The 57,671-nt window shown below is 72.1% G+C and carries 46 protein-coding genes and 2 tRNA genes (2 of these 48 cut by a window edge); 23 read left to right on the top strand and 25 right to left on the bottom strand.

Going from position 1 to position 57,671, the window contains the following annotated elements:
* The 4 genes from NYZ95_RS12025 to NYZ95_RS12010 all read right to left on the bottom strand — a co-directional run.
* On the bottom strand, window positions 1–1,868 hold the 5' portion of the coding sequence (locus NYZ95_RS12025; protein ID WP_262851512.1) for a hypothetical protein. It extends 766 nt beyond the left edge of the window; 1,868 of the gene's 2,634 nt are visible here — the first part of the coding sequence; its start codon is at window positions 1,866–1,868; its stop codon lies off the left edge, out of view.
* Between the two features lie 30 nt (window positions 1,869–1,898).
* Entirely contained in the window at window positions 1,899–2,720 is an 822-nt protein-coding gene (locus NYZ95_RS12020; RefSeq protein WP_262851511.1) for an alpha/beta fold hydrolase, read from the bottom strand.
* A 115-nt stretch (window positions 2,721–2,835) separates the two neighbouring features.
* Window positions 2,836–4,200, bottom strand: coding sequence for a helix-turn-helix domain-containing protein (locus NYZ95_RS12015; RefSeq protein ID WP_262851510.1), 1,365 nt, complete (start codon window positions 4,198–4,200; stop codon window positions 2,836–2,838).
* Window positions 4,201–4,323: 123 nt separating this feature from the next.
* Window positions 4,324–5,886 (bottom strand): PucR family transcriptional regulator, encoded by a 1,563-nt coding sequence (locus NYZ95_RS12010; RefSeq protein WP_262851509.1) that lies wholly within the window; start codon window positions 5,884–5,886, stop codon window positions 4,324–4,326.
* Between the two features lie 113 nt (window positions 5,887–5,999).
* On the opposite strand from NYZ95_RS12010, the gene NYZ95_RS12005 reads away from it, so the two are divergent.
* The 5 genes from NYZ95_RS12005 to NYZ95_RS11985 all read left to right on the top strand — a co-directional run bounded on the left by NYZ95_RS12005 (window position 6,000) and on the right by NYZ95_RS11985 (window position 13,170).
* Window positions 6,000–7,517, top strand: a complete 1,518-nt coding sequence (locus tag NYZ95_RS12005) for an APC family permease (RefSeq protein WP_262851508.1) — start codon at window positions 6,000–6,002, stop codon at window positions 7,515–7,517.
* The gene (locus NYZ95_RS12000; protein WP_262851507.1) at window positions 7,514–8,959 is read left to right on the top strand and encodes an aminobutyraldehyde dehydrogenase; all 1,446 of its coding nucleotides are present in this window, start codon (window positions 7,514–7,516) and stop codon (window positions 8,957–8,959) included. Before NYZ95_RS12005 ends, NYZ95_RS12000 begins: the two co-directional genes overlap by 4 nt.
* Complete coding sequence (gene gabT, locus NYZ95_RS11995) at window positions 8,956–10,296, top strand: 4-aminobutyrate--2-oxoglutarate transaminase (protein ID WP_262851506.1); 1,341 nt, start codon at window positions 8,956–8,958, stop codon at window positions 10,294–10,296. The genes NYZ95_RS12000 and gabT overlap by 4 nt, the downstream gene beginning before the upstream one ends.
* A 145-nt stretch (window positions 10,297–10,441) precedes the next feature.
* Window positions 10,442–11,971, top strand: a complete 1,530-nt coding sequence (locus NYZ95_RS11990; RefSeq protein WP_262851505.1) for an aldehyde dehydrogenase (NADP(+)) — start codon at window positions 10,442–10,444, stop codon at window positions 11,969–11,971.
* Window positions 11,968–13,170, top strand: coding sequence for an acyl-CoA dehydrogenase family protein (locus tag NYZ95_RS11985; RefSeq protein ID WP_262851504.1), 1,203 nt, complete (start codon window positions 11,968–11,970; stop codon window positions 13,168–13,170). Before NYZ95_RS11990 ends, NYZ95_RS11985 begins: the two co-directional genes overlap by 4 nt.
* Before the next feature lie 146 nt (window positions 13,171–13,316).
* Here NYZ95_RS11985 and NYZ95_RS11980 read toward each other — a convergent pair whose 3' ends face one another.
* Window positions 13,317–16,163 carry a DUF6801 domain-containing protein gene (locus tag NYZ95_RS11980; protein ID WP_262851503.1) on the bottom strand — a complete coding sequence of 949 codons (2,847 nt, stop codon included), beginning with the start codon at window positions 16,161–16,163 and terminating at the stop codon, window positions 13,317–13,319.
* Window positions 16,164–16,340: 177 nt separating this feature from the next.
* On the opposite strand from NYZ95_RS11980, the gene NYZ95_RS11975 reads away from it, so the two are divergent.
* Together NYZ95_RS11975 and NYZ95_RS11970 are read left to right on the top strand one after the other, a co-directional pair.
* Window positions 16,341–17,069 (top strand): HAD family hydrolase, encoded by a 729-nt coding sequence (locus tag NYZ95_RS11975; RefSeq protein ID WP_262851502.1) that lies wholly within the window; start codon window positions 16,341–16,343, stop codon window positions 17,067–17,069.
* The gene (locus NYZ95_RS11970; RefSeq protein ID WP_262851501.1) at window positions 17,066–19,561 is read left to right on the top strand and encodes a glycoside hydrolase family 65 protein; all 2,496 of its coding nucleotides are present in this window, start codon (window positions 17,066–17,068) and stop codon (window positions 19,559–19,561) included. Before NYZ95_RS11975 ends, NYZ95_RS11970 begins: the two co-directional genes overlap by 4 nt.
* 407 nt (window positions 19,562–19,968) lie before the next feature.
* Here the strand turns inward: NYZ95_RS11970 and NYZ95_RS11965 are convergent, their stop codons facing one another.
* Together NYZ95_RS11965 and NYZ95_RS11960 are read right to left on the bottom strand one after the other, a co-directional pair.
* A complete protein-coding gene (locus tag NYZ95_RS11965; RefSeq protein ID WP_262851500.1) occupies window positions 19,969–20,913 on the bottom strand; it encodes a DUF6801 domain-containing protein in 945 nt (314 codons plus the stop codon).
* 141 nt (window positions 20,914–21,054) lie between these two features.
* A complete protein-coding gene (locus NYZ95_RS11960; protein ID WP_262851499.1) occupies window positions 21,055–22,656 on the bottom strand; it encodes a bifunctional phosphatase PAP2/diacylglycerol kinase family protein in 1,602 nt (533 codons plus the stop codon).
* 43 nt (window positions 22,657–22,699) lie between these two features.
* Between NYZ95_RS11960 and serS the strand changes: the two genes are divergently transcribed.
* Together serS and NYZ95_RS11950 are read left to right on the top strand one after the other, a co-directional pair.
* A complete protein-coding gene (gene serS / locus NYZ95_RS11955; RefSeq protein ID WP_262851498.1) occupies window positions 22,700–23,974 on the top strand; it encodes a serine--tRNA ligase in 1,275 nt (424 codons plus the stop codon).
* The gene (locus tag NYZ95_RS11950; protein ID WP_262851497.1) at window positions 23,971–24,789 is read left to right on the top strand and encodes an HAD family hydrolase; all 819 of its coding nucleotides are present in this window, start codon (window positions 23,971–23,973) and stop codon (window positions 24,787–24,789) included. Before serS ends, NYZ95_RS11950 begins: the two co-directional genes overlap by 4 nt.
* Before the next feature lie 70 nt (window positions 24,790–24,859).
* Here the strand turns inward: NYZ95_RS11950 and NYZ95_RS11945 are convergent, their stop codons facing one another.
* The 6 genes from NYZ95_RS11945 to mobA form a co-directional block, all read right to left on the bottom strand.
* Window positions 24,860–25,453, bottom strand: coding sequence for a WhiB family transcriptional regulator (locus tag NYZ95_RS11945; RefSeq protein WP_262851496.1), 594 nt, complete (start codon window positions 25,451–25,453; stop codon window positions 24,860–24,862).
* 206 nt (window positions 25,454–25,659) lie between these two features.
* A complete protein-coding gene (locus NYZ95_RS11940) occupies window positions 25,660–26,232 on the bottom strand; it encodes a bacterial proteasome activator family protein (protein ID WP_262851495.1) in 573 nt (190 codons plus the stop codon).
* Window positions 26,233–26,242: 10 nt separating this feature from the next.
* Window positions 26,243–27,097: an aldose epimerase family protein gene (locus NYZ95_RS11935; protein WP_262851494.1), complete on the bottom strand. Its 855-nt coding sequence runs from the start codon at window positions 27,095–27,097 to the stop codon at window positions 26,243–26,245.
* Window positions 27,094–28,071, bottom strand: coding sequence for an NAD(P)H-quinone oxidoreductase (locus NYZ95_RS11930; RefSeq protein WP_262851493.1), 978 nt, complete (start codon window positions 28,069–28,071; stop codon window positions 27,094–27,096). The genes NYZ95_RS11935 and NYZ95_RS11930 overlap by 4 nt, the downstream gene beginning before the upstream one ends.
* A gap of 20 nt (window positions 28,072–28,091) precedes the next feature.
* A complete protein-coding gene (locus NYZ95_RS11925; protein ID WP_262851492.1) occupies window positions 28,092–28,352 on the bottom strand; it encodes a DUF6457 domain-containing protein in 261 nt (86 codons plus the stop codon).
* Window positions 28,349–28,948 carry a molybdenum cofactor guanylyltransferase gene (mobA, locus tag NYZ95_RS11920; protein WP_262851491.1) on the bottom strand — a complete coding sequence of 200 codons (600 nt, stop codon included), beginning with the start codon at window positions 28,946–28,948 and terminating at the stop codon, window positions 28,349–28,351. The genes NYZ95_RS11925 and mobA overlap by 4 nt, the downstream gene beginning before the upstream one ends.
* A gap of 45 nt (window positions 28,949–28,993) precedes the next feature.
* On the opposite strand from mobA, the gene NYZ95_RS11915 reads away from it, so the two are divergent.
* The 7 genes from NYZ95_RS11915 to NYZ95_RS11885 all read left to right on the top strand — a co-directional run bounded on the left by NYZ95_RS11915 (window position 28,994) and on the right by NYZ95_RS11885 (window position 36,486).
* Entirely contained in the window at window positions 28,994–29,821 is an 828-nt protein-coding gene (locus tag NYZ95_RS11915) for a carbon-nitrogen hydrolase family protein (RefSeq protein ID WP_262851490.1), read from the top strand.
* Entirely contained in the window at window positions 29,818–30,894 is a 1,077-nt protein-coding gene (locus NYZ95_RS11910) for a hypothetical protein (protein WP_262851489.1), read from the top strand. The genes NYZ95_RS11915 and NYZ95_RS11910 overlap by 4 nt, the downstream gene beginning before the upstream one ends.
* Window positions 30,895–30,952: 58 nt before the next feature.
* Window positions 30,953–31,041 (top strand) — tRNA-Ser (locus tag NYZ95_RS11905).
* A 20-nt stretch (window positions 31,042–31,061) separates the two neighbouring features.
* Window positions 31,062–31,541: a hypothetical protein gene (locus NYZ95_RS11900; protein ID WP_262851488.1), complete on the top strand. Its 480-nt coding sequence runs from the start codon at window positions 31,062–31,064 to the stop codon at window positions 31,539–31,541.
* A gap of 58 nt (window positions 31,542–31,599) precedes the next feature.
* Window positions 31,600–31,689: transfer RNA gene (locus NYZ95_RS11895), tRNA-Ser, on the top strand.
* A gap of 100 nt (window positions 31,690–31,789) precedes the next feature.
* Window positions 31,790–32,461: a TetR/AcrR family transcriptional regulator gene (locus NYZ95_RS11890; protein WP_262851487.1), complete on the top strand. Its 672-nt coding sequence runs from the start codon at window positions 31,790–31,792 to the stop codon at window positions 32,459–32,461.
* Between the two features lie 83 nt (window positions 32,462–32,544).
* A complete protein-coding gene (locus NYZ95_RS11885) occupies window positions 32,545–36,486 on the top strand; it encodes a hypothetical protein (protein WP_262851486.1) in 3,942 nt (1,313 codons plus the stop codon).
* A gap of 1 nt (window position 36,487) precedes the next feature.
* On the opposite strand, the gene NYZ95_RS11880 is transcribed toward NYZ95_RS11885, so the two are convergent.
* The 5 genes from NYZ95_RS11880 to NYZ95_RS11860 all read right to left on the bottom strand — a co-directional run bounded on the left by NYZ95_RS11880 (window position 36,488) and on the right by NYZ95_RS11860 (window position 44,098).
* Entirely contained in the window at window positions 36,488–37,198 is a 711-nt protein-coding gene (locus NYZ95_RS11880) for an ABC transporter ATP-binding protein (protein WP_262851484.1), read from the bottom strand.
* Window positions 37,195–38,106: an ABC transporter ATP-binding protein gene (locus tag NYZ95_RS11875; RefSeq protein WP_262851483.1), complete on the bottom strand. Its 912-nt coding sequence runs from the start codon at window positions 38,104–38,106 to the stop codon at window positions 37,195–37,197. The genes NYZ95_RS11880 and NYZ95_RS11875 overlap by 4 nt, the downstream gene beginning before the upstream one ends.
* Before the next feature lie 5 nt (window positions 38,107–38,111).
* A complete protein-coding gene (locus tag NYZ95_RS11870; protein WP_262851482.1) occupies window positions 38,112–40,778 on the bottom strand; it encodes an ABC transporter permease in 2,667 nt (888 codons plus the stop codon).
* Entirely contained in the window at window positions 40,775–43,246 is a 2,472-nt protein-coding gene (locus NYZ95_RS11865; protein ID WP_262851481.1) for a hypothetical protein, read from the bottom strand. Before NYZ95_RS11865 ends, NYZ95_RS11870 begins: the two co-directional genes overlap by 4 nt.
* A 66-nt stretch (window positions 43,247–43,312) precedes the next feature.
* Window positions 43,313–44,098, bottom strand: a complete 786-nt coding sequence (locus NYZ95_RS11860) for an IclR family transcriptional regulator domain-containing protein (RefSeq protein WP_262851480.1) — start codon at window positions 44,096–44,098, stop codon at window positions 43,313–43,315.
* Window positions 44,099–44,261: 163 nt separating this feature from the next.
* On the opposite strand from NYZ95_RS11860, the gene NYZ95_RS11855 reads away from it, so the two are divergent.
* Genes NYZ95_RS11855 through NYZ95_RS11830 form a run of 6 tightly spaced genes read left to right on the top strand, consistent with a single transcriptional unit; the run spans window position 44,262 to window position 50,799 of the window.
* A complete protein-coding gene (locus tag NYZ95_RS11855; RefSeq protein ID WP_262851479.1) occupies window positions 44,262–45,722 on the top strand; it encodes a benzaldehyde dehydrogenase in 1,461 nt (486 codons plus the stop codon).
* Window positions 45,723–45,764: 42 nt separating this feature from the next.
* Window positions 45,765–46,721: an ABC transporter substrate-binding protein gene (locus NYZ95_RS11850; RefSeq protein ID WP_262851478.1), complete on the top strand. Its 957-nt coding sequence runs from the start codon at window positions 45,765–45,767 to the stop codon at window positions 46,719–46,721.
* Window positions 46,718–47,560, top strand: coding sequence for an ABC transporter permease (locus NYZ95_RS11845; protein ID WP_262851477.1), 843 nt, complete (start codon window positions 46,718–46,720; stop codon window positions 47,558–47,560). Before NYZ95_RS11850 ends, NYZ95_RS11845 begins: the two co-directional genes overlap by 4 nt.
* Window positions 47,557–48,330 (top strand): ABC transporter permease, encoded by a 774-nt coding sequence (locus NYZ95_RS11840; protein WP_262851476.1) that lies wholly within the window; start codon window positions 47,557–47,559, stop codon window positions 48,328–48,330. Before NYZ95_RS11845 ends, NYZ95_RS11840 begins: the two co-directional genes overlap by 4 nt.
* Entirely contained in the window at window positions 48,320–49,162 is an 843-nt protein-coding gene (locus NYZ95_RS11835; protein ID WP_262851475.1) for an ABC transporter ATP-binding protein, read from the top strand. Before NYZ95_RS11840 ends, NYZ95_RS11835 begins: the two co-directional genes overlap by 11 nt.
* On the top strand, window positions 49,159–50,799 hold the full coding sequence (locus tag NYZ95_RS11830; protein ID WP_262851474.1) for a thiamine pyrophosphate-dependent enzyme: 1,641 nt from the start codon (window positions 49,159–49,161) through the stop codon (window positions 50,797–50,799). Before NYZ95_RS11835 ends, NYZ95_RS11830 begins: the two co-directional genes overlap by 4 nt.
* Before the next feature lie 22 nt (window positions 50,800–50,821).
* Here the strand turns inward: NYZ95_RS11830 and NYZ95_RS11825 are convergent, their stop codons facing one another.
* From NYZ95_RS11825 to pcaH, 7 genes are all read right to left on the bottom strand, one after another.
* Window positions 50,822–51,514 carry a 3-oxoacid CoA-transferase subunit B gene (locus tag NYZ95_RS11825; RefSeq protein ID WP_262851473.1) on the bottom strand — a complete coding sequence of 231 codons (693 nt, stop codon included), beginning with the start codon at window positions 51,512–51,514 and terminating at the stop codon, window positions 50,822–50,824.
* Window positions 51,511–52,203 carry a 3-oxoacid CoA-transferase subunit A gene (locus NYZ95_RS11820; RefSeq protein ID WP_262851472.1) on the bottom strand — a complete coding sequence of 231 codons (693 nt, stop codon included), beginning with the start codon at window positions 52,201–52,203 and terminating at the stop codon, window positions 51,511–51,513. The genes NYZ95_RS11825 and NYZ95_RS11820 overlap by 4 nt, the downstream gene beginning before the upstream one ends.
* Entirely contained in the window at window positions 52,203–53,387 is a 1,185-nt protein-coding gene (locus NYZ95_RS11815) for a thiolase family protein (protein ID WP_262851471.1), read from the bottom strand. The genes NYZ95_RS11820 and NYZ95_RS11815 overlap by 1 nt, the downstream gene beginning before the upstream one ends.
* An 87-nt stretch (window positions 53,388–53,474) precedes the next feature.
* Entirely contained in the window at window positions 53,475–54,644 is a 1,170-nt protein-coding gene (pcaDC, locus tag NYZ95_RS11810; protein WP_262851470.1) for a bifunctional 3-oxoadipate enol-lactonase/4-carboxymuconolactone decarboxylase PcaDC, read from the bottom strand.
* Entirely contained in the window at window positions 54,641–55,906 is a 1,266-nt protein-coding gene (locus NYZ95_RS11805; RefSeq protein WP_262851469.1) for a lyase family protein, read from the bottom strand. The genes pcaDC and NYZ95_RS11805 overlap by 4 nt, the downstream gene beginning before the upstream one ends.
* A gap of 4 nt (window positions 55,907–55,910) precedes the next feature.
* Window positions 55,911–56,468, bottom strand: coding sequence for a protocatechuate 3,4-dioxygenase subunit alpha (pcaG, locus tag NYZ95_RS11800; RefSeq protein WP_262851468.1), 558 nt, complete (start codon window positions 56,466–56,468; stop codon window positions 55,911–55,913).
* Window positions 56,465–57,259 carry a protocatechuate 3,4-dioxygenase subunit beta gene (gene pcaH, locus NYZ95_RS11795; RefSeq protein ID WP_262851467.1) on the bottom strand — a complete coding sequence of 265 codons (795 nt, stop codon included), beginning with the start codon at window positions 57,257–57,259 and terminating at the stop codon, window positions 56,465–56,467. Before pcaH ends, pcaG begins: the two co-directional genes overlap by 4 nt.
* 68 nt (window positions 57,260–57,327) lie before the next feature.
* Between pcaH and NYZ95_RS11790 the strand changes: the two genes are divergently transcribed.
* A protein-coding gene (locus NYZ95_RS11790) for an IclR family transcriptional regulator (RefSeq protein ID WP_262851466.1) crosses the window boundary here: on the top strand, window positions 57,328–57,671 show its 5' portion. It continues 400 nt past the right edge of the window; the window shows 344 of its 744 coding nt (coding positions 1–344); the start codon lies at window positions 57,328–57,330; its stop codon lies off the right edge, out of view.

Raw genomic sequence — 57,671 nt, 5'->3', positions numbered from 1 at the left:
GTCTGCGTGCCCGTACCGTCGCGTTCGTCGTAGGAGAACCCGCGACCCCGTCCACCTGCGCGCGCGATCCCGACCTTCCTCGTGCACGCGAGCAGGCGGTCGAAGCGCGCCGACCCCCGGTCGAGCGCGCGCAGACGCTTGGTCATCCGGCGGAGGGCCGCCCGTAGCGACGTCGCCGGTCGCGAGGCCCTAGCCCGGCGGGCAGCCGGAGGCGCGGGGCGGAGGGTGCGAGGCGGTGAGACGGTCGTGGTCGGTGACGCAGGCCTCGCCACCGGTACGCGCGCCAACGCCGGCGCGGAGCCTGCTGCTGCCGCGGCCTGCACGGCACCGATGTCGCACGGCCGGCCGGCGACACCCTTGGGCGTGCCGACGGCGTCGTGGCTGAGCACCCTGCTCCACGTCACCCACCGCTCGAGGAGCTGGCCGGCGGGCAGCGGCGACGGCAGGCGGCCACGGCACTCCCCGGCGGGGATCTTCCCGCGTACGGGGCTGGTGGGGCGCGGGACCAGGACGAACCCGGCAGGGTCGTCCTCGAGCTGCGCGAGGTCCGGGTGGTCGGCGGTGTGGTCCGTGGCGGAGTTCAGCACGCACGACGGGTCCGCGGTGAGGTTGTGGCCGAACGAGCGCACGCGATACACGCGACAGCTGCGCCGTGTGGGGATCGTGTCGCCGGTGACGCCTTCCCAAGCGGCGGGACCGATGATCGACGACGCGCTCGCGAACGGGCCTGCGGCTCCGACATCCGCCGCCACCGAGCCGATGTTGCGCGTGATCGTCGAGGACACGAGCGTGGTCGCGCCCGCCGCCATCACTCCACCTCCCGCACCCTCGGCGTAGTTGTTCGTCACCGTCGCATTGACCAGCACGAGGTCACCGCGCGCCCAGATGCCGCCGCCGACGTGGGCGACGGCGAGGTTCCTGGCCACCGTGGAGTTCACGACCAGGACGTCGGCCTCTCCGGAGATCGCGCCGCCCCTGTCGTCAGCCCTGTTCCCGACGAGGGTGGAGCCGAAGACCGCGACGTCCCCGTCGAGGGTGAAGATCGCGCCCCCTGGTCCGTCGGCGTCGCTTCCGTCGACGAGCGAGTCGATCACCGTCACGTCCCCGTCCTCGTCGGCGTAAAGAGCCCCACCGTCCCCGTCGGTGGTGTTCGCGTCGACGTGCGACCGGACGACGAGGATGTCGCCGGTCGAGCCGATCGCGCCTCCGGACCCGTCGACGAGGTTGGCGCTGAGCACGGAGTCGTACACCTGGACCCCGCCCCTGCGCGCGTAGATCCCGCCACCGTCGTCGTTGGCGAGGTTGCCGTTGATGTGGCAGCGGCGGACGGTGACGCGGCGCATCGAGAAGACTCCTCCGCCGGGCTCCTCGGCGAGGCTCTGCTTGACCGAGCAGTCCGACATCGCGATCTCGCCGCGCGAGGTCAGCGCGGCTCCCGGCCCGTCCGATCCGCCGCGCAGGAGGCTCACCCGTCTGAGGTCGAGGTAGCCCGTGCCGTCCTGGCGCAGCACGCGGTTCTCGAAGCAGGACTGCCGGATCGCGTGCCCGTGCCCGTCGAGCACCAGCGGGCGCGGGGACTCCCGCACGGGATCCCCGCGGTCGCAGTCACGGAGCACGATGTCGGCGCCGAGGTCGATCCGGCGCCGCATCGGGTCGGCCCAGGCGGCCCGCAGCCGCGCCTCCGTCCGCACCGCACCGGCCGGCGCGCGTGAGGGCGCTGGAGTGCCGGCGCGTACGACGGCAGCCGGAGCAGCCTGGCGGTCCGCGGTCGAGGCAACGGCCGAAGCCGTTCCCTCGCCGCACAGCGCGAGGACGACGACGAGCGCCGCCACCGCCGCCCGCCCTCGCCCTCGTGCGTGTCCTGCCATCGATCCTTCCTTCGCGTACGGCCTGAGAGGTCAGCTGCGGAAGAACGCGAAGAGGTCCCGGTCGAGCTCCTCCTGGTACGCACCGGCGATGCCGTGCGGCGCTCCTGGATAGACCTTGAGCGTCGCGTTCTTGACGAGGTCGACGGCCTTGCGCGCCGCGTCGTCGACCGGCACGATCTGGTCGTCCTCGCCGTGGGCGATGAACATCGGGACGTCGATCGCCTTGAGGTCCTCGGTGAAGTCCGTCTCCGAGAACACCGCCACGCACTCGTACGCCTGGTGCAGCCCGGCGAGCATCGACTGACGCCAGAAGTCGTCGCGCTGTCCCTGCGAGATCGTCGACCCCTCACGGTTGGCGCCGAAGAACGGCGCGGACAGGTCCTTGTAGAACTGCGAGCGATCGTGGAGCACCCCGGCTCTGATCTCGTCGAAGGCCTCGATGGGCGTCCCCTCGGGGTTGGCCTCGGACTTGAGCATGACGGGCGGGATGGCGCCGGCGGTCGCGACCTTGGACACGCGACCGCGCCCGTGCTGAGCGGCGAACCGTACGGCTTCGCCGCCTCCCGTCGAGTGCCCGACCACGATGATGTCGTCGAGGCCGAGCTCGTCGACGAGCGTCGAGACGTCGGCGGCGTAGGTGTCCATGTCGTTGCCGTCCCACGTCTGGGTCGAGCGCCCGTGCCCTCGGCGGTCGTGCGCGATCGCGCGGTAGCCCGCCTGCGCGGCCAGCTTGAGCTCGAGGTCCCAGGCGTCCGAGCACAGCGGCCAGCCGTGGCTGAAGATGATCGGCTGTCCGCTCCCGTAGTCCTTATAGAAGATCTGCGCCCCGTCCGCGGCAGTGATGTACGGCATCCGTGCTCCTCTGTCGTCGAGGTCGACCAGGCCGGTCCTGCTCGCTCCCCCTCTCGATTCGACCGTGCGGCCGGTCGTGGAGACCACGAAGAAGACACGCAGTTCGCGCGCCACGTCACCCCAGACGCGCCTCTCCTCGCGCCGACTCGGGACGCGCGAACTGCAACCACTCGCGCGCGCGGGCGGCGACCTCCCTGCGCTCGTGGAGCGGTCCGCCCTCCTCGGAGTGCAGGGCGTGCGCGAACAGCTTCACGAGACCGTGCATCTCGAACGCACCTCCGCCCGCAGGCCGGGCGAACCCGACCTCGACGAGCTCGTCGACCGCGTCCTCGGCGATCCAGAGGTCGGTGTCGAGGAGCACGGCCGCGAGGCTGGGGCAGAAGGTCGTCCCCTCCGTCGCTCCCAGGCGTCGCAGGAGCGTCTGCGCGGTCGGCGAGAGCTGGTCGTACGACGGCGCGACGACCGCAGCGGGGACGAGGTCGCCTGCGGTCAGGACGGAGAGGCGGCGGTCACGCGACTGCAGCCGACGGATCAGGTCGGCCACGGTGCCTCCGCGTCGCGCGGCGAGGCGGCTGCCGGCGGCGCGCAGGGCGAGCGGCGTGTGCTCGCACAGGCGGGCGAGCGCCGCCAGCTCGGCGGGGCGCGCACCCGGCGACTGGCCGGGCCCGACGTCCTCGACGATGTGCTGGAGCAGGGCGACGGACTCCCTCTCGGCGAGGGCGGGGAGGTCGAGACGGTGCACCCCCTCGAGCCCCGCGAGCGACCTGCGGCTGGTGACGGCGACCGCGCCAGGCCCTGCGCGGGGCAGCAGCGGCCGGACCTGCGACTCGTCACGGGCGTCGTCGAGCACCACCAGGAGCTGTCGTCGGGCGAACGTCTCGTCCCACAGCGCGCGGACCTCGGCGAGACCGTCGGGCAGCGGACCGTCGGTCGGGCGCGCGGCAGCGATCAGGTGTCGCAACGCTCGCTGCGGATCGAGCGGGCGGGACCCGAGGGCTCCGAGGTCGAGGAAGAGCGTGCCGTCGTACGTGTGCGCCAGGCTGCCCGCCGCACGAGCCGCCAGTGCCGTCTTGCCGATCCCAGGAGCACCGGTGACCACCGCGATCGACGGGGAGTCGTCATGTCCGGACCCGGGCCCGAGCCTGCGCACGAGGTCCGAGGCCTCGGCCCGTCGGCCCACGAAGTGACGGACAGCAGGCGGCAGCGGGAGAGGGTGCGTTCCGACGCGCACGAGACCGTGGCGGCTCTCGCGAGCGGCGACCACGACCCGCTCCCTCTCGTCCGTGCCGAGCGCGAGCGCATCGGCGAGGAGCCGCACCGTGGTGGTGCGGGGCCGCCGGCTCACACCGCGTTCGATGTCGCTGATCGCCCGGTCGCTGACCCCGGACCGCTCGGCGAGCTGCTCCAGCGTCAGGTCACGCTCGATGCGGTGGCTCCGGAGGAGATCTCCGACGGTCGTCGCCCTGTGGTGCGGAGTCACGGCTCGGGTCCCGGGGAGTCCACGGGGGTTCCTTTCGTCAGCGGACGAGAGGGCTCGAGCAGCGAGCCGGCGGTGTCACCAGTCTCGGTGAGCCGGGCCCGCGGCGCGCGACGGAGCGTGCAATCAGCCCTCGCGGGCCAGCAGTCCGAGGAGGAGCGCGACGCGGTCCTCGGCGACGTCGAGGCGGGCGCCGGTCAGCTCCTCGACGCGCGCCATCCGGTTGCGCAGCGTGTGCCGGTGCACCCCGAGCGCCCGCGACGCGGTCTCCCACGAGCCGTTGTGGCGCAGGAACACCTCCAGCGACTCCACCAGAACGCGCTCCCGCGCCGAGCCACCCTCGAGCAGCGGCGCCAGCGGTGACGCCGCGAGGGTCGCCACCCGCGCTCGTACGACGTCGTCGGCGAGGATCGCCTCCAGCGTCAGCGCGCCGTACCAGCCGACCTGCTGGTGCGACGCCCGCGCCGACGCAACGGCGTGGACGGCTGCCGCTCGCCCCGCAGCGACCCCGCCCGCGGCCAGTGCGCCGCTGACGCCGACGACGACGTCGTGGCGTCCCGCGCGGGCCAACCCGTCGGCGACCGCCTCGACGCTCGCGTGCACGTCGGCGTCCCGGACCACGGCGAGGACGCCCTCCTCCGCGTCCGTCTCGACGTGCGCGACCGACGCGGCGTCGAGCGCGTGCGCCACCACGTCGAGCGGGGAGGGACGCCCGTGGCCGGGCGCCGCGACCACCATCCGTACGCGGTCGGCCGCCTCGAACCCGAAGTGGCCGAGGTGCCGCACCAGCGAGGGCGCCACCGCGTCGTCGTCGAGGAGCAGCTCGAGCACCGTCGCCCCGAGCCGCCGGCGTGCGTCGACGAGCTCGCGCGGCCGGTCGCGCTGGAGGGTGAGGAGCGAGACCGCCTGATTGAGCAGGAGCCGGTCGCCGACCGGCAGCGAGCCCGGCACCTCCACGGCGAGCCACCCGCTCGGCCGCTCACGCCCACCCAGCCGCTGGACGGCGAGAGTGCCGCTGCCGGACACGACCGCGACGCTCGCCCGACCCGGCCGCGCCGCGAGCGCGACCAGCTCGGCGGCCACGCGTTCGCGCAACCCCGGGCTCTCGCCGGCGTACGCCACCGGGTGCTCGAGCTCGTCGAGGACGAGGACCGCGGCGCGCAGCTCCCGCGCCAGCGCCGCCGACAGACCCGCGACCCCGCCCTCGAGCGCCGCCCGCGTCATCTGGCGCTGGAACGCGACGGCACGGTGCATGACCGCGTTCTGCTGCTCCGCCCGGTGCGCGGCCACGGCCTGCGCGATCGCGACGAACGGCGTCGGCAGGGGCACCTCCAGCAACGGCAGGCCCGCACGACGGCACGCCTGGCGCAGGCCGACGGGGATCGTCGCGAACCGGACGCCGACACCGAAGGCCAGCCCCACCACGCCGGCCGCCGCGAGCCGCTCCACGTACGCCGTCTGCTCGTCGCGTGCCCGCGGCATCCGGAGGCCGGTGGTGAGGACGAGCTCGCCGCCGTCGAGGAACGGCGTCGGGTCGAGCACCTCGATCGCGTGCGCCCAGCGCAGCCGGACGTCGGGGGTCTCCTCGGGCTCGACGAGGCGCAGTCCGAGGTCCTCCTGGTCGAGGAGCCACGCCAGCGTGACCCCGTACGGGTCGTCCTGAGGCTCGCTGGTCGGCGCTGCGGTCATGGACACAGTGTCCATGTCGAGCAGGCCAGGCGCACCGTTTCGGCAGGGCCACTGTGGTGCGCATCACTTCTAGCCTGCGAAGCATCGACCGTCCCGCCCCCAGGGAGAATCCCGTGACGACTTCGCCTCTCGACCCCACCGCACGACACACGCAGCACCACGACTCCGACGACGCGCACCTCGCCTCGCTCGGCTACACCTCCGACTTCAAGCGGGACATGAACCTCTGGGGCAACTTCGCCCTCGGCTTCACGTACCTCTCGCCGGTCGTCGGTGTCTACTCGCTCTTCGGCACCTCGCTGGCCAGCGGCGGCCCGCCGATGATCTGGGCCATCGTGCTCGCCGCGCTCGGCCAGCTGCTGGTCGCGCTGGTGTACGGCGAGATCGTCGCGCAGTACCCCGTAGCCGGCGGCGTCTACCCGTGGGCGCGCCGCCTGTGGGGCCGCCGCTGGGCGTGGACGACCGGCTGGGTCTACATGATCGCGCTGACCGTGACCATCGCCGCCGTCTCGTACGGCGCGGGCCCCTTCGTCGCGATCGTGCTCGGGATCGACGCCACCACCGCCGTCACCGTCTGGTGCGCCATCGGCCTGATCGTGCTGACGACGCTGCTCAACCTCGGCGGGACGAAGCTGCTCGCCAAGATCGCGTTCTTCGGCTTCGCCGCCGAGCTCGTCGGGGCGATCGTGGTCGGCGTGTGGGTGCTCCTCACCGAGCGCCACCACAGCGTCGCCGCGCTGTTCGACACGTACGACGTCCAGGGCGACGGCTCGTACTTCCCGGCGTTCGCCGCTGCGGCGCTCATCGGCCTCTACCTCTTCTACGGGTTCGAGGCGTGCGGCGACGTCGCCGAGGAGGTCCGCGACCCGGGCCGCCAGATCCCCAAGGCGATGCGGATGACGATCTACATCGGCGGCGCCGCGGCGTTCTTCATCACCTTCGCGCTGATCCTCGGCGTCCCGAGCTTCCAGGCCGTGTTCGCCGGCGAGGACACCGACCCGGTGAGCACCGTCCTCGAGAACGCCTTCGGGTCGGTCGGCTTCCGCATCGTGCTCGTGATCGTGCTGATCTCGTTCCTGTCGTGCGTGCTCAGCCTGCAGGCCGCCGCGAGCCGCATGATCTACGCCTACGCCCGCGACGACATGATGCCCGGCAGCACGCTGCTCAAGCGGTTCTCGCAGGCCCGCCACGTGCCGCCGTACGCGCTGTCGCTGGCGGCCGCGATCCCGATCGTGATCATCCTCGGCTCGCAGGTCTCCGACAACGCGCTGGTGCGGATCATCTCGTTCGCCTCGTTCGGCATCTACCTCGCGTTCATGATGGTCGTCGCCGCCGCGCTCCGCGCCCGCCTGCGCGGCTGGAAGCCGTCCGGCAAGTTCACCCTCGGCCGCTGGGGCCTGCTCGTGACGGTTGCCGCGCTGGCGTACCAGCTGCTGGCCTCGCTCAACATGATCTGGCCGCGCACGCCCGACGCGCCCTGGTACGACAACTGGATCGTCGCGCTCGGCGCCGTGATCGTCCTCGGCGTCGGGCTCGTCTACATGCTCGTCGCCCGCCCGTACCGGAACTCCGACGCCGCCCACGGCGACGCCATCAACATCGTCACCCGCTATCCAGGAGAGAACGCATGACCGACACCGTCCACGTCCAGAACTTCGTCGACGGCCAGCTCGTCGACACCCGCGACGGACGCCGTACCGACCTCGTCGACCCCACAACCGGAGAGACGTACGGCGACGCGCCGCTGTCCGGGCAGGCCGACGTCGACCTCGCGTACGAGTCGGCGGCCAAGGCGTTCGACACCTGGCGGCGCACCACGCCGTCGGAGCGCCAGCAGGCGCTGCTCAAGATCGCCGACGCGATCGAGGAGCGTGCCGAGGAGCTCGTCGCCGCCGAGAGCCGCAACACCGGCAAGGTCGTGCCGGTCACCATGGCGGAGGAGATCCCGCCGATGGTCGACCAGATCCGGTTCTTCGCCGGTGCCGCGCGCGTGCTGGAGGGGCGGGCGACGGCGGAGTACATGGCCGGCCACACGTCGTGGATCCGCCGCGAGCCGGTCGGTGTCGTCGGGCAGGTCGCGCCGTGGAACTACCCGATGATGATGGCCGTCTGGAAGTTCGCCCCGGCGCTCGCCGCGGGCAACACGGTCGTCCTCAAGCCGAGCGACACCACGCCGGTCTCGACGGTGATGATGGCGCAGATCGCCGCGGAGTTCCTCCCGCCGGGTGCCCTCAACGTCGTCTGCGGCGACCGTACGACCGGCGCCGCAGTCGTCTCCCACCCGACGCCCGCGATGGTCTCGATCACCGGCTCGGTGGGTGCGGGCAAGAAGGTCGCCGAGGCGGCCTCGCACGACCTCAAGCGCGTGCACCTCGAGCTCGGCGGCAAGGCCCCGGTCGTGGTGTTCGACGACGCCGACGTCGCCGCGGCCGCCGAGGGCATCGCCATGGCCGGCTACTTCAACGCCGGGCAGGACTGCACGGCGGCGACGCGCGTCCTCGTCCACCCGCGCGTCCACGGCGACTTCGTCGCGGCGCTCACCGAGCAGGCGAAGGCCGCCACCACCTCGTACGGGCGCGGGAGCGACGACGAGGACGCGTGGGTGCCTCCGGTCAACAACGCCCAACAGCTCGAGCGCGTCCTCGGCTTCCTGTCGCAGGTGCCCGACCACGCGACCGTCACCACCGGCGGCGGACGCCAGGGTGACCGCGGGTTCTACGTCGAGCCGACGGTGATCGACGGCCTGGCGCAGGAGGACGCGCTCATCCAGAACGAGATCTTCGGCCCGGTCATCACCGTGCAGACCTTCGAGCACGAGGACGAGGCCATCGCCAAGGCCAACGGCGTGCCGTACGCGCTCGCCTCGTCGGTGTGGACCAAGGACCTCGGCCGCGGGCTGCGCATGTCCAACGCGCTCGACTTCGGCTGCGTCTGGATCAACACGCACATCCCGCTCGTCGCGGAGATGCCGCATGGTGGGTTCAAGGACTCCGGGTACGGCAAGGACCTGTCGATGTACGGCCTGGAGGACTACACGCGGATCAAGCACGTGATGGCCAACCTCGAAGGATGACGACCATGACCGACCAGGCACGACTCCTCAAGACCGCCATCCCGGGGCCACGCTCGGTCGCGCTGCACGAGGCGCGCGCGCAGCAGGTGGCGCGCGGCTTCGGGATCACGATGCCGGTGTTCGTCGACCACGCGGACGGTGCCTTGCTCGTCGACGTCGACGGCAACCGGATCATCGACATGGGTTCCGGCATCGCCGTCACGAGCGTCGGGGCCGCCGCGCCGCAGGTCGTGGAGCGGATCGCCGAGCAGGCGGCGAAGTTCACGCACACCTGCTTCATGGTTACCGAGTACGAGGGGTTCACCGAGGTCGCGGCCGCGCTCAACCGGCTGACCCCGGGCGACCACGAGAAGCGGACCGCGCTCTTCTCCACCGGGGCCGAGGCGGTCGAGAACGCGGTCAAGATCGCGCGCGCCGCCACCGGCCGTCCGGCGATCGTCGTGCTCGACCACGCGTACCACGGGCGCACGTTGATGACGATGACGATGACGGCGAAGAACGTGCCGTACAAGGAGGGCTTCGGGCCGTACGCGCCGGAGGTCTACCGCGCCCCGATGGCGTACCCGTTCCGCTACGACGGCGACGAGAAGGCGTGCGCCGCCGACGCGCTCGCGAAGCTGAAGGACCTTGTGCTCACGCAGATCGGCGCGCACAACGTGGCGGCGATCGTGGCCGAGCCGATCCAGGGCGAGGGCGGGTTCGTCGTCCCGGCCGAGGGGTTCCTGCCGGGGGTCGTCGAGTTCGCGCGCGAGCACGGGATCCTCTTCGTCGCCGACGAGATCCAGACCGGGTTCGCGCGGACGGGGCGCATGTTCGCCTGCGAGCACGAGGGGATCGTGCCGGACCTCATCACGACCGCGAAGGCCCTCGCGGGCGGCATGCCGCTGGCCGCGGTCACCGGGCGCGCGGACGTCATGGACGCGGTCGCGCCCGGCGGGCTCGGCGGGACGTACGCCGGCAACCCCGTCGCGTGCGCCGCGGCGCTCGGCGCGATCGAGACCATCGAGGACGACGGGCTGGTCGCGCGCGCCGCCGAGATCGAGCGGCTCGTGAAGCCTCGGCTTGAAGCGATGCGGGCGGAGTCCGGCGGGCGGATCGGCGACGTACGGGGCCGGGGCGCGATGCTCGCGATCGAGCTCGTGGAGCCCGGGACGACGAACCCGGCACCGCAGTACGCCCAGGAGGTCGCCGCGCACTGCCACCGCGAGGGCGTGCTCGTCCTCGTGTGCGGGACGTACGGCAACGTGATCCGGCTCCTGCCGCCGCTGGTGATCTCCGACGCGCTCCTCGAAGATGCCCTCGACGTCCTCGCCACCGCCGTACGGAGCCTGGCATGAGCGTCCCCAACCTCGGCTGGTCGAGTAGCCGGCGGAGCGCTAGCGGAGTCGGCGTATCGAGACCAAGGACCGATCTCGATACGCCCTCCGCTCGCGCTCCGGGCTACTCGATCAACGAGGCAGGGCGGACGGGAGGGGACAGCCGATGAGCGTTGATGTCTCGTACGACCCGCGTACCGGGCGTCCGAACGGGGAGGTGCCCGTCACGCCGACGGCCGAGGTGGACGCGATCGTCACCGCTGCGGCGGCGTGCGCGGTGGAGGTGGCCGCGACGCCGCCGACGGAGCGGGCGCGGTGGTCCGGCGCGATCGCCGACGCCCTCGAGGCGGCACGCGACGAGCTCGTCGACCTCGCCGACGCCGAGACCGCGCTCGGGCGACCTCGTCTGGAGGGCGAGGTCGCCCGGACCGCGGGCCAGCTGCGCTTCTACGCCGACGTGGCGGTCGAGGGCTCGTACCTCGGCGCCACGATCGACCACGCGTCCGGCGCCAACCCGTCGCTCGCCCGCGTCAACGTGCCGCGCGGACCGGTGGCGGTCTTCGGTGCGAGCAACTTCCCGTTCGCCTTCAGCGTGCTGGGCAACGACACCGCGTCCGCCCTCGCCGCGGGCTGCCCGGTCGTCGTCAAGGGGCACCCCGCGCACCCGCTGCTCAGCCAGCGGCTCGGGGCCCTGGCGACCGACGCGCTGCGCGAGGCCGGTGCGCCGGACGGCGTCTTCGGGATCGTGCACGGCTTCGACGCCGGCGTACGGCTCGTCGAGGCGCCGCAGATCACGGCCGTCGCGTTCACCGGCTCGCAGCGCGCGGGCATGGCGTTGCGCGACGCGGCCGAACGACGCCCCGTCCCGATCCCGGTGTTCGCCGAGATGGGCACCGTCAACCCGGTCGTGGTCACCGGCGCCGCTGCCGAGGCGCGGCTCGCCGAGATCGCGTCCGGGTTCGTCGGGTCGTTCACGCTCGGCGCCGGCCAGTTCTGCACCAAGCCCGGCCTGATGCTCGCGCCGCGCGGCTCCGACGCCGCCCGTGCGGTCGCCGACGCGCTCCGCGAGGCGGCACCCCAGGGCTGGTCGCTCACCGAAGGCATCGCCGAGGCGGCGCGTACGGGCGTGGCCGAGCTCGTCGACGCCGGTGCCGAGGTCGTCGCGTCCGTCGACGGCCCCGACGCCGGCTGGTCCGTCGCGTCCACCGTCCTGTCCGTGCCGCTCGACGCGCTGCAGTCCGGCAGCCGCCTGCTCGAAGAGTGCTTCGGCCCCGTCGCGCTCGTCGCCGAGTACGACGACACCGAGGCGCTCGCGCGTGCGGTCGAGTCCCTGCAGGGCACCCTCGCCGCTGCCGTGATGGCTGCCGACGAGTCCGATCCCGACCTGCCGGGCGTCCTCGCGCAGCTCACGACGAAGGCCGGACGCGTCACCGTCGGCGACTTCCCGACCGGCGTCGCGTACACCTGGGCCCAGCACCACGGCGGCCCCTGGCCCGCCACCTCCGACCCGACGGCGACGTCGGTCGGTGCCGCCGCACTCAGCCGGTTCACCCGCCCGGTCACCTACCAGTCCGTCCCGGAGTCGGCCCTGCCCGCTCCGCTGCGCGACGACAACCCGTGGGGCATCCCGCGCCGTGTCGACGGACGCCTCACCCTGCCCACCGACGCGCAGCCGCCCACGAAGGAAGGTCCATGACCGCCACCTCCTCCCGCCCCGCCTTCAACCCCCACGACCCGGCCGGGATCGACGACCTCCTGAGCGCGGACGAGCTGTCGGTCCGTGACTCGGTGCGTCACCTGTGCGCCGAGCGGGTCGACCCGTACGTCGCCGACTGGTTCGAGCGCGGCGCGATCCCTGACATCCGCGGGCTCGCCAAGGAGCTCGGCGCGCTCGGCGTCCTCGGGATGCACCTCGAGGGCTACGGCTGCGCCGGGATGAGTGCGACCGAGTACGGCCTCGCGTGCCTCGAGCTCGAGGCGTCCGACTCCGGGCTTCGCTCGCTGGTGTCGGTGCAGGGCTCGCTCGCGATGTACGCGATCTGGCGCTTCGGCAGCGAGGAGCACAAGGAGACGTGGCTCCCGCGCATGGCCGCGGGCGAGGCGATCGGCTGCTTCGGCCTGACCGAGCCCGACCACGGCTCCGACCCCGGCAGCATGCGCACCCGCGCCCGCCGCGACGCCGGGGGCGACTGGATCCTCAACGGCCGCAAGATGTGGATCACGAACGCGCCGGTGGCCGACGTCGCCGTCGTGTGGGCCCAGACCAGCGACGACCCGGCGGACGTCCGTGGGTTCGTCGTCCCGACCCGTACGCCCGGGTTCTCCGCGCCCGAGATCCTGCACAAGCTGTCGCTGCGCGCCTCGGTCACGGGCGAGATCGTGCTCGACGAGGTCCGCCTGCCCAGCGACGCGGTCCTGCCCGAAGCCACCGGCCTCCGTGGCCCGCTGTCGTGCCTCAACGAGGCGCGATACGGGATCGTCTGGGGCGCGATGGGCGCGGCGCGCTCCTCGTACGAGGCCGCGCTCGCGTACGCAGGCGAGCGGGAGCAGTTCGGCCGCCCCATCAGCGGGTTCCAGCTGACCCAGCAGAAGCTCGCCGACATGGCGCTCGAGTACGCCAAGGGTGTCCTGCTCGCGCTGCACCTCGGCCGACGCAAGGACGCCGGCACGCTCCGTCCCGAGCAGGTGAGCATGGGCAAGCTCAACAACGTCCGTGAGGCGCTGGAGATCTGCCGCACCGCCCGTACGATCCTGGGCGCCAACGGCATCTCGCTGGAGTACCCCGTCATCCGCCACATGAACAACCTCGAGTCCGTCCTCACGTACGAGGGGACCACCGAGATGCACACGCTGGTGCTCGGCCAGGCGCTCACGGGCCAGCCGGCGTTCCGCTAGTCCCCGTGCACGACTGAGGCCTCGATCCCGGAGGGAGGGACCGAGGCCTCAGCGTTGTGCGGCGGCGGTCCCGGCCTCGTGAGGGTGAGTCCGTGACCGCCTCGTGCGGCGCCGCCCGTCGGGGGACGGGCGGCGCCGACGCTTGATCAGCGCCGCTTCACCGAGACCTTGATGGTCTTGGTCGCAGCACCGGTCGTGGCGTTGCCGAGGTAGCGCACCTTCAGCGTGCCCTTGCCTGCCTTCGGCAGCTTCTTGAGACGGACGACCACGCTGCCGTTCTTACGCAGCGTCGCGGTGCCGACCTTCTTGCCGCGGTGGTAGACCGCGACCTTGCCGGACGGCGTGAAGCCGCTGGCCTTCACCGTCACCCGCACCTTGGCACGCGTCTTGCCGGCCACGACCTTCTTGGTCGTCACCTTCGCGGCCACGGATGCCTTCGCCTTGACGACCTTCAGGCGAAGCGACGTCGACGACGGCTTGGTGGACGCGTCACCGAGGTAGCGCACCGACAGGGTGTGCGTCCCCGGCTTCAGCGCCGTACGGGGCAGGGTGACCGTGGTGCGGCCGTTGACGACCGTCGTACGGGCGAGCAGCCTGCTGCCCTGACGGACCTCGACCTTGCCTCCGGCCTTGCCGGGCGAGACCACGACGTTCACGCGCGGCGAGATGCCGTAGCGTGCCGTCGCCGCCGACGCCTTGACCGACGACGCCACCGGCGCCGGCGTGCTGGGCTCGTCGCTGACCTCGATGCTGCCGATCGTCAGCGCCTCACCGTCCATCGCGGTGCAGTCGAGCCCGACAGCCTGGATGAACCCGCCGAGCACGCCGGGCGTGAGGACGGAGTTGATGAACATCTTCTTCGGCATCGAGACCTCGAGCGCACCCGACGTCGGTGCCGTCAGCTCGGGCAGGCCGCCCTTCACCGGGATCGCGACGCCGTCGGCGGGCACCGGCAGCGACATCGGCACGTCGGCGGACTCGAGGTCCGACATCGGCAGCTCGTACGTCCGTCCGGTCGCCGTCTCGGTGAACACCGCCGTCGCGGTCGCCTGACCGGCAACGGCCGTCTGGCCGAACCCTGTCTCGTCGAGAGGCGGGTACTCGCCGGGCTGCGACGTGCTGAAGTCGGTGCCCGCGAGAAGTTCCGCCATCGGCTGGGCCATCTTCAGGGTGATGTCGGTGTCGGGAACGGTGAACTTCTCGCCCGGCTTCAGCTGCTGGGGCATGTGGGCCTTCACGTCCACGCGGAACGTGGCGTCGCCGCCCATGATGGCGCCGACGAGATCGCTCAGCGACGGGTCGATCGGAGCCGACGGATCGGTCGTCGGCATCCCGTCGGGGCCGGTGCGGATCGCGTACTCGCACCGGTACCGGACGTCGTTCAGGACGCCCGCCGCAGGCTTCGGGGGCTCGACGACATTGATCGTCACCGTCCCCGTCGTCGAGTCCCCGGTCTTGTCGGTCATCGTCACCGTGAAGGAGTCGGTCCCGACGAAGCCCGGGTCCGGCACGTAGGTGTACTTGTGCTTGATCGCCGCGAACTGGGAGTCCGGGCTCGCCGGGTTGTCGTCGGCGGTGAAGAAGTCCCTGATCGTGCCGTGCTGCGGCGTCCCGTACGTGAACCGGGTCTCGGGGGTGTTCCAGACGAACGGGCCGTTGGAGTCGAGGTCCCGCGCCCAGGGCCACCCGTCGAACGGCTTGTCCTTCGTCGTGGTGAACGTACGATCCGCGACGAGGGGGACGGCGTTGACCACGGTGAACCGCACCGTCGAGGTGCTCGACTGGCCGGCCTCGTCGGTCGCGGTGTAGTTGAAGCTGTAGTCGCCGACGCCAGCGTCCTCCGAGACCTGGATCGTCGCGACCTTGCCCGCGACCGACAACCACACGTTGCTGCCGCCGTTCGGGCCGGTGAGCGCACCCAGCTTGTACGTGAGGGTGCCCTCGCCGCCACTGCCGGCCAGCGTGATCTTGGTCAGGTCCGCGAATGTGCCGCGGTGCACCGGATCCTCCCAGTCGATGTCCTGGGTGGTGACCGGTCCTGCGCCGCCGTCGACGTTCACGGTCACGGTCGCGGTCGCCTCACCTACACCGTCGCTGACGGTGTAGGTGAACGAGTCGGTCCCGACGAAGCCGTCGGCGGGCGTGTACGTGAGGTTCGGAGCGTCGCCGCTCAGCGTGCCGTTGCTCGGGTTGGTGGTGGTGTACGTGAGCGTCTCGCCCTCCGGGTCGGAGGCGTCGAGCGTCACGGCGACGGCCTCGCCCGCGCCCGTAGACACCGTGACGTCGCGCGCGACCGGCGGCTGGTTGGTAGGCGCAGCGATGGGGATGGCGCCGAAGACGCCGTCTCCGTTCGGCCCAGCGGCGTCGAGGTCACAGGCCAGCTTGACCGCGCCCTCCCCGCCGACGATGGTGCCGTTGGCCTGCACGAGCGTGGCGGCGATGTTGAAACGAGTCGGCATCCGCAGCGTGGCCGCCTCGGTCGCGCCGGCGGGCACAGTGATCGCCGGGACGTCGCCCTCGGTGGGGATCTTCCACAGAGCGTTGGGCGCCGTCGGGACGTCCGTCTGCGGCGCCGCCAGATTGCCGATCGGAACGACCAGCGGATCGCTCACACCTGGCGCGGTGATCGTGATCGACGCGTCCGTCGACTTGCCGCCCGCGGTCTTCGCGCCGAGCAGGCCGACGGTGGGGGCGCGCAGGTCCTCCGGCATCGTCAGCGTGATCTGGGTCTTGCGCGCGGGGATCGTCTCGCCAGGGGCGACGGAGTCAGGGACCTCGACCGCAGCGTGGACACCGACGTCCTTCACGCCCAGCGGTAGGCCGGCCGCGTCGACGTTGCACTTGTAGTTGTAGTCCTTCGCCAGGTCCGTCGCCGCTGCTGCTGGTGCTGCGGCCGCCAGGCCGAACGCGCTCAGCGTTCCGGCGACGAGGGCTCCTGCGGTGACGGGGCCGACCACGCGACGGCCTCTCGCCGTCACTGGGGCATGCTTCATCGTTCTCCCTCCAGAGAATCGCAAAGGTGTATCTCAGATCACACCGAGTTAACTCAGTGTGACACGCAGCGATACAGCATGGGCCGAGATGCCGGAATCGGCCACAGATTTCTCCGTGGCCCCCCGATTCGGCCGACACGTCGCACACCTGGAGCGCCGACCCCATACCCTCGAAGGGTGACCGAGTCCGCACTGGTCCGATGGGCCGACTACGACGCTGCCCTCTTCGATCTCGACGGGGTTCTGACCCCCACTGCCGAGGTGCACATGCGCGCCTGGGCCGCGCTCTTCACGTCCTATCTGAGCGCGCACCAGATCTCACCTCCCTACACCGACGCGGACTACTTCGCGTACGTCGACGGCAAGCCCCGCTACGACGGCGTCCGCACGCTCCTTGCCTCGCGGGGCGTGACGCTGCCCGAGGGCGACCCGAGCGACCCACCGACCGCCGAGACGGTGTGCGGGCTCGGCAACCGCAAGAACGCCGAGTTCGAGCACGAGCTCGCCGCGCACGGCGTCGCCGCGTACCCGGGCTCCGTCGCGCTCCTCGACCACCTCGCCACCCTGCCGATCGGCCTCGCCGTCGTGTCGAGCTCGGTCAACGCCCCCGCCGTGCTGGCCGCAGCCGGCATCGCCGACCGGTTCCCGGTCGTCGTCGACGGTGCCGTCGCGCTCGACCACGGGCTCCCGGGCAAGCCCGCACCCGACACGTACGCGTTCGCCGCGAAGCAGCTCGGGACCGACGACGCCCACGCGATCGTCATCGAGGACGCGGTGTCGGGAGTGCAGGCGGGCGCGGCGGGCGACTTCGGGCTCGTCATCGGCGTCGACCGCGGCGCCGGACGCCAGACCCTCCTCGACCACGGCGCCGACGTGGTCGTCGCCGACCTGGGTGAGCTCGTATGAGCCCCGTTCCTCGCGACACGCCCCGCCCGGTCTCCGACTACCTCGACCGGCACCGCTGGCCGATCGACGAGTGGCGACTGTCCGAGCGGTTCTTCAGCTCCGAGGACCTCGGGCGTACGGAGACGTTGTTCGCCGTCGGCAACGGCTACCTCGGCATGCGGGGCAACGTCGAGGAAGGCCGCGAGTCGCACACGCACGGCACGTTCGTGAACGGCTTCCACGAGACCTGGAAGATCAACCACGCGGAGGAGGCGTTCGGCTTCGCGCGGGTCGGGCAGACGATCGTCAACGCGCCCGACGTGAAGGTCATCCGGCTCTACATCGACGACGAGCCGCTGCTGCTGCCGGTCGCCGACCTCATCGACTACGAACGCACGCTCGACTTCCGTACGGGGGTGCTGTGCCGAGAGATCGTGTGGCGCACGCCTGCAGGCAAGCGCGTACGGATCAAGTCCCAGCGCATGGTCTCGTTCACCCAGCGCCACCTCGCCGTGATGACGTTCGAGGTCACGCTCCTCGACGCCGCGGCACCGATCACGCTGTCGTCGCAGATCCTCAACCGCCAGGACGGCGAGGACGAGTACCACGTCCGCTCGGCCGCCATGGGCGAAGGCGCGGACCCGCGCAAGGCCGAGCGGTTCGGGCGCCGCGTGCTCCTGCCGCAGATCCACGAGGCCGTGGAGGACCTCGGTCGCGTGATGCTCGGCTACAAGGCCGCCGAGTCCGGCATGACGCTCGGCGTCGCCGCCGACCACGTCCTCGAGACCGTCGACCCGCACCAGCGCAGCGTGCACATCGACGAGGACATGGCGAAGGTCGCGTACCAGATCGACGCGCAGCCGGGGAACCCCGTCCGCCTCACCAAGGTCGCCTCGTACCACACCTCTCGCGGCGTCCCTGCCCGTGAGCTGCTCGACCGGTGTCGCCGCACCCTCGACCGCGTGAAGGCTGAAGGACTCGAGCGTCAGTTCGACGACCAGAAGTCGTGGCTGGCCGACTACTGGGCACGCGCCGACGTCACCATCGGCGGACAGCCCGCCCTGCAGCAGGCCATGCGCTGGAACCTCTTCCAGGTCGCGCAGGCGTCGGCCCGCGCCGAGGGGGCAGGCATCCCGGCGAAGGGCGTCACCGGCTCCGGGTACGGCGGCCACTACTTCTGGGACACCGAGATCTACGTCCTGCCGTTCCTCACGTACGTGTACCCGCAGCTCGCCCGAGCCGCGTTGCGCTTCCGCTACAACATGCTGCCCGCCGCGAGGCGTCGCGCGCGCGACCTCTCCAACCGCGGGGCGCTCTTCCCGTGGCGGACGATCAACGGCGAGGAGGCGTCGGCGTACTACGCCGCCGGCACGGCGCAGTACCACATCGACGCCGACATCTCGTACGCCTTGAGCCGCTACGTGGACGCGACCGGCGACACCGACTTCCTCATGCGCGAGGCGGTCGACATCCTCGTCGAGACGGCACGCCTGTGGACCGACCTCGGATTCTGGCGCAGCGAGGGGCGCGGCTCGTTCCACATCCACGGCGTCACCGGACCCGACGAGTACACGACCGTCGTGAACGACAACCTGTTCACGAACGTGATGGCGCGGTTCAACCTCCGTCGCGCCGCGCGGGCCGTACGCGAGCTCGAGCGGGCGTGGCCGCAGGCGTACAGCCGGATGGTGGCGCGGCTGCGGCTCGACAGCAACGAGGTCGAGGAGTGGGAGCGCGCCGCCGAGGCGATGGCGATCCCGTACGACGAGCACCTCGGGATCCACCCGCAGGACTCGCACTTCCTGGAGCGCGAGGTGTGGGACCTCGCGCACACGCCGCGGGACAAGCGGCCGCTGCTGCTGCACTACCACCCGCTGGTGATCTACCGGTTCCAGGTGCTCAAGCAGGCCGACGTCGTGCTCGCGCTCTATCTGCAGGGCGACCAGTTCACGACCGAGCAGAAGCGCAGCGACTTCGAGTACTACGACCCGATCACGACCGGTGACTCCACGCTGTCGGCGGTCGTCCAGGCGCTGATCGCGGCGGAGGTGGGCTACTCGGACCTCGCGGTGCGGTACTTCACCGAGGCGCTGTACGTCGACCTGGCCGACCTGCACGGCAACGCCTCCGACGGCGTCCACGTCGCGTCGACCGGCGGGGTGTGGGGTGCGCTGGCGAACGGGTTCGGTGGTTTCCGGGACTACAACGGCGAGTTCTCGATCGACCCGCGGCTGCCCGCGGCGTGGGACGAGCTCGTCTTCCGGCTGACGATCAAGAAGAGCCGGATCCGCGTTCGCGTCACCGCCGACTCCGTCGAGCTGACCGTCGAGGAAGGCGCCGGCGCGAAGTTCTCCGTACGCGGCAAGATCGTGCACGTCACGGCTGCCGAGCCGGTCGTCGTCCCGCTCGAGGACCAGGGCCCGCTGCTGCCCGGCACCCCGGGCCCCGGGCCGCTCGAGGGCGTCCGCCGCGCCGACGGCTCCGTCATCACCGCCACCGTCCCGCACCCCTGACCCCTCGCCCAGTCACCCCCCGTCGGCTCGCGCCTCCGCGGTTTGCCACGCTGACGTGGGAAACCCTGGTTGGCGCGGCAAGCAAACCGCGCCAACCACAACACGCCACGCTGGCGTGGCAAACCACAGCCCGGGGCACCCCCACCAACCCGACCGACCGCCGCAACCCCCCGTACCCGCACCAAGGTTTCCCACGCTGACGTGGCAAACCCTGGTTGGCGCGGCAAGCAAGCCGCGCCAACCACAACACGCCACGCTGACGTGGCAAACCACAGAGCGGGGCCGGCGCGGAGCGGGGGAGAACGAGCGAGTGCCCCGACCCGTGACAGGTCGGGGCACTCGTCCCCTCGGAGGGTCGTACGGCGCCGGGGGCCGTTGACGTGCTCGCGAGTCGGTGCGGTCGGTCGTTACTTCCGGACCTTCACCTTGATGGTCTTGGTCGCGCTCTTGGCGTAGACCGAGCCGCTGTAGGTCACCTTGATCTTGTAGGTGCCCTTCTTCTTGAACTTCTTGAGCTTGATCGTCGCCTTGCCGTTCTTGACGGTGGCCTTGCCGACGGTCTTCTTGCCGATCTTGGCGGTGACCTTGCCGGTGGCGGCGGGGCTGCCGGCGGAGACCTTGACGGCCAGCTTGGCCTTGGTCTTCTTGGCCTTGATCTTCTTCGGCGACGCCTTGGCGGTCACCTTGGCGGCGTTCTTCGGAATGCTGACCGAGCCGATCACACGCGCGGCGGAGGTCTTGCACGCCAGCGAGACCGGGATGCTGGTGCCGCCGGAGTTGACGACCGTCGCCGCGATGCTGAACGCCGCCGGCATGCTGAACGACGCGCGCGTGTGGGCGCGTGCCGGGACCTTGATCGCGGGGACGTCACCGACCGTGGCGATGTTCCACGGAGTGCCGGCCGTCGCCGGGACGGGCGCCTGCGGAGCCCGAAGGTTGGCGATGCCAACGGTCAGCGCCGCAGCGCCAGGCGCCGAGATGGTGACCTTGGCGTCCTTCGACTCACCCCCAGCCGTGCGGCCGTTGATCAGGTTGTACGTCGCGTCGCGCAGCGTCTCCGGGAGCGTCAGCGTGATCGTGGTCTTGCGGGTCGGGAGCGTCTGGTTGCGCGAGACCACGCTCGGGACCGTCACCTGGGCGCGGACGCCGATGACGTGGTTGCCGAGCGGAAGCGCGCCAGCGTCGACCTTGCAGGTGTAGTTGAACCGCTTGTCGAGGTTGACGTTCGCGGCGTTGGCGGCCGGCGCACCGGCGATGACGAGGCCGCCGACACCGGCGACCAGCGCGGCGCCCGTGGACGCGGCCGCAAGGCGTGTGCGGCGTTTCGTCCGGGCAGGCTGAGACTGGAGCATGATGATCTCCCTCCGAGGATTCGGTGCGATCTGCACCACATGCGAAAGCGAGTTCAACACCCGGTTACCCCAAAAGGAACACGCCACAGGGTTCCGTTACCTAACCGTGACATTGGCGTCAACGGGGCGAAACGACGTCCCTCAGCGCGGTACGCGGACCAGCAGGACCCCCGGCTCGACGACAGCGCGAAGCTCGGTGTGATCGCCGATCGGGTCGCCGTCGAGCTGCATCGGCGTGGGCCGGTCGGTCCGCAGCGTCACCGTCCGCCCGGTCATCCGGTCGAGCCGCTCGTCGGTGCGCTTGCCGCGCGTGAACAGGCGCAGCCCCACCGAAAGGAAGGCGAACTTGTGCGGCGGCGCGATCGCGACCACGTCGATCTTGCCGTCGTCGATCTGCGCGTCCGGCAGCAGCGGGAGACCGCCCTGCAGGAACCCGACGTTGCCGACGACTACCGTCAGCGCACGGCGCCGGACGAACGGCCCGTCGTCGATCGAGATCTGCACCCGCGTCCGAGGGAAGCGCAACAGCTGCTTGCCCCCCGAGACCACGTACGCCAGCCAGCCGACCCGCTTCTTGAGGTCCTCGTTGGTGCCGGTCATGATCGCGGCGTCGAACCCGAGCCCGGCCATCACCAGGAACGTGGTCGACTCCTCCGACCCGTCGAGCGACAGCCGAACGATGTCGATCGCCCGGTCCTGCCCCACGAACGCGTTGTCGATCGCGTCGCCGGTGTGCAGCGGCAGCGAGAGGTTGCGGGCGAGGAGGTTGCCGGTGCCGAGCGGCACCACGCCGACGCCGATCCCGCTGCGCGCGAGCTCGCCGCACACCTCGCGTACGGTCCCGTCGCCACCGGCCACGATGACGAGGTCGGCCTCGCCCTCGAGCGCCTCCACGGCCTGCGACGCGCCGGGGTCGTCGACCGTGGTCTCGAAGAACTGCGGCTCCGCCCAGCCGTGCCGGGCCGCGGCCTCGCGCACCCTCGTACGGAACGCCTCGACGTCACCGACCTTGACCGGGTTGAGCACCACACCGACCTGACGGCGTCCCGTGCCGGCGACGGCGGGACGGGCGGGTTCCTCGGCGTCGAAGAGCGACCGGGTGAACAGCCACCAGAAGAAGAGCGCCACCGCCGTCCCGAGCATCCAGCCGCCGACGACATCGGACAGGAAGTGGACGCCCAGGAACAGGCGGTCGAGGCCGACGAGCACGCCGACGGCCAGCCACAGCAGGATCAGCAGCAACCGCAGGACACCACGGCGTACGAGCAGCAGGGTGACGATGACCATGACCGTCGCGAACGTGCCCCCGGCCGTGGCGTGCCCGCTGGGGAACGAGAACGTGTCCAGCACCTGGATCGGCTCGTCGAAGGACGGTCGGGCTCGCTCGACGAACCGCTTCAGCCCGTAGACGGCCGCAAACTGGACGGCCATCGTCAGCGCGATCCAGAACGCGACACGGTACGACCGCCGCAGCAGCGCGTACACGGCGACGGCCCCCAGGACCAGACGCAGCATCCACGGGCCGAGCCAGTCGCCGATCCACAAGAAGACGTCCGAGAGGACCTGGTTGCCCACGACCGCTCCGTGCGCAGCCTCGGCCACCTGCTGGTCCAGCTCGGTCAGCGGCGCCCACTCCCACCACACCGCAGCGGCGAGGGCAGCGAAGAGCACGAAGAGGACGCCGGTCGTCGTGGGCAGGAGGGCAGGGCGCGCAGGACGTGCGCGGCGGAGGTCGATCGGCACCCGAACAGGGTAGTCGTGTCAGCCACGCCGATAGGCTGGGGGAATGATCGACGTTCGTATCCTTCGTGACAACCCTGACGAGATCCGCGCTGCTCAGCGCCGCCGCGGTGAGTCCGAGGCTGTCGTCGACGAGCTGGTCTCCGCCGACGAGGCACGTCGATCGTCGATCGGCCGGTACGAGGCGCTGCGGGCCGAGCAGAAGCAGCTCGGCAAGCAGGTCGCGAAGGCGTCGGGCGACGAGAAGGCTGCGCTCCTTGCCCGTACGAAGGAGCTCGCCGCTCAGGTCAAGGAGGCCAGCGCGGCCTCCGACGCGGCGGCATCGACGTTCGACACGCTGCTCGCCACGCTCCCCAACCTGGCGGCGCCGGAGGCTCCTGAGGGCGGCGAGGAGGACTTCGTCGTCCGCGAGGTCGTGGGCGAGCCGCGCGACTTCGCCGCCGAGGGCTTCGAGCCGCTCGACCACATCGAGATCGGCAAGCGCCTCGGCGCGTTCGACATCGAGCGGGGCGCGAAGGTCAGCGGCGCCCGCTTCTACTTCCTGACCGGTATCGGCGCCCAGCTCGAGATGGCGCTGGTCCAGATGGCGATGGACCGCGCGGCCGCGTGGGGCTTCACGCCCATGATCCCGCCGGCGCTGGTGAAGCCATCGGCGATGGAGGGCACCGGGTTCCTCGGCCAGGCCGCCGACGACGTCTACCACCTCGAGAAGGACGACCTCTACCTCGTCGGCACGTCGGAGGTGCCGCTCGCGGCGTACCACTCCGACGAGATCCTCGACGCCCAGTCGTTGCCGCGCCGTTACGCAGGGTTCAGCCCGTGCTATCGCCGCGAGGCAGGCTCGTACGGGAAGGACACCCGGGGCATCTTCCGGGTGCACTGGTTCGACAAGGTGGAGATGTTCGTCTATGCCACGCCCGAGGACTCGTACGCGGTCCACGAGGAGCTGCTGCGCCACGAGCAGGACTGGCTCGACGCGCTCGAGCTCCCGTACCGCGTGATCGACGTGGCGGCCGGGGACCTCGGCCTCTCCGCGATCCGCAAGTTCGACTGCGAGGCGTGGATCCCCACCCAGGGCAAGTACCGCGAGCTGACCTCCACCTCGAACTGCACCAGCTTCCAGGCGCGCCGTCTGGGCATCCGCATGCGCGACGGCGACCAGGTCACCCCGCTGGCGACCCTCAACGGCACGTTGATGGCGTCGACCCGGACGATCATCGCCCTCCTCGAAAACCACCAGCAGGCCGACGGGTCCGTCCGGGTCCCCCTGGCGCTGCAGCCCTACCTCGCAGGACGAGAGATCTTGGAGCCGCTGTCTTGACGTTGACCTCGCACACCACCGACGGGGCCGCCACGACCTGGAGGCCACGCATCGTGGCCCTCGACGTGGACGGCACGATCGTCGACTACGCCAACGAGATGACCGACGCCGTACGCCAGGTGGTCCGCGCCACCGCCGAGGCCGGCATGCACTGCGTGATCTCCACGGGCCGCGCGGTGCCGGGGGTGATGGACGCGGTCGCCAAGCTCGGGTTCAGCGACGGTCTCGCGGTGGCGAGCAACGGCTCGGTCGTGTTCTCGTACGACCCGGTGAAGATCCTGCACACCGTGACGTTCGACGCCGGTCCGGCCGTACGCGCGCTGCTCGAGGCGGTGCCGGACGCCGCGGTGGCGGTGGAGAACGTCGGCACCGGCTACCGCATGAACAAGGCGTTCCCCGACGGTGAGCTGAGCGGCGTCATCTCGCACGAGCCCGTCGAGGACCTCATCGCCGAGCCGGTGAGCCGCGTGATCGTCCGCAGCCCCGACGCGTCTGCCGAGGAGTTCGCCGAGCTCGCCCACTCGCTGGGGCTGGAGGGCACGAACTACTACGTCGGCTACACCGCGTGGCTCGACCTCGCCCCCGAGGGCGTGTCCAAGGCGGCGGGTCTGGAGAAGATCTGCGCGGAGCTGGGCGTCGACCGCAAGGACGTCCTGGCGATCGGCGACGGCTCGAACGACGTCGAGATGCTCGAGTGGGCCGGGCGCGGGGTCGCGATGGGCCACGCCCCTCTGCACGTGCAGTCCGTGGCCGACGACGTCACCGAGACCGTGGAGAACGACGGGGTCGTCCGGGAGCTCGAGAAGTACCTCTGAGCTCTGCCCCGGCGGCTCCGCCGGGGCTACCCCCTCGGCCGGCCGCCCCCGTGCGCGGTCGGACTCAGGGCTACGCGCTGAGGGGGCAGGAAGTGACGCGGGCCGAGACGACCTCGTCGAAGACGTCGAGCACCTCGTCGACCGTCGGCCGCGTCGTCCGCGTACGGGCGGGGGTGGCGGGCTTCTTGTTCGACGACGCCTCGCGGAGGTGGCGCTTGACCGTGGACAACGAGCACCCGAGGCGCTCGGCGAGCTGGGCGAAGGTGTCGCGCGGGTAGAGGCGGCGTGCGGCGAGGATCGCGTCGTGGTCGACAGGTGAGCCGGCCGCACGGACACCGGCGATGCGGTCGATGTCGGGGGCGGTGAGCGTGATGCCGAGCCGTGAGCGCATCTCCGCACGGTCCTCAGGTGAGGTGCAGGCGGCGTAGCCGGCGACCTCCCCGTCGACCACGGCGCGGTAGAGGCACTGGGTGAGGAGCGGGCACGCGGCACAGGCCTCGCGGGCCTGGGCGTGGGCCGACAACCACGCGTCCCAGCTCGCCCCGGACCTTGAGAGGTCCTCGAGCGGCTCGCTCAGGGTGTCGTAGACATCGGGCATCCGCGTGCACGCAGGAACGACGTCGGTGTGCGAGTCGACCTGGCGGCGGTCCGAGACGAAGTACATGGGTTCTGCATCTCCTTGGGTGCTTCGAGATGCAGAAAGTCAAACATCGGTGTCAAGAGAGTAATCAGCGCGCAAGTACTCAGATGCTGATAAATGCCTACTCATCGCCAGGCGAGTACCTGCCGTACGTGTCACACAGTAGCTGCCGAGAGGGCCAACAGCAGGTTTCTGTCACGCATCCTTGACAGGTCAGGCGGGTTACGCGATCAGAGGTACATGCCCGGCCGCTGCTGAGTACCGTCGTCGGCGGTCTGAGCCGGCATCCCGGGGCGCCCCTGGATCTGGACGGGCTGACCGCCCGGGAGCGCACGGCGCATCTGCTGCAGCTGGGCCTGCGAGGCCATCTGCTGGGCGTAGATCGCCGTCTGGATCCCGTGGAACAGCCCTTCGAGCCAGCCCACGAGCTGGGCCTGGGCGATCCGCAGCTCGTCGTCGGACGGAGTCGTCTCGTTGAACGGCAGGCTCAGCCGCTCGAGCTCCTCCACGAGCTCAGGAGCGAGCCCGTCCTCGAGCTCCTTGATGGAGGTCTGGTGGATGTCGCGCAGGCGTGCACGGCTGGCCTCGTCGAGCGGGGCGGACTTCACCTCTTCGAGGAGCTGCCGGATCATGCTGCCGATCCGCATGACCTTCGCCGGCTGCTCGACCAGCTCGGTGACCGAGCGGACGTCGTCCTCGGCCTCCGTCGGGGCCTCGGGCTCGGGCTCTGCGACGGGTCGACCGTCGGGTCCGATGACCTGGTGGTGCTCGCTGCCGGTGGGATCGAAGGGTTCGCCTGCCATGGCGCCCACTCTAGTCGCGGGCCGCCGGAGCCGGGCGCGACAGCGTGAACGCGAGGGTGTGACGATCGCCCGGTGCGAGCACGACCAGGTCGTCCCCCGACCGCAGCGCGTTGGCCGGGCACGAGCACGGCTCGATCGCGACGGAGCGCCCGTCGGGTGGCGTATAGGCCTGGATCCACCGGACGCCCTCGCCGAGCCCGACGACGGTCCGCCCCACGCGCACCTGCGAGGACCGGAGGTCGCCGTAGGGGACGTCGAGCACCGTCGTCCCGAGCGGGCGCGGCGCGCGGAAGTCGTACGGGGACCCGGCGACCTCGACCGTGCGCGTGGGCAGGTGGCGGTCGGCAGAGGTCTCCACGAAGCACCCGGCGTCGAGGGTGAGGACCGTGTCGGCAGCGGGGTCGGCCACGAGGTACGGGTGGAAGCCTCCTCCGTACGGGGCGGGGCTGTCGCCGGTGTTGGTGGCGACGAGCGCGGCGTCGAGACCGTCGTCGGACAGGGCGTACGCGAGGTCGAGGCGGACGGAGAAGGGATACCCGGATTCCTGCGGCACGTCAACCGCGAGCTGGACGGAGCGGGCGGTCTGCTCCACGACCTCCCACGGGACGTCGAAGACGAGACCGTGCAGCGCGGTACGCGTCTCGGGCTCGTTGAGCGCCACCTGGTGGGTGACGGCGTCGAACGTGTAGCGGCCGTCCTCGAGGCGGTTGGGCCACGGTGCGAGAACCGCACCCCGGTACGTGGGGTGGCCGCCCTCACCGTCCTGCGGGACGACGACGTCGTCCCCGTCGTGGGTGAGCGTCGCGAGCCCGCCGCCGTACGGGTTGACGGTCGCCGCCCACGCGCCGTGCGCGAGCGCGATCACAGCGTGAGCACGACCTTGCCGACGTTGGTCGACTCGTCGAGCACCCGGTGGGCCTCGGCGACCTGCTCCAACGGGAACGTCGCGTGGATGACCGGGTTGAGCGTCTGGTCGGCGAACAGCGCCCACGTGCTCGACACCAGGTCGCGCACGATCTCGGCCTTCTGGTCCTTCGGGCGGCCACGCAGGCCGATGGCAGCGACCGAGCCGCGCTTGGCGAGGAGCGCGCCGAGGTTCAGCTCGCCCTTCGCCCCGCCCTGGAGACCGATCACCACGAGCCGCCCGTCGTGCGCCAGCGCGGAGACGTTGCGCGGGAGGTAGGCCGCACCCATGTTGTCGAGGATGACGTCGGCGCCGTGGCCCTCGGTCGCGGCACGCAGACCCTCGACGAAGTCGATCTCGCGGTAGTTCATGGCGACGTCGGCGCCCAGGTCGCGGCACGCCTCCAGCTTCGCCTCGGAGCCCGCGGTCACGGCCACCCACGCCCCGAAGGCCTTGGCCATCTGGATCGCCATCGTGCCGATCCCGGAGGCACCGCCGTGGACGAGCAGGCGCTCCCCGGGCTGGAGGTCGGCCGTCATGAAGACGTTCGACCAGACCGTGGCCGCCACCTCCATCAGGCCGCCCGCGGCGACCGGGTCCATCCCCTCGGGCAGCGGCGCCACCTGTCCCTGCGGGACGACGACCTTCTCGGCGTAGCCGCCGCCCGCGAGCAGCGCGACGACCGGGTCACCCACCTTCCAGGCGGTGACGTCCGGGCCGACCGAGGCGACGAGCCCCGAGCACTCGAGACCGAGGATCTCGCTCGCACCGGGCGGTGGCGGGTAGTTGCCCTGCCGCTGCAGGACGTCGGCGCGGTTGACCCCTGCGGCCACCACGTCGATCACGACCTCACCTGGCCCGGCGACCGGATCAGGGAGGTCGACCACGTTCAACGCCTCGGGCCCTCCGGGCTCTTTCACGACCACGGCACGCATGGCCACACCGTACCGTCGGGTCAGGCGCCCCACTCCTGGGCCAGCACGGTCACGCGGTCGAGGACCTGGTCGAGGTCGTCCTGGCTCCCGCCGGCCTGCGCAGCGGCGAAGCCGACGAGGAACGCCGTCAGCGGGGCGGCAGGCCGCTCGACCGCGTGGGCGACCTCGCGAGCCGTGTCGAGGATGGCGTGGAGGTCGTAGTCGGGCTCGATGCCGAGCGTCGCGCAGACGACGTCACCCCAGTCGGCGAGCGAGCGCTCGGGTCCAGTCGAAGTGCTCATGCGTCCGACGGTAGGTCCTCCGGCCGGTCCACGTCATGACTCTCCCGCCCGCGCGGCGCGACCTCCCGCGCGCGCAGCGGCTCGAGGAGCGCCCGGAGCGCCACTCCCTGCCAGTCGTCACGGCGCGACGCGGCGGACTCCAGCGCCTCGCGACGCCACAGGCTGCACAGGTACTGGGCCCGGCCGCCCTCGTCGACGAGCAGGGCGCCGTCGCAGGTCGGCGCCTCCGCGAGGGCCGCGGCCAGGCGTTCGAGCGTCTCGCCGGTCACGTACGGCAGGTCGCCCGCGAGCAGCGCCACGTACGGGGCAGGAGGACCGTCGGCGGCGCCCCGGAGCCCGGCGACGACCGCGGCCGCGGGCCCCGCGCCCGGCGGCTCCTCGCGCGCCCACTGCACCGGTCGTACGGTCGGGCGCCGGGGTCCGACGGCGTGCACGTGCCGGGCACCGGAAGCCGCCGCGAGGACGCGGTCGAGGAGCGCCTCCCCACCGACCCGGGCCGCGAGCTTGTCCGACCCGAACCGCCGAGACGCCCCTCCCGCGAGAACGATCACGTCGTACGGCGGGTGGCCGGGCGGCACAGTCGGTGAGACGGGCACGCCCTCACCCTGCCGCAGGCTGGAGCGCCCTGCAAAGATGGAGGTATGCAGGTCGCCCTCGTCCAGCTGAGCGCGACGACCGACGCCGACACGAACCGAGCGCTGGTCGACGACGTCCTCGGCACCCTGGGTCCGCACGACGGACTCGACCTCGTCGTCCTCCCCGAGGCGACGATGCGCGACTTCGGCACCCCCGAGGACGACCTCCGGGACGCCGCCGAGCCGCTCGACGGCCCGTTCGCCCGCCAGCTGGCGCAGCACGCCGTACGCCTCGGCGCGCACGTCGTCGCCGGCGGGTTCGAGCGACGCCACGACGCCGCCGGGGCGCCCGACCTGCCGTACAACGTGCTCCTCGCGTTCGCGCCCGACGGCACGCTCGCCGCCTCGTACCGCAAGATCCACCTCTACGACTCCTTCGGCTACGCCGAGTCCGAGCGGCTCGCTCCCGGCGAGATCGCACCCGCCGTCGTGGACGTCGCCGGGCGACGGGTGGGCCTGATGACCTGCTACGACCTCCGGTTCCCCGAGATGGCGCGGATGCTGGTCGACGCCGGCGCCGACGTCCTGTGCGTGCCCGCCGCGTGGGTCCGCGGGCCGCTCAAGGAGGACCACTGGTCGACCTTGCTGCGCGCGCGGGCGATCGAGAACACCGTGGACGTCGTCGCCGCCGACCAGTGCGGCGGCTACGTCGGACACAGCATGGTGGTCGACCCGCTCGGCGTCGTCGTGGCCTCCGCTGGCGAGGAGCCCGCGGTCGTGCGCGCGACGCTGTCGGCCGAGCGCCTCGCCCGTGCCCGTACGACCAACCCGTCGCTGGCCAACCGCCGCCTCGGCGTCGCGGGAGAGGTCGCCGGAGAGGTGGTCGCCCCGTGAGCGAGACCTCCGGCGGCCGTCGTGCCGCGCCGCGCAGGCGCGCCAGCGACACCCTGAGCTACATCCCGCCGATCCGCGAGCCGCGCTTCAGCATGAAGGCGCTGCGGGCGGCGGGCGTCAGCGGGCTGTTCCTGGCCTGGCTGGCAGGATTCGCGGTCGCGATCACGTCCGTGGTGGCGGTCGGCTTCCCCGACCGCTACGCCCGGTACGGCGCCGCCGTGCTCGCCGTCGTCTTCACCGCGGGCGTCGCCCGGCGCAGCGGGGGCCGCAGCACGCTGTGGTCGGTCCTCGTCGCGATCCTCAGCGCGATCGCCCTGCTCAGCGAGTGGTCGTGGGCGATGGCCGGTGCCTCGGTGGTCACCGCGACGTTCGGCGCGGTGCTCGCCGTGCTCATCACCAGACCGGCCGACAAGCTGTCGGGCGTGCTGCGCGAGTACGCGATCGCGCTCGTGATGGCCACCAGCGCGGCGGTCGCCGTCGCGGCGTGGAACGCACCGGTCGTCCAGCAGCGCTACTACATGCTCGTCCTGGTGGCCGCGCTCGCGACCACCTTCGGGATCGTGTGGAGCCTCGGCGCCGGCCTCCACGGGCTCGGCAGGCGTGGCGTCACGCTGATCGTGGGCGGCGCGGGTGCCCTCGCGGTCCTGCTCGTCTACAGCACGTTCGTGCGCTCGTACGGGTCTCCTGAGCTGGTCAGCGCGATCGACGACACCGTCGTGTGGCTGCGCGACACCATCGGCGGCGTCCCTCGACCCACCGAGGTGCTGATCGGCTTCCCCGCACTGGTGTGGGGCATCAGCACACGCTCGAACCGCCGGCAGGGCTGGTGGATGTGCGCGTTCGGCGTCGTCGGCACCGCGGTGATGGCCAGCGGCCTGGCCTCGCCGAACGCCGACGTCACGTACGTCGCCCTGTCGACGCTCTACTCGGCCATCCTCGGGCTCGGACTCGGCCTGGTCGTCCGCAAGCTCGACCCCGGCTCCACCTCGCGCTCGGGCCGCCGCGCCGCGCGTCGCGAGGAGGGCGACGCCTTCGTCCGCGCAGAGCCGCCGCGCTTCGCTGCCCTCAAGTAGTCCGCATCAGGACGCCTGAGACAATCGAGTCCGGGCGTGGCGCACGCGTGACGCCCGAGGAGGGGTGCCGGAGTGGCCGATCGGAACCGCCTTGAAAGCGGTCGCTGGCAGAGATGTCAGCCGCGGGTTCGAATCCCGCCCCCTCTGCTCCGTCCACCACGCAACAGATGAGTGACACCATGCAACCCACGACGTACCGCCTGACGCTCGTCCTGGCGCTGAGGTTGTTCGGCCTCCGCATGATGGTCGCCGCCGTCGGGGCCGTCGTTGCCGCGGTCCTGATCACCGTCGGGGGCTCCGCCGTCGTCTGGGGGATCGTCGTCGCCGTCCTGGTCGCCCTGCTGGTGGTGGTCTCGATCGCCGGGCTGCGCTGGCCCCCGCGCCTGCTCACGCTCACCGAGACCGGTTACCGCGTCCACCGCGTCCGCGGGGCGGGAGTGCGCTCGGGCAGCTGGGCGCAGGTCGAGCGGGTCGACGACAAGCCGGGCCCCGACGGCGGGACCGAGCTCGTCATCGGTCTCGAGCACGGGCGTACGACACGGCTCCCGATGATGCTCTTCGGAGCCCGAGGGCTGGAGCTGCAGCGCGAGATCCGCGAGCGGCTCAACACCTCGCACGGCTACCGGCCGCTGCCGCCGTCGGCCTGAGCCGGTGCCCCGATTGGATCGGGCCCGGTACGACCTTGTAGCCTTGAGCGGCACGCCTGGAGGTGTCGCATAGTGGCCTAGTGCGCCCGCCTGCTAAGCGGGTTGAGGTTGAAACCTCTCGCGGGTTCAAATCCCGCCACCTCCGCCAGACTCAGAGGGCCCCGGTCGGCTTGTCGCTGACCGGGGCCCTTTGTCGTGCACAGGGCGAGCACCCGGGCCGGGCTAGTCTGCGAGTCGGAGGAGGCGGAATGTCCCGTTCGGACCCTGGTCCGCAGAGCCGACGACGTGCCGAGCGCAGCGACGCCGTCGCCAACCACGAGCGGATCCTCACCGCGGCAGAGGCGTACTTCGCCGAGCACGGCATCGACGCCCCGCTGCGCGGGCTCGCGGAGCGGTCCGGCGTCGGAGCCGGCACGCTCTACCGCCACTTCCCGACCCACGCGGCTCTGGTCCGCGGCCTGTACGACCGCTTCGTGGCACGACTCGACCTGGTCGCCGACCGGTGCGCGCAGGCGACGACCGGGTGGGACGCCGTCCTCACCTTCATCGACGGCACGGCCGAGGTGATGATGGGCGCGCCCGTGATGGCGGCAGTCATGCACCGGCAGGCGGAGAACGACCCGGGCTACCGGCCCGGACGCCGGTGGGAGGAGCCGCTGCGTCGGCACGTCGCCGCGGCGATCGCGGAGGAGCAGCTGCGGCCGGACGTCCGCCCGACAGACGTCGCGCTCGTGCCGTACCTGCTCGGCAGCCTCGCGTCATTCCCGGAGCCGATGCGCCACGCGGTGTTCGCGCGCCAGCGCGGCATCCTGATCGACGGACTGCGGAGGAGCGGTGCTCCGCGGCCTGGGCTCGACGGCGCGGGCCTGCACGTCGACGAGCTCCACGCCATGGTGCACGACCACGCGACCGACCTGTGAAAAACACGCACCCGGCCGGTTAAGCGGACACTATCGTCCGCTTAGCGGGAGGGCCCCCTCCCGCCTCGGCCGGAGGGACCCACGTGCGCTCGATCTCACGAACCTTGACCCGCTCGCTCGTCGCCACCGTCTCGGTCGCCATGGGCGCGGTACTGCTCAGCGCCCCGCCGGCCAGCGCCACGACCTCGGCGGCCGACGAGCCGGTCGTCATCGTGCAGTCACCGGTGCCGGTGATCACCGCTGACGTCGGCCAGATCACCGTGACCCTGGACGGGTCGAACCTCGTCGTGAACAACCCCGGCGCGGCGACGACGCTCCCCGAGCAGTGCTTCTCCGTCAGCGACGTCACCTCCGCTGTCCTCACCCTCGGCGACACGATGTGCGTCGGGACCTCCCACAACCAGACCGTGGGGGGTGCACCGACCGACGAGGGCAAGCTCGTCCTCCACGACGCCGACACCTTGTCGCGTCTCGGCGCCTACGACTGGATCGTGGAGGAGGCGATCGTCGCGCTCTCGTCCAGCCACGACGTGCCCGACCAGTCGATGATCCGCATGTACGCGCGGCCCGAGATCCGTGCGTACGTCCACATGCGCATCCGCGACATCCTCGACCGCGTGCTGTACGGCGTCCCGCTCACGCCACGGGAGCGGGGCACGTACGACGCCGTGATCCAGGCGCTCAACACGCGCGAGACGAGCCACGCCAAGCAGACCCTCGCCGAGTACGAGCGGTGGGAGGCCGATCCGTGCGGATACGTCCCGCCGGCACCGCCGTCCTCCGCTCTCAAACCCGTCCCCAACCCCGTCCGTACGCTGCCGCGCTGCCAGCGAGGGAGCCAGCTCACCACCGCGTTCCAGATCGTCAACGACGTGCCTCCGGTGGAGACCTTCGAGACGTGGGCGCGCTACCGCAACCCCACCCCGACGATGACGGTGGCCGCCGACCCGAGCTTCAAGGCGATGAGCGTGGGGACCTCGGCCGCGTACGCGACGCTGGCGGGTGTCGGCATCGCCGTCGCCGCGGGCGCACTGGCGGGCGTCGTGACCGCCACGGTCCCGGGCGTCGCCGCCTCGGTCATCGCGGTCACCGGCGTCGCTGCCCACGCGGCCGCGCACGCGACGATCAGCACCACGGCGGCGACGGCGATCGGGGCCGGCACCGCCGCCGGGGTGGTCGGGATCATCCTCGTGGGCGCCGTCATGACCGGCGTCTCCATCTGGATGGTGGTCGACGAGCAGAACCGTGTCCGCCGGATCAAGCGACGTGCGGCGAACGCGGGGTCGAGCGACGACCCCCTCGGGATCGAGGCGCTCAAGCCGATCTACGCGGATCTGGACTACGAGACGCGCGAGACGCCGGCCGACGGCTCGACCCCGCTCCACCAGTCGGCGGAGTTCAGCAGCACCATGCAGGCGATGCTCGCCGACTCGATGCTCTTCACCGCCGGCGGCAAGGTCCTCGTCAAGGACCCGGTCGACGGGTACGACGCGGCAAGCACGCCGGCCGACAAGAAGTTCCGGGTGGGCGGCGCACTACGGGACTCCGTCGCGCTGTACAGCGACGAGACCGACACGGAAGGGCGCAAGCTCTCCGGTCACCGCGTCCACTTCAGCCGGGGCTGGCTCATGGACGACCTGTACGTCACCGGGAGCGGCTACCAGGGTCCGACGCCCAAGCTCTCCGTGCGCTACCTCGACCACGCCGGCAAGCACAAGCAGATGTCGGTCGTGGCCCACGCCGACGACGACGGCGTCCTCCAGCGGAAGTTCCTGCTCACCGACGGCACCCGCTCGGAGGTGAGCGACACCTGGGAGTACCTGTCCGACGGCCGTACGCCCCGTACGGCGACGCTGGTCAGCCAGACCCCGCTGCTCCCGGAGCTGACCGTGCTGCCGTCGGTGGTCGGCGACATGCTGCCGGGCCGGACCCTCACCTTCCAGGCGAACCGCTCACGCCCGAGCGAGGTGATGTCCGGGCGCTACAGCTGGCGGATCGAGCGCTTCGACGCCGACGGCGAGGTCGCGCAGACCTGGACGCGCACGGAGGCCGAGAACCTCTCCGGCTTCCAGCAGCGCTTCGACACGGTCGGCTCGTACCGGGCCACCGCCTCCTTCCGCGGCAACGACGGCACGGCGTACGACGTCGCCGGCTCGGTCGACTTCACGATCGTCGCGCCCGAGCCGGAGATCATGACCGCCTCGCTCAAGGACGACCGTACGCTGGACGGCAAGCTGCTGCTCGACCTGCGCCTGACCCAAGACGTCCCGAACGACACGTTCGACGTGGAGGTCGAGTGGGCGGACGACCTGTCGGGCAAGCCGCTGGTCAAGAGCTACACGGTCGTGTGCCGTCGGCTCAACGCCACCGCGTGCGAGACCGACCCGCTCAACGCGGGTCCGCCGACGGCACCGACCAACGCCAACTGGTCGGAGTCGCCGTCGTTCCGGATCCCCGACGACTACGACTTCCTCCCGCACGTGACCGTCCGGATCACGAACTCGCACGGACGGGAGGTGACGCGGGTCTTCCCGATCGTCGGTGACCACCGTCCCCGCTTCGTCGACCCCGCGCCGTACGTCCAGATCCCGGTCGGCACGTTCACCCGCACACGGGTTGTCGAGGTGACGCCGGCGACGACGTACCCGGACCAGCGCCTGACGATCCGCCCGTACGTCGAGGCGCTCACGAGGCAGCTGCCGCCCGGGCTCCAGATGGAGCTCGTGCAGGACGAGGGCCGTACGTACCTCGAGGTCTTCGGCAAGCCCGAGAGCGCCGACCTGGGCCTCTACACGCTGGCGGTCCCGGTCGATCAGGAGCCTGAGGGCGCGGGCGTACGGGCGACACCGGCGCGCGTGACGCTCGACCTCCGCCCGAACGTCGAGCCCGGCTACCGGGCGTACCTGACCAACGTCGCGTGGGGAGTCCACGCCCACCGGACGGACTGGCCGAGCTACCTCGTCGACGTGACGTTCCAGGGCGAGCAGTGGGGCGAGCAGCCTCCGGCAACCGCCGACCTGAAGGTCATGTGCGAGCTGCGCCTCCACGGCTCGGTGGTGTTCAGCAAGGAGTGCGCCGCGGGCAAGCCGTTCCCGTGGCCGAAGGAGCGCAGGTTCGGCGACTACGACGCCAAGGTGTGGGCCGTCGGCCCGCGCGCGACAGGAGCGCCGTACGAGGCGAAGGTGCGTGCCACCTTCATCCAGCCCGAGTTCACGCGGGTCGGCCCGGCCAAGCCCACCGCCCTGACCGAGCGGCTCTCGCTGGAGCTCTACGACCCGAAGGCGGCCAGCATCGGCGCGTGGATCGAGACGCCGTACTCCGCGCACGGCTACAAGGTCACGTGCCGTGTCGACGGGGCGGGCGCGTACCGTCCGTGCTTCGACAAGGGCACCTTCGACGTGCCGCACACACCGGGGGACCGCAAGGTCGAGGTGCGGATCGCCGACCCCGACGGTGCTGTCCTCGCCGACACGTTCACGTGGCGTGTCACACCGGCCGCCGCGAAGCTCTCGGTCGCCGGCCTCTCGGGCCCGCGCCTGGCCGGTCGTACGGTGCCGGTGACGGCGAGCGGTCTCCTGCCCGCCGAGTCGTACCAGGTGCGGATCGGCGGGGTGCTCGCCGCGACCGGGAAGGCGGACGCCCGCGGCCGCGTCGCGCGGTCGGTCGTCGTCCCCCGCAGCGTCGCCGAGGGCTCGCGCGCGCTGACGGTCACCGGCGCGCACGCGCGACGGACCGGGAGCACCTCCGTCACCGTCGTCAAGGCCAAGAAGCTGCGGGTCACGGTCGGGACGAAGAAGGTCCGCCGCGGCGCCACCCAGGTCGTCCGCATCAAGGGCCTGGTCAAGGGCGAGAAGGTCGTCGTCCGCTACCGCGGCAAGGTCGTCTCGCGGAAGTCGCTGCGCGCGGACGCCCGCGGTGCCGTCGTCGTCCGGTTCAAGGTCCGAGCGGGCAAGGGCCGCGAGGTCGTGAAGGTGCGCGGCGCGTTCACCGTACGGAAGGGGTCGGCCGGCTTCACGGTGCGCTGAGCTACCGCTCGGCGACGGCAGCGCCGTCGTGCAGCGCCACCACACGGTCCGCCCTCTCGACGAGGAGCGGGTCGTGGGTGGCGACCACGGCGGCGATGCCCCGGGTGTGCACGATCTCGACGATCAGGTCCATGACGGCAGCGGCCGTCCGGCTGTCGAGCTGCCCCGTCGGCTCGTCGGCGATCAGGAGCGCGGGCTCGGCGACCAGGGCGCGGGCGATCGCGACCCGCTGCTGCTGGCCACCGGACAGCTCGTCGGGTCGCTGGCGCCCGTGGTCGGCGAGGCCGACGGCCTCCAGCGCCTCCGCGACCCGGCGGGCGCGCTCGTCGGCGTCCGTACGCCGGATCCGCAGCGGCACCTCCACGTTCTCGACGGCCGTGAGGACGGGGAGCAGCCCGAACGACTGGAAGACGAAGCCCACCGTGTCGCGGCGCAGCGCGAGGAGCGTCTCCTCCGAGGCGTGCGCGGTGTCGGTGCCGGCGAGCTCGACCCGCCCCGACGTCGGACGGTCGAGGCCGCCGAGCAGGTTGAGCAGCGTGGTCTTGCCCGACCCCGACGGCCCGCGGACGACGACCAGCTCGCCGGCGTGCGCCTCGAGCGTCACCGCTCGGCACGCGTGGACCTCGCCGACGGGCGTACGGAAGACCCGGCCCGCGGCCTGTGCGCGCACCGCGGCCTGGGACACGACGGTCTGCTCCGCCACCTCGCTCATCGCCTGCTCCCGTCGCCGTTGGTCGTCTCCCGGTCCGCGGGCCACACCCCGACGTGGTCGCTCTCGAGCGCGAGGCGGACCCGGTCGCGCAGGTCGAGCGCCTGCGTGAACTCGTCGGGGAGCTGGAGGCGGCCGACCCGGTCGAGCACCGCGTACTCCTCCGCGACCACCGTGTCCTCGCCGCTCTCGTCGACCGCGGAGCGCCGCAGCACCTCCGTGGAGGTCCGCCCGTCACGGATCTGCACCGTCCGGCTGACGTGCTCGCTCACGGTCGCGTCGTGGGTGACGACGAGGACGGTGGTCCCGTGCTCGCGGTTGACGTCGTTCATGGCCGCGAGGACCTCGGCGCTCGCCGCGTCGTCGAGCTCACCGGTCGGCTCGTCCGCGAGGAGCACCCGTGGTGCGTTGACCATCGCGACCGCGATGGCGACGCGCTGCTGCTGACCGCCCGACAGCTCCCAGGGACGCCGGTCGCGGCAGTGCCCGACCTCGAGGAGCTCGAGCAGCTCGTCGACCCTGGCCGCACGCCGCCGCGCGGACATCCGTCCGACCGCGCCGACCAGGGCGACGTTCTCGCCGGCCGTCAGGTACGGGAGCAGGTTGCGTGCGGTCTGCTGCCAGACGAACCCGACGCTGTGCCGGCGGAACTCGATGCGCTCGCGCCTGCCCATCGCCAGCAGGTCGTGCCCCGCGACCTCCGCTCGTCCGGCCGTGGGGACGTCCTGCCCGGACAGGATGCCCAGCAGGGTGGACTTCCCGGAGCCCGACGCGCCCACCACGGCGACCACTGAGCCCGGATCGACGTGCAGGCTGAGACCCTGCAGCGCCTGGACCTCCACGCCACGGGTGGAGAACACCCGGACCAGGTCGGAGCACACGATCGCTCCCTCGACGTCGGCTGCGGCCATGTCGATCACTCCTCCATCATCCTGAGCGCGGTGGTGAGCTCGCGGCGCGACGGGCCGAGGGCCGCGAGCAGAGCCCCGAGGACCGTCACGACCGCCATGCAGGCGACGACGCCGACTCCCCACAGCAGCGGGAAGGTCGTCGCCGGTTGGTCGTCGCCGCTGGTGAACGGCCGCAGGTCGACCGCCTCGAGCACGGTCAGCGGCAGCGCGGCGCCGACGGCGAGGCCCACCGCCCCGGCTACCGCGACCAGCAGGCCGACCTCCCAGAGCGGGAGGCCGCTCGCGCGGCGCAGCGGCAGACCGAGCGCGCGGACCACAGCGAGGTCACGCGTACGCGACCCCGCGCCGGCGATCAGCGCGAGCACGACGGTGGCAGCCACGAGCACGGCTGAGCCTGCTGCGGCGGACCACGCTACCGCCCGTACGCCGGAGACGACGGGGTCCGCGTCGAGGACACGCGCCTCGTGCTGCGGCGTCGTGACGGCCGCACCGGGGAACTGCTCCTCGACGCGACGCACCAGTGACGGGGAGGCGGGATCATCCAGCCCGACCAGCACGCTCACCACCGGTGCGTACGACGGCGCGTCGTCGCCCAGCGCGGCCGGGTCGGCGAGCAGCCACTGCCGTACGGGCACGCCCGGGAGGACGCCCGGCCCCACGCCGACGACCCGCGACTCGACCCCGTCGACCTCGATGTCGCGCTCACCGCCGAGGGCTTCGGCCACGTCCGGCGAGACGATCACCGGGACGCGGTCGTCCTCGCGCGACGAGAGCCGGCTGAGTCCCGGCAGGGAACCGGCGCCGTCGCCCTGGGCCTCGGCGAGGGCGGACGCATCGGCGAGCACGCGTGTCGCGTAGGTGGAGCTGACGGTCGCCACGTCGACGCGGGCCCCGTCGCCGAGCGGCGCGGTCGCGCGGACGCCGGGCAGCGCGGCGAGGGAGTCGACCGCGGCGGCGTCGAGAGACGTGCCCGAGACACGCAGATCGGCTCCGGCGGTGGCCGTCGCGGTCGACGCGCGGCCCGCGTCCAAGGTGGCGACCACGCACCCGGCGAACGTGGTGACGCCGAGCGCGGCGACGAGCGCGACGACCGCCGCCGGGGAGACGCGGTCGGCGCGCGACCGTGACGCACCCAGGAGGCCGACGAGCCCGGTCCGCCGCCGCTGCACCGCCGCGACCCGACGCGCCACGACGGGGAGGAGCCTCCGCGCGAGCACCGCACCCGCCAGGCAGACGAGGACGGGGGCGGCGACCAGGAAGGGGTCGAGACCAGCGGTCGGGTCGCCGAGACCGCGTTGCGCGACGGCGACCAGCGCGGCGACCGCCAGGGCGACGACGGCGAGCTCGACCGCCCACCGGGGGACACGGCGCGGTCCGTTGTCCGTCGCGGCCAGCACGGCCGTGACGACGGGGAGCAGCCCGCAGCACGCGACGAGCCACCAGGGCGGGGTCCCGTACGGGGGTGCGACGGCAGCGGCCACGCCGGCGCCGAGCGCAGCCGCAGGGATCCCGACGAGCAGCCCGACGACCGCCGCCGCGCAGGCCACCTGTCCCCTCGACGCGCCGCGGGCACGGGTGAGCACGAGCAGCGTGCCGCTGCGGGCACGCACCAGCCCGGTCGCGAGGACCAGCACGCAGAGGGCGGCCGCCGCGGGCCCGGACGCGAGCAGCGCGGTGAGCGACGTCAGCGACCCTGCGGTCACCTGCGTCTCGCGCAGCAGGCCGGTGAGCTGGGTGGAGAAGCTGGCGCGGGCGGCAGGCACCCGCTGGATGCCCATGCCGTCGAGCACCACCTCGTACTCGGGGATCACCTCGACCGAGGTGCGGGTGAGCTCGGACAGCTCGTCGATGACCGGGGCGGCGTCGGCGGAGGTCAGGCTCTGCGGGGCGAGGGGGTACCAGAGCGTGAGCCGGGTGTCCGACGGGCCTACGGGCGCGAGCGCGTCGAGGTTCTCCGCCGACACCCACGCCGTCGCGGTGACCGTGCGGGTCTTGCCGTCGTCGGTGATGACGGGACCGACCGCGCCCGAGGTCTGGCGCCAGAACGGACCGTCAGGATCGCGCGCCTCGTACGTGCCGCTGAGCCGGTAGCGGCGCTCGGGCTGGCCCGGAGCGGCGAGCCCGCGCGCCTCGCCCACCGGCCACCGCATCTCTTCGGCCGTCTCACGCGACAGCACGATCTCGGCCGTCGAACCCGCATCCGTGGCCGCTCGTGGGAGCGTGCCCTCCCGCAGGGTGACGTGCGGCTGCAGGTCGGGGCTGGCGCTGAGGTTGAGGACGGAGTTCGGCAGCTGCGGGGCACCGGGCGGGGCGCCGGCGACCTGCCGGGGCGCCACGGTCACCGTGAACATCGCGGGTGCAGCAAACTCACGCAGACGGGCCGGCATCTCCTCGCGCGCCTGCGCGAGCCGGTCGCGGAGCAGGGCCCAGTCGTCGTCGACGACGGCCGGAGGCGGGCTCAGCCGTTGCTCTGTGACCAGGTCGAGCGAGCCTGGCGCCGCTGCTTCCACAGAGTGGCGCTGGGTGTCGGTGAGGAAGCTCTCGAGCGCGGCCGGCGCGACGGACACGACGAAGGCGAGGGCGGCGACGACCGCGGCGACCAGGCCGAGAACCCCACGCATCGCGACGAGGTAGCGGAGGAGCAGTCGCCCCAGGCCTATCCGTCCGCTCATACGTCCTCCTCGCGCAGCGTGGCGTCGGCCCGACGGTCGTGGACGCGAGAGACCACGGCACCGGCGGCGAGCGAGACGACCGCGAACACCCCGAGCGCGACCACCAGGACGGGCACGTCCACCGCGCTCGTACGTCCGACGTCGGGGGCCCCGTCCGGGACGAGCGCGCGCGAGAGCGTCGGGACCACGGACGCCGTCAGCGCGGCGGCGCCGGCCAGCCCGGCGGCGACGCCGAGGACGAGACCGGCGACCCGCTCGTCGCGTCGCGCGCGCCGTCGCAGCACGCGTCCCGCCCCGAGCGCCCGCAGGACCGCCGACTCCCGACGGTCGGCGCCGGAGCTGCCCAGCGCGAGGGCGGCGAGACCGATCGCGCCGAGCAGGGCGACGCCCACCGCCGCCCACCGCCACGACTCGCTCACGACCTGCGGCGACACCGCACCGGAGTCGCCCTGTGCGGTCACGGCCGCGACGGGACGGTCGGAGGCGGCGGGCACGGCCTCGGCAGTCGATGCCGGGTCGGCGCTCGAGACGAGCAAGGTGTTGACGGCGAGCTCGCGCTCGGACGACGAGAGCGAGGCCTGGACGGCCTCCCGGTCGGCAACCAGACCTTCGGCGCCGGGGAGACCGGGCAACGACCGAGACACCCGCCGCACGACACCAGGGAACGTCGCGGTGGCTGCGGGGACGAGGACCTCGATGGTGTCGCCGACCTCGACGTCGAGGTCGGCGGCCAGGCCCGAGGTCATCGCGACCGCCACCTCCCCGCCGCTGCTGTCGCCCGCGCCGTCGCCACCGTCGACCGCGAGCAGCCTCGTCGGGAGGTCGGCGATGCGCGCGGGCGCGTCGACGGCGGCTCGGACGCGCTCCACGCCTGGCAGGTCCTCGTAGGGCCGTAGGTCGACCTGAGGGTTCTGGTCGTCGACCAGAGGCGCGACGGCGAACGAGACGCGGACGTCGCCACCAGCGGCGCTGGCCCGGGTCTGCTCGACGAGCGCCGCGGCAGATGCCGAGGCCACGGCGGAGGCCACCGCCGTGCCGACGACGAGCGCAACCAGCGTCGACGAGGCGGCTGTCGCGCGCGTACGACGCTCCGCCCGCCGCAGCCCGAGGACCAGCGCGAGGCCGTCGTCTCGCCGCGCGACGAACCGTGCGGCCGCCCCGAGGAGGGGGCGCGCGACGGCGGCGACGAGCACGGCAGCGGCGATCAGGAGCAGCGTCGGTGCGAGGGCGGTCAGCGCGTCCACCCGTACCTCGCCGGATGGAGAGACTACGACGACGTCACCCAGCCAGGCCGTGCGCGCGGCCAGGATCACGCCGGCGCCGGCCAGGAGCAGCGCCACAGCGACCGTCCCCGCCGGCGGTGGTCCCGTACGGCGCCGCAACGTCGGCGGCGACCACGCCCGCACCAGCGCGACCAGGACCGGGAGGGCCAACGCGAGGACGAGCGCGTACGGAGCGGGGGTACCGGTCACGGCCACGGTCACAGCGACTCCGACCGAGGCTCCGACGAGGCCGGCGAGGGCGGCGTCCGCCCCATGCCACACCAGGACCTGCGCGCGCGAGGCGCCCCGCGCGGCGAGGATCGTCGCCTCGCTGCGCCGGGCGGCACGCAGCGCGCCCGCGACGTGCCACAGCACCAGCGCACCGACGGCGCCGACCAGCACGAGCGCGACCTTCGCGACGGCCGAGGATGCGGCCTCTGCTCGGGCAACCGCGTGGACGCGGTCGCCGAGGCCACCCTCGAGCGTGACCCGGCTGTCGTCCGCGGCCTGGACGAGCGACGGGAGCGCAGTCGCCAGCGCCTCGAGGTCGGGACGCGGCGAGGTCGGCACGGTCAGGACCCACGACGACGTCCGGAAGTCCGGGAGTCGCTCGAGGGTCGTCGCCGTCACGACCACCGGTCCGACGTTCCCGGAGTCGGCCCCGGAGGCCACCGCCGGGTCGGCGAACCAGCGCGGGTCTGCGGGGTCGTCGGGCGTCCAGGTGCCCACCACGACGACCTCGGTCGCGCCCAGGTCGAGTCGGTCATCGACCCCGACGCCGAGGCGCTCGGCTGCGGCGACGGGCAGCGTGGCCTCGTCGTCGGCTGCTCCCCAGCGACCGCTGCTCAGGCTCGCGAGCCGGGAGAGGTCGGGGTAGTCGGCGACCACGTACGTGCGCGCGCCCGCCTCGATGCCGTCGGACCGCGTCCCGGCGGTGACGTCCAGCCCGGCCTCCCGCGCCTGCTCGACGACGCCAGCAGCGGCGTCGACCTCGTCGGTGAGGCGCGTCGTCGCCGACACCCGCAGGGCGGCACCGCGCGGCGGCGGGTCGGAGAGGGCGCGTGCGACCTCCGCCTCGACCTGCTCGGCGCTGCTCGAGGAGAGGCCGACCACGAGGACCGCGAACACCGTCGCCGTCGTGGCGAGGGCAACCAGCAGCCAGGCGTGGGCGCGGGCGCGGCGCCACGCGAGCGGGGGCTCCACCACGTGACCTCCTCGGGTCGGCGCAAGCCTAGGTCACCGAGGGGTCGAGGAGGGCCTGGCGAGACCGCCTCAGCGCGCGCTGACCCGCAGGTCACGGCCGATCTGGGCCGTTGTCTCCAGCAGCGGCGGCACCAGCCGGTCGCGTGCCTCGTCGGCGGTCCCCTGGGTGGCGCTCATCGAGATGTTCGCAGCGGCGATGACCGTGCCGTGCGCATCGCGGATCGGCGCCGCGATCGAGCGCAGCCCGACCTCCAGCTCCTGGTCGACCAGGGCGAAGCCGTCCGCGGCGACGGCGTCGAGGATCTCGTCGAGGCGGGCCCGCGAGGTGGTCGTGCTCGGCGTCAGCGCCTGCAGCTCGCTGTCGTCGAGCACACGGCTCCGCTCCGCACGGTCGAGACCGGCGAGGAGCACCCGCCCCATCGAGGTGGCGTACGCCGGGAAGCGCGTGCCCACGCTGATCGCGACGGTCATCAGGCGGCGGGTCGGGACGCGCGCGACGTACACGATCTCGGTGCCGTCGAGCACCGACACCGAGGACGACTCGTTGACCTGGTCCGTGAGCTTCTTGAGGTGGGGTGTCGCGATCTCGGGCAGGGAGATGCTCGACAGATAGGCGTACCCGAGCTCCAGCACGCGCGGTCGCAACCAGAACTCGCGGCCGTCGGTGTCGGTGTAGCCGAGGTCGACAAGGGTGTGGAGGAAGCGCCTCGCCGTCGCCCGTGTGAGGCCGGTCTGCTTCGCCACCTCCGAGAGCGTCATGCGCGCGTGCTCGGCGTCGAAGGCGCGGATGACGGTCAGCCCTCGTTGGAGCGACTGCACGGACGCCACCGGCCGTCCCTCGTCAGTGATCGCCACGCTCGCACCTTATCCGTGATCGACGCGCCCTCGCGGACCGTCCTGAGGGAAGCCGAACCCACCGTTGCCGTGTGAGGGGCGTCACGGTATGTTCGGATATTGCACAGACGTTCACTATGCGAACGCTTCGTGAACGCTACCACGACCAAGGAGGCAGCCGCTCATGCTCGACCCCGCCATCTGGACCGGCAAGATCTTCCTCGGAGGCGAGTGGGTCGAGCCGTCCGACGGGCAGACCTACCCGGTCATCGAGCCAGCCACCGGTGACGAGCTCGGCCGCGTCGGCAGGGCGAGCGCGGACGATGTCCGCCGCGCCGCCGCGCACGCGACCGCTGCCCAGCGCGAGTGGGCGGCCCTCCCGCACAGCGAGCGCGCCGCCGTGCTGCGGCGTGCCGGTGATCTCTGGCACGCGCACGCCGACGCCATCACGGGATGGAACGTCCGCGAGGTCGGCGCGATCCCCGGCATGGCCGGGTTCTCGCTGTCGGTCGGCGCTCAGGAGTGCTACGAGGCCGCCGCGCTCCCGTCGCACACGACCGGCCAGGTCCTCGCGACCGAGGAGCAGCGCCTCTCGTTCACCCAGCGCGTGCCCGCCGGCGTCGTCGCGGTGATCTCCCCGTTCAACGTGCCGATCATCCTCGGCATCCGCGCCGTCGCCCCCGCGCTCGCGCTCGGCAACGCGGTCATCCTCAAGCCGGACCCGCGTACGGCCGTCACGGGCGGCGTGGTGCTCGCCCGGATCTTCGAGGAGGCCGGACTGCCTGCCGGCGTGCTCCAGGTCCTCCCCGGCGGCGCGGACGTGGGTGAGGCGCTCACGACCGACGAGGACGTCCGGGTCATCGCGTTCACCGGCTCGACCGCGGCGGGCCGCAAGGTCGGCGAGGCCGCCGGCAAGCACCTCAAGCGGGCACACCTCGAGCTCGGCGGCAACTCCGCTCTCGTCGTCCTGGAGGACGCCGACGTCGACAAGGCCGTCAACCTCGCAGCGTGGGGTGCGTTCTTCCACCAGGGCCAGATCTGCATGACCGTGGGCCGCCACCTGGTCCACGACAGCCTGTACGACGACTTCGTCGCGAAGCTCGCCGACAAGGCGTCGCACCTGCCCGTCGGCAACCCGGCGACCGACGAGGTCGCCCTCGGCCCGATCATCGACGAGGCCCAGCGCGACAAGATCCACGCGCTCGTCACCGGCAGCATCGAAGCAGGGGCGCGGCTGGTCACCGGCGGCGAGTACGACGGCCTCTTCTACCGCCCGACGGTCCTCGCGGACTCGCCCCTGGACGCCCCCGCGTACGCCGAGGAGGTCTTCGGCCCGGTCGCGTCGGTCGTGCGGTTCTCGTCGGTCGACGAGGCGGTCAAGCTCGCCTCCGCCAGCGGCTACGGCCTGTCCCTCGGCATCGTCACCAGCAACGCGGCGGCCGGCCTGCAGGTCGCGGCGCGCATCCCGACCGGGATCGTCCACATCAACGACCAGACGGTCAACGACGAGGCCAACGCCCCCTTCGGCGGGGTGAAGGCGTCCGGGACCGGCTCCCGCCACGGCGGTGCCGAGGCCAACATCGAGGCGTTCACCGAGACCCGGTGGGTCACGCTGCGCGACGAGCCAGCCAGCTACCCCTTCTGATCCCCGCAACCCCCGCCCCGCAAGAGCGCTAGGAGAACCACCATGCGTCGCACCGCCACAGCCGTCCTCGCGGCTGCCGCTCTCACCCTCGTCGCCGCGTGCGGCGGAGGTGACTCCGAGGAGACCAACGCCGAAGGCGACACCAAGATCAAGGTCGGCGTGATCCCCATCGTCGACACCGCTCCGATCTGGCTCGGCAAGGAGAAGGGCTTCTTCGAGGAGGAGGGCCTCGACCTCGAGATCACCACCACGACCGGCGGTGCGGCTGCCGTGCCCGGCGTCGTCAGCGGGGACTTCGACTTCGCCTTCGGGAACGTCATGTCGCTGATGGTGGCCGCCGACCAGGGCCTCCCGGTCGAGTTCGTCACCAACGGCACGTCGGCCTCCGGCCAGACCGACGCCGACTTCGGCGCCGTGATCGTGCCGACCGACTCGCCGATCAAGTCCGCCAAGGACCTCACGGGCAAGACCGTCTCCGTCAACAACCTCAAGAACATCGGCGACACCACCGTCCGTGCCGCGATCGAGAAGGACGGCGGCAACCCCGACGACGTCGACTTCATCGAGGTCCCGTTCCCGGACGCGCCTGCCGCGCTGAGCAAGAAGCAGGTCGACGCGATCTGGGTCCTCGAGCCCTTCATGTCGCAGGCGATCGCCGACGGCGGCCGCGTCGTCAGCTACAACTACGTCGAGATGTCGCCCCAGCTCGACATCGCCGGCTACTTCACCACCAAGCAGTACATCGCCGAGAACAAGGACGTCGTCGAGCGGTTCACCCGCGCGATGAACAAGTCGCTCGACTACGCCGGCGAGAACGACCAGGAGGTGCGCGACATCGTCGGCACCTACACCAAGATCGACGAGGCCACCCGCGCCAAGATGGTCCTGCCGGTCTTCCGCTCGGAGTTCGACCGCGCGTCGATGGAGACCCTCGGCGCCGCCGCGGTCACGTACGACACGCTGAAGTCCGAGCCCGACCTGGACGCGCTCCTGCCATGAGCCCCGCGAACTCCGCCCTCTCGGCGGCGGGGACGGCCGCACCCCCCGGTCGTCCCCGCCACCGGGGGTTGGCGGTCCCCTCGGGCGTGCTCGGGGTGCTCGGCATCGTCGGCTTCCTCGCGACGTGGGAGCTCGTCGTGCGCTCGGGGCTCGTGGAGCCGCGGTACCTCCCCGCCGCGAGCTCTGTGCTGGGCGAGCTCGCGTCGCTCGCCGCGACCGGCTCCTTCTGGGAGTGGGTCGGCCTCACGCTCCGCACCTGGGCCGTCGGGCTCGCGGTCGCCGGGGTTGCCGCGATCGTGCTCGGCCTCGTCATCGGGTCCAGCCGGTTCCTGCGCCAGGCGACACACTCGACCATCGAGTTCCTCCGCCCCATCCCGTCGGTCGCGCTGATCCCGCTGGCGGTGCTGCTGTACGGCACCTCCATGCAGGCCACCCTGCTGCTCGTCGTGTACGCCGCGTTCTGGCAGGTCCTCATCCAGGTCCTGTACGGCGCGGGCGACGTCGACCCGGTCGCCGACGACACCGCCCGCAGCTACGGCCTCGGCTGGACGGCACGGGTGCGCTACCTCGTGTGGCCGTCGGCGCTGCCGTACGTGATGACCGGCCTGCGCCTCGGCGCAGCGGTCGCGCTGATCCTCACCGTCACCGGCGAGCTCGTCATCGGCGGCGGCGGTCTCGGCACGCAGATCGCCCTCGCCCAGGGTGTCGCGGTCACCGAGATGTACGCCCTGGTCGTCGCCACGGGCCTCATCGGCGTCGCCATCAACCTGCTGGCCCGCGCGGTGGAGAAGCGCGCGCTGCGTTGGCACGTCTCCGTCCGCAGGGAGGCCGTCGCATGACCGTGCTCAAGAAGACCGCGTACCTGCTCGGGCTGCCGATCCTGCTGATCGGCCTGTGGTGGCTCGCTGCCCGCAACAGCACGAGCTTCTACATGCCCAAGCCCGACACGATGATCCAGACGTTCGTCGACACGTGGTTCGGAGGGCGGTTCCGCAGCGACGTGCTGCCGAGCGTCGGCCGGTTCGCCGTCGGCACTCTCCTGGCGATCGCCCTCGGGATCGCCGCCGGGGTCTGGATCGGCTCCGTGCGCCGCGTCCGCAGCCTGCTCGAGCCGATGCTCGAGTTCTTCCGGGCCATCCCCCCGCCGGTGCTCGTGCCTGTGCTGGCGCTGCTCATCGGGACGAACGACCGCATGAAGGTCATCGTCATCATCTTCGGTGCGATCTGGCCGGTGCTGCTGAACACGATCGAGGGCGTCCGCTCGGTCGACACGGTGCTCCTCGACACCGCCCGTACGTACGGGCTGCGGGGGTGGGCACGCCTGCGCACCGTGACCCTGCCGAGCGCCGCCCCGCAGATCATGGCCGGCGTACGCCAGTCGCTGGCGATCGGTCTGATCCTCATGGTGATCTCCGAGATGTTCGCGTCCTCGTCCGGGCTCGGCTTCACGATCGTCGTCTTCCAGCGGTCGTTCGCCATCCAGGAGATGTGGAGCGGCATCATCCTGCTCGGTCTCATCGGCGTCGCCGTCTCGATCGTCTTCCAGTTCTGCGAGCGCAGGATCCTGCATTGGTACTACGGCCAGAAGGAGGTGCAGCATGGCAGGTGACAGCGCCATCGCCGCGTCCGACGCCCGCAAGGGCACCGACGCCCCCGTGACCCTGTCGGTCCGCGGGCTGCAGAAGATCTACCTGTCCGACAACGGTGACGTGGAGGCGGTCCGCAACCTCACGTTCGAGCTGCGCCAAGGCGAGCTGGTCTGCCTGGTCGGCCCGTCCGGCTGCGGCAAGACCACGCTGCTGCGCTGCATCGCCGGCCTCCTGGAGCCCACCGCGGGCACCGTGGAGCTGGACGGCGCCCAGGTGACCGAGCCGCCCAAGAAGATGGCGGTCGTCTTCCAGGAGTACGGGCGCAGCCTGTTCGCGTGGATGACGGTGCGCCAGAACGTCGAGCTGCCGCTGAAGAACGCCGGCATGGGCAAGGCCGAGCGGACCGCCGCCGTCGACAAGGCCCTGCACGCCGTCGGCCTCGACCACGCGGCCGGCTCGTACCCGTGGCAGCTGTCGGGCGGCATGCAGCAGCGCGTCGCCATCGCCCGGGCCGTCGCGTACCAGCCCGAGGTGCTGCTCATGGACGAGCCGTTCGCGGCCGTCGACGCGCAGACCCGCGCGGACCTCGAGGACCTCATCCGCACCGTGTGGAAGGAGTTCGGGGTCACGGTCCTCTTCGTCACCCACGACATCGACGAGTCGGTGTACCTGGGCGAGCGCGTGCTGATCCTCAGCAACTCGCCCACCGTCGTGCAGGAGGACCTCACGATCGACCTGCCGGCCGAGCGCGACCAGCTGACCACGCGGTCGATGCCGCGCTTCACCGAGCTGCGCGCGCACGTGTACGAGGAGATCCAGAAGGCCAAGCGAGGCAACGGAGCCACTGCGTGAGTGGTTCAGCGGCGGGGACGGTCCGCGAGGCCACGTACGAGGTGATGCGTCGTCAGGACATGACGACGATCTTCTCGAACCCGGGCTCGACGGAGGTCGCGTTTCTCGTCGACCTGCCCGACGACCTCGACTTCGTCCTCGCCCTGCACGAGGGCTCGGTCGTCGGGATCGCGTCCGGGTGGGCGATCGCGCGCCGCGAGCCCGCCTTCGTCCTCCTGCACACCACTGCGGGTCTCGGCAACGCCGTCGGTGCGATCGCCACCGCACGGGTCAACCGTGCCCCGATGGTCGTGGTGGTCGGGCAGCAGGACCGCAGGCACCTCGCCCTCGAGCCGTTCCTCGCGGGACGGCTCGAGGGGCTTGCCGGTGACTACCCGCTCGACGTCCTCGCGCCCGTACGGGCGCAGGACGTCCCTTCGGCGATCGAGCGCGCCGCTCACCGTGCCCGTACCGACCAGGGCCCGGTCCTCGTCATCGTGCCGATGGACGACTGGGAGGCCCCGTACGACGCTGACGACCTCTCGGCGGCCCGCGAGGTCCAGGCGTCACGGCCGCTGGCGGTGGACGTCGACCCGCTCGCGGCGCTGGTCGCGGGCAGCACTCGTACGGCGATCGTCGCCGGGTCGGGCAACGACGACGCGGCCGGCTGGCGAGTGCTCACGGCGCTCGCGGAGCGGCTCCGCGCGCCGGTGTGGCAGGAGCCGTTCGGTGCGCGCGCCGGGTTCCCGCAGGACCATCCGCTCTTCGCCGGGCACCTGCCTGCAGACCGGCCGCGCGTCCGCGAGGCGCTCGAGGGCGTGGACCTGCTCCTCGTGGTCGGCGCGGCGGCGATCCGCCAGTACCCGTACGCCGAGGGGCGTCTCGTCCCGGAGGGCACGCGGGTGGCCGTGGTCACCGCCGACCCTGCGGAGGCGTACCGCTCACCGGCCGACCTGGCGGTGATCGCGCCGCCGCCGGTCGCGCTCGAGGCGCTCTTGAAGCACCCCGTGCTGGTGGCGATGGAGGCGCTCGAGGCGCCGCCTGGGGCGCTGCCGTCGGTACGGACCCCGGTGCCGCCCACCACGCGAGGCGAGACCGAAAGGTCGGCCCTCACCGCCACGGACGTCTTCCGTACCCTCGCCGACGTCCTCCCTCGCGACACCGTCCTCGTCGAGGAGTCACCGTCGTCACGGCCGCTGCTCCAGGCAATGGTGCCCGCCCGCGAGCCGCTCGGGTTCGTCTCCGCGGCGATGGGGGGCCTGGGCTTCGCGATGCCGGCGTCGATCGGGTTGAAGATGGCGATGCCCGAGCGGCCGGTCGTCACCGTGGTCGGCGACGGGTCGGCGATGTACGCGATCCAGTCCCTGTGGACGGCGGCGCGGGAGGACGTCGGCGTGCTGTTCCTGGTGATGGCCAACGGCGGGTACGCGGTCATGGACCGGCTCGCCGAGCGTGTCGACGGCAAGCCGCCGTGGCCGTCGTTCCCTGAGCTGTCCGTGGGACGGCTCGCCGACGCGCTGGGCTGCCGCGTGATCCGTGTCGACAACCAGGAAGGGCTCGAGACGACGCTCGCCGGGGCCGCCGCGCGACTCGAGGAGCCCGGCGGCCCGCTCGTCGTCGAGGTCGCGGTCGCGCAGGACACCCACTTCGCGCCGTGAGGCGCGGGGTGGTGCCGGGCGGTCAGTCCTCGAGGCGGCGCAGCGCGACCGGCAGCCGCTTGCGCAGGGCGTCGACGGTGATGCCGTACGTCTCGCGGACGGAGACTCCGTCCGCACCGACGTCGAACACGCCGTACTCGGTGTAGACACGGCTCACGCACGCCAGTCCCGTCGCCGGGTAGGTGAGGCTCTCGACGAGCTTGCTCGACCCGTCCTTGGCGAACATCGTCATCATCACGAAGACGTCCTTCGCCCCGACCGCGAGATCCATCGCACCCCCGACGGCGGGGATCGCGTCGGGGTCGCCGGTGTGCCAGTTGGCGAGGTCGCCGTGCTGGGAGACCTGGAACGCACCGAGCACGCAGACGTCGAGGTGCCCACCGCGCATCATCGCGAACGAGTCGGCGTGGTGGAAGTACGCCGCACCGGGCAGCTCGGTCACCGGGATCTTGCCGGCGTTGACGAGGTCCGGGTCGACCGCGTCGCCCTCGGCCCGAGGCCCCATCCGCAGCATGCCGTTCTCGGTGTGCAGGACGATGCCCTTCTCGTCCGGGAGGTGGTCGGCGACGCGCGTGGGCTGGCCGATCCCGAGGTTCACGTACGCCCCGGCCGGGATGTCACGGGCGACGACCTGCGCCATCTCGTCGCGCGACAGCGGCTCGCGGTCGGTGTGCTCCACCGTGGTGGCGTCTCGTACGGTCTGGCCGACGCTCATGCGCGCGCTCCTTCGCGGGCCGCCACCCGCTGCTCGGCGCCAACCGCGACAACGCGGTCGACGAAGATGCCGGGAGTGACGACGCACTCCGGGTCGATCCCGCCGGCGTCGACGACATCATCGACCTCCACGATCGTCGTGGTCGCCGCCGTCGCCATCACGGGGCCGAAGTTGCGGGCGGTCTTGTGGTAGACGAGGTTGCCGAGCGTGTCGGCGCGCCGGGCGGCGATCAGGGCGACGTCGCCCCGCAGCGGCGCCTCGAGGACGTAGTCGCGACCGTCGATGGTGCGGGTCTCCTTGCCCTCGGCGAGCATCGTGCCGTACCCGGTCGGCGTGAAGAAGCCGCCGATCCCGGCGCCCGCCGCACGCATCCGCTCGGCGAGGTTGCCCTGCGGCACGACCTCGAGCTCGATCTTGCCCTCGCGGTAGAGGGCGTCGAACACGTACGAGTCGGCCTGCCGCGGGAACGAGCAGATCATCTTGCGGACCTGACCGGCGGCGAGCAGCGCGGCGAGGCCGGTCTCGCCGTTGCCGGCGTTGTTGCTGACGACCGTCAGGTCGCGCGCGCCCTGACGGACGAGGGCGTCGAGGAGGGTGAACGGCATGCCGGCGGTGCCGAAGCCTCCGACGAGGACGGTCGAGCCGTCCGCGACGTCGGCGACGGCTTCCTCGGCGTCGAGGACACGCATCAGGAGGCGGCCTCGTTCTCGAGGACGACCGCGAGGCCCTGACCGACCCCGATGCAGATGGCCGCGACGCCCCAACGCTGGTTGGTGGTACGCAGCACCGCGGCGAGGGTGCCGAGGATGCGGCCGCCGGACGCGCCGAGCGGGTGCCCGATCGCGATCGCGCCGCCCCACTGGTTGACGATCTCGGGATCGATGGGCCACGCGTCAACGCAGGCGAGGCTCTGGACGGCGAACGCCTCGTTGAGCTCGACGGCACCGACCTGGTCCCAGCCGATCCCGGCACGGGCGAGCGCACGGTCGGCCGCCTCCACCGGGGCGTACCCGAACTCCTGCGGGTCCAGCGCCATCACGCCGCGGCCCGCGATGCGGGCGAGCGGGTCGCGGCCGATGCGGTCGGCGGCGCTCGCGGAGCCGAGGAGGACGGCGGAGGCGCCGTCGTTGAGCGGCGAGGCGTTGCCGGCGGTGATGGTGCCGTCGGGGCGGAACGCGGGCTTGAGCTTCGCGAGTGCCTCAGGGGTGGAGCCGGCGCGGATGCCCTCGTCGCGCGCGAGGTCGACGCCGTCGACGGGCACGACGAGGTCGTCGTAGCGCCCCGCCTCCCACGCGGCGTGCGCGCGCTGGTGCGAGGTGGCGGCGAAGGCGTCCTGACGCTCGCGGGAGATGGCGAAGCGCTCCTGGAGCTGCTCGTTGCACTCCCCGAGGGACGTCGTCCACTCCTTCGGCATGCGCGGGTTGACGAGGCGCCAGCCCAGCGTCGTCGACACCGCCTCAACGCTGGCGGCAGGGAAGGCGCGCGACGGTTTCGGCATCACCCAGGGGGCACGGCTCATGGACTCGACGCCGCCGGTGAGCACGACGTCGGCGTCACCGGACTCGATCGTGCGCGAGCCGACGATCGCCGCCTCGAGGCTGGAGCCGCAGAGGCGGTTGACCGTGACACCGGGGACGCTCGTCGGGAGGCCGGCGAGCAGGGCTGCCATGCGGGCGACGTTGCGGTTGTCCTCACCCGCACCGTTCGCGTCACCGAAGACCACGTCGTCGACCGCCGACGGGTCGAGCCCGGGTGAGCGCTTCAGCGTCGCGGAGACCACGGTGGCGGCGAGGTCGTCGGGACGGACACCGGACAGCGCTCCACCGTACCGGCCGAACGGCGTCCGGACGGCGTCGAACAGGTACGCGGACATCGCACTCCTCTGGGCCGTTCGTTCGCAGTGCGTGCTCACTGGGACGTGTTCACTGTGCGAACATCGGTACGTAATGTGAACAGGTTATCACGGTTGAGGGTCTCCGAAGACCCGTTGCATCACCGCGAGAGCGGAGTTGCTGACCGGCACGCCGGCGTACACGCCCGTGTGCATCAGCACCTCGGCGATCTCCTCTCGGGAGAGGCCGTTGCGCAGGGCCGCACGGATGTGCATCGCCAGCTCACCCTCGTGACCGAGGGCGGCGAGCAGCGCCAGCGTGATCATCGAGCGGCTCCGCCGGTCGAGCACGTCGCGACCCCAGACCTCCCCCCAGGCGTACCGGGTGATCAGCTCCTGGAACGGGCGCGTCAGCTCGTCCGCACCTGCGGTCGCACGGTCGACGTGCGCATCACCCAGCACCGCCCGGCGAACCGCCATGCCGCGCTCCGCCACGTCCGTCGGCATGGAGTCGGCTGCGGCCACCCCACGGATCGCGGACGCGACCTCCGCAGGGCACTCAGCGGGAGCGAGGTGCGCGGCCTCGGGGAGGACGAGGAGCCGGGCGTCCGGGACGCCGTGCGCGATCTCCTCGAGCTTCACCGGCGGGGTCGCCACGTCGTGCGCACCTGCGACGGCGAGCACCGGTACGGACACCTCGGCGAGGCGCTCGCGCACGTCGAAGGCGGCCAGCGCCTCGCACACCTGCGCGTACCCCTCGGCGTCGGCACCTTGCAGCACGTGGAGCAGCGCTGCGCCGACGTCGGGCCGACGCTCGAGGAAGCCATCGGCGAACCACCGCTGCGCCGAGCCGCTGACCATCGACGGCGTGCCGGACGCCCGTACGGTCGCCGCGCGCTCGCGCCACATCGTCTCGTCGCCGATCTGGGCGCCCGTGCACAGCAGCACCATCCACCGCACGGCGTCGGGCGCGTCGAGCGCGAGCTGGAGCCCGACCGCACCGCCGACGGAGTCGCCGGCGTACCCGAACCGCGCCCCGTCGTCGCCGCGCGCCTCGCAGACCCCCCGAGCGAAGGCGAGCACCCCTTCGGCGAGCTCCGCCATCGTGAAGCCGTCGGCGACCGGGCCGCCGTCGTGCCCGGGGAGGTTCCAGCCGACCACGTGGAACGCGTCGCCGAGGTCGGCCGCGACCGCACCCCACAACGTCGACGCCGACGTCCCGAGCGACGGCCCGACGAGCAGCAGGGGGAGCGAGGCGTCGCCGGAGAGCTCGACGCCGAGGATGCGGGGGGTGGTCATGCGGACTCCAGATAGGTACGGGCGCGGGTGAGCGCGGCGTCGACGAACAACGGCGCCGCGCCGAGGTAGGACACGGGCTCGTCGTCGGCCTCGTCGGCCGCAGCAGTCTCGTCCACCGCAGAGGGGTGCAGGCGTCGCATGGTGTCGCGCTCGGCGAGGACGTCCGTCCCCGCGGCGTCGAGGTTGCGGCGCATCCGCTCGTGGTCCACGTGCAGTCCCGCGAGCAGCTCCGTGGTCTGCGACGCCGCCACGACCGTGCGGCGCGCGAGCGTGCGGAGGGTGTCCCACTCGGCGTGCCACGCACCGTCGGGCCGCTGGTCGACCGCGAGCGCGGACGCGGTGTGCAGCGTCGCGGCGAGCGCGGGAGCCGCGATCGCCGCACGCCGGACGAGCACCGACAGCACCGGATTCTGCTTGTGCGGCATGGTCGACGAGCCGCCGCGTCCTTCAGCCACCGGCTCGGCGAGCTCGCCGACCTCCGGACGGCACAGCATCACGACGTCCGTCGCGAGGTGCCCCCACGCGTCGGTGCAGGTGACGAGCGCGTCACCGATGCGGGTGATCGGGGTACGTCGGACGTGCCAGGGCAGGGTGTCCGCGAGTCCGAGCGCGCCCGCGGTCGTACGCACGAGAAGCAACGACGCCGCCTCAGGGTCGGCGAGCCCGCGCAGGCGGGCCAGCTCGGTGCTGGCGGCGAGCGTCCCGGCGGCACCGCCGAGCTGGGCAGGCAACCCTGCCCGTACGCGTGCCACCTCCTCGGCCGCGTCGACCAGGCCGTCGAGCCAGATCGCGGCGACGAGGCCGAAGGTGGTCGGGACCGCGTGCTGCGCCAGCGTCCGACCGACCATGAGCGAGCCGCGGTGCGCGCCGGCGAGGCGTACGAGGGAGTCGACCTGGCTCCGCAGCTCGGCCTGGACCCGGTCGAGCACGTCGCGCACGCACAGCACCAGCGCGGTGTCGACGACGTCCTGGCTCGTGAGACCGCGGTGCAGCCACGACGCCGCCGACGCGTCGCCGAGCCGCTCGCGCAGGAGCGCGACGAGGCCGAGCACGGGGTTGCCGCCGCCTTCGGCGCCGACGGCGATCGCATGCACGTCGTCCTCGCCGACCAGGCCGCCGAGGTCCGCGGTGCTCGGGGCGACGCCTTCGGACGCGAGGGCGTCGATCCACGCCTGCTCGACCTGCACCATCGCCGCCAGGAGCGCCCCGTCGCTCACGAGCGACCCGGCCCGCTCGTCGCCGGGCCAGAGAAGGTCCGCCATAAGGTCAGTGTCCCGGAAAACGCAGGAAGACGGTCTCCCCCTCGCCCTGGAGACGGATGTCGAAGCGCAGGCCCTGGGCGTCCCGCGTGGCCACGAGCGTCTCGCGGCGCTCCTCCGGCAGGGACGCGAGCAGCGGGTCCGCGGCCAGGGCGTCGGTGTCGTCGGGCAGGTATGCGCGGGTGAACAGGCGGTTGAGCAGTCCCCGGGCGAACACCGTCACCGCGAAGAAGGCCGCCGCCCCCTCCTCGGTCGGACCAGGCGTCAGCGTGGAGAAGGAGTACGTCCCGTCCCGCGACGTCGAGGCCCGCCCGAAGCCGGTGAACGTCCACCCGTCTCGCCGCAGCGAGCCCGGCTCCTGGACGACGGAGCCGTCGGGGGCCGCCTGCCAGATCTCGACCAGCGCGTCCGGGATCGGGTCGCCGGCCCCGTCGTACACCGTGCCGTGCAGGCGGACCGCGCCCACCGTGCCCGGCGGCACGAGGTCACGGTCCCCGTCGTACGGGAGGGCGTAGTGGAAGAACGGGCCGACGGTCTGGCCTGGGGTCGGGGTCAGCGTGCTCATGCGTCCGCCTCGTCTTCGTCCGGCTCCATGTACGTGCGCTGGCTGCCGGTCAGCACGATGTCCCAGCGGTAGCCGGTCGCCCACTCGTGGCTGGTGAGGTCGTGGTCGTACGTCGCGACGAGCCGCTCACGCGCTTTCGCGTCGGTGATCGACTGGTAGATCGGGTCGAGGGCGAACAGCGGGTCGCCGGGGAAGTACATCTGCGTGACCATGCGCTGCGTGAAGTCCGTCCCGAACAACGAGAAGTGGATGTGCGCCGGCCGCCAGGCGTTGTGGTGGTTCTTCCACGGGTACGGGCCTGGCTTGATCGTCTGGAACCGGTACGTCCCGTTGGCGTCGGTGAGGCACCGTCCGACCCCCGTGAAGTTCGGGTCGAGCGGCGCCGGGTGCTGGTCGCGCTTGTGGACGTAGCGGCCGCCCGCGTTGGCCTGCCAGATCTCGACGAGCTGATGGCGTACGGGGCGTCCGTCGCCGTCGAGGACACGACCCGTGATGACCATCCGCTCCCCGATCGGCTCGCCGCCGTGCTGGATCGTGAGGTCGGCCTCGAGCGGGTCGACGTCGCGGTGGCCGAAGCACGGGGCCCAGCGCTCGATGGTCTCCGGGTCGGCGTGGTGCAGGTCCTTCGTGGGGTGGCGGAGGATGCTGCTGCGGTACGGCGGGTAGTCGAGCCGCGGCTGCGTCTCCTCGGTGCCTGCCCGCTGGTATGCCTGCTCGATGCCGGCGATCTCCGCGGAGATGTCGGCCTGGCTGGCGAGTGGACCGCCTGGGCTCGGGGCGGGAGTGGTCATGCGTGCACGCTAGGTGATCGCGGTCACGCGGGGCGAGACTAGGATTTCGCTGAGCGGAAGGAGTGGGCATGGCCGGGAACACGTCGGCGCCCGGGACGACGGTCGCGTCGCGGGTGCTCGCGCTGCTCGCCGCGTTCGACGCGGAGCACCGCGCGCTCACGCTCACGGACCTCGCGCGGCGGGCCGGGCTGCCGCTGCCGACGGCGCACCGCCTCGTCGGCGAGCTGGTGGCCGCCGGCGCGCTGACCAAGCGTGGCGACGGCCGGTACGTGGTGGGTCGGATGATCTGGGACGTCGGGCTGCTCGCTCCTGTCGAGACGGGACTGCGGCAGGTCGCGGAGCCGTTCCTGCACGACGTGTACGCCGCCACGCGGGCGACCGTGCACCTCGCGGTGCGCGACGGGGACGAGGT

Source organism: Mumia quercus (genome assembly GCF_025506335.1).
GTDB lineage: Bacteria > Actinomycetota > Actinomycetes > Propionibacteriales > Nocardioidaceae > Mumia > Mumia quercus.
The sequence above is the reverse complement of the archived record's forward strand: the minus strand, read 5'-3'. Positions and strand labels throughout refer to the sequence as shown.

Bases quoted from the DNA above. Each gene is read 5' to 3' on its own strand.
- pcaDC (WP_262851470.1), bottom strand. From the start codon at position 54,644: ATGACCACCCCCCGCATCCTCGGCGTCGAGCTCTCCGGCGACGCCTCG.
- NYZ95_RS11980 (WP_262851503.1), bottom strand. From the start codon at position 16,163: ATGAAGCATGCCCCAGTGACGGCGAGAGGCCGTCGCGTGGTCGGCCCC.
- gabT (WP_262851506.1), top strand. From the start codon at position 8,956: ATGACGACCATGACCGACCAGGCACGACTCCTCAAGACCGCCATCCCG.
- NYZ95_RS11925 (WP_262851492.1), bottom strand. From the start codon at position 28,352: ATGAGCACTTCGACTGGACCCGAGCGCTCGCTCGCCGACTGGGGTGAC.
- NYZ95_RS11945 (WP_262851496.1), bottom strand. From the start codon at position 25,453: ATGTACTTCGTCTCGGACCGCCGCCAGGTCGACTCGCACACCGACGTC.
- NYZ95_RS11930 (WP_262851493.1), bottom strand. From the start codon at position 28,071: ATGCGTGCCGTGGTCGTGAAAGAGCCCGGAGGGCCCGAGGCGTTGAAC.
- NYZ95_RS11890 (WP_262851487.1), top strand. From the start codon at position 31,790: ATGTCCCGTTCGGACCCTGGTCCGCAGAGCCGACGACGTGCCGAGCGC.
- NYZ95_RS11815 (WP_262851471.1), bottom strand. From the start codon at position 53,387: ATGTCCGCGTACCTGTTCGACGCCGTCCGGACGCCGTTCGGCCGGTAC.
- NYZ95_RS11805 (WP_262851469.1), bottom strand. From the start codon at position 55,906: ATGGCGGACCTTCTCTGGCCCGGCGACGAGCGGGCCGGGTCGCTCGTG.
- NYZ95_RS11970 (WP_262851501.1), top strand. From the start codon at position 17,066: ATGAGCCCCGTTCCTCGCGACACGCCCCGCCCGGTCTCCGACTACCTC.
- NYZ95_RS12010 (WP_262851509.1), bottom strand. From the start codon at position 5,886: ATGACCGCAGCGCCGACCAGCGAGCCTCAGGACGACCCGTACGGGGTC.
- NYZ95_RS11915 (WP_262851490.1), top strand. From the start codon at position 28,994: ATGCAGGTCGCCCTCGTCCAGCTGAGCGCGACGACCGACGCCGACACG.
- NYZ95_RS11965 (WP_262851500.1), bottom strand. From the start codon at position 20,913: ATGCTCCAGTCTCAGCCTGCCCGGACGAAACGCCGCACACGCCTTGCG.
- NYZ95_RS11820 (WP_262851472.1), bottom strand. From the start codon at position 52,203: ATGCGTGTCCTCGACGCCGAGGAAGCCGTCGCCGACGTCGCGGACGGC.
- NYZ95_RS11835 (WP_262851475.1), top strand. From the start codon at position 48,320: ATGGCAGGTGACAGCGCCATCGCCGCGTCCGACGCCCGCAAGGGCACC.
- NYZ95_RS12020 (WP_262851511.1), bottom strand. From the start codon at position 2,720: ATGCCGTACATCACTGCCGCGGACGGGGCGCAGATCTTCTATAAGGAC.
- NYZ95_RS11845 (WP_262851477.1), top strand. From the start codon at position 46,718: ATGAGCCCCGCGAACTCCGCCCTCTCGGCGGCGGGGACGGCCGCACCC.
- NYZ95_RS11940 (WP_262851495.1), bottom strand. From the start codon at position 26,232: ATGGCAGGCGAACCCTTCGATCCCACCGGCAGCGAGCACCACCAGGTC.
- NYZ95_RS11850 (WP_262851478.1), top strand. From the start codon at position 45,765: ATGCGTCGCACCGCCACAGCCGTCCTCGCGGCTGCCGCTCTCACCCTC.
- pcaG (WP_262851468.1), bottom strand. From the start codon at position 56,468: ATGAGCACGCTGACCCCGACCCCAGGCCAGACCGTCGGCCCGTTCTTC.
- NYZ95_RS11855 (WP_262851479.1), top strand. From the start codon at position 44,262: ATGCTCGACCCCGCCATCTGGACCGGCAAGATCTTCCTCGGAGGCGAG.
- NYZ95_RS11985 (WP_262851504.1), top strand. From the start codon at position 11,968: ATGACCGCCACCTCCTCCCGCCCCGCCTTCAACCCCCACGACCCGGCC.
- NYZ95_RS11990 (WP_262851505.1), top strand. From the start codon at position 10,442: ATGAGCGTTGATGTCTCGTACGACCCGCGTACCGGGCGTCCGAACGGG.
- NYZ95_RS11825 (WP_262851473.1), bottom strand. From the start codon at position 51,514: ATGAGCGTCGGCCAGACCGTACGAGACGCCACCACGGTGGAGCACACC.
- NYZ95_RS11880 (WP_262851484.1), bottom strand. From the start codon at position 37,198: ATGAGCGAGGTGGCGGAGCAGACCGTCGTGTCCCAGGCCGCGGTGCGC.
- pcaH (WP_262851467.1), bottom strand. From the start codon at position 57,259: ATGACCACTCCCGCCCCGAGCCCAGGCGGTCCACTCGCCAGCCAGGCC.
- NYZ95_RS11900 (WP_262851488.1), top strand. From the start codon at position 31,062: ATGAGTGACACCATGCAACCCACGACGTACCGCCTGACGCTCGTCCTG.
- NYZ95_RS11870 (WP_262851482.1), bottom strand. From the start codon at position 40,778: ATGAGCGGACGGATAGGCCTGGGGCGACTGCTCCTCCGCTACCTCGTC.
- serS (WP_262851498.1), top strand. From the start codon at position 22,700: ATGATCGACGTTCGTATCCTTCGTGACAACCCTGACGAGATCCGCGCT.
- NYZ95_RS12000 (WP_262851507.1), top strand. From the start codon at position 7,514: ATGACCGACACCGTCCACGTCCAGAACTTCGTCGACGGCCAGCTCGTC.
- NYZ95_RS11875 (WP_262851483.1), bottom strand. From the start codon at position 38,106: ATGGCCGCAGCCGACGTCGAGGGAGCGATCGTGTGCTCCGACCTGGTC.
- NYZ95_RS11840 (WP_262851476.1), top strand. From the start codon at position 47,557: ATGACCGTGCTCAAGAAGACCGCGTACCTGCTCGGGCTGCCGATCCTG.